General features: G+C 42.2%; 49 protein-coding genes (1 of these 49 running past the window's edge). 40 read left to right on the top strand and 9 right to left on the bottom strand.

The genetic code is table 11. From position 1 onward, the window contains the following. Together gnpA and T541_RS0113930 are read right to left on the bottom strand one after the other, a co-directional pair. Positions 1-265: the 5' end (the start) of a 1,3-beta-galactosyl-N-acetylhexosamine phosphorylase gene (gnpA, locus tag T541_RS0113935; protein ID WP_026653294.1), read on the bottom strand. It extends 1,901 nt beyond the left edge of the window; 265 of the gene's 2,166 nt are visible here — the first part of the coding sequence; its start codon is at positions 263-265; the stop codon falls past the left edge of the window. A 33-nt stretch (positions 266-298) separates the two neighbouring features. Further along, entirely contained in the window at positions 299-1,348 is a 1,050-nt protein-coding gene (locus T541_RS0113930) for a glycoside hydrolase family 88/105 protein (RefSeq protein ID WP_026653293.1), read from the bottom strand. Between the two features lie 167 nt (positions 1,349-1,515). Here T541_RS0113930 and T541_RS0113925 point away from each other — a divergent pair, with 167 nt between their 5' ends. The 12 genes from T541_RS0113925 (at position 1,516) to dnaB (ending at position 12,784) form a co-directional block, all read left to right on the top strand. Then, positions 1,516-2,475: an AraC family transcriptional regulator gene (locus T541_RS0113925; protein WP_026653292.1), complete on the top strand. Its 960-nt coding sequence runs from the start codon at positions 1,516-1,518 to the stop codon at positions 2,473-2,475. Between the two features lie 235 nt (positions 2,476-2,710). Then, positions 2,711-3,664 carry an ABC transporter permease gene (locus T541_RS0113920; RefSeq protein WP_026653291.1) on the top strand — a complete coding sequence of 318 codons (954 nt, stop codon included), beginning with the start codon at positions 2,711-2,713 and terminating at the stop codon, positions 3,662-3,664. Between the two features lie 16 nt (positions 3,665-3,680). Further along, complete coding sequence (locus T541_RS0113915; protein WP_242840791.1) at positions 3,681-4,625, top strand: carbohydrate ABC transporter permease; 945 nt, start codon at positions 3,681-3,683, stop codon at positions 4,623-4,625. 68 nt (positions 4,626-4,693) lie between these two features. Then, complete coding sequence (locus tag T541_RS0113910; protein ID WP_051538264.1) at positions 4,694-6,415, top strand: extracellular solute-binding protein; 1,722 nt, start codon at positions 4,694-4,696, stop codon at positions 6,413-6,415. Between the two features lie 192 nt (positions 6,416-6,607). Further along, positions 6,608-7,366: an NAD-dependent protein deacylase gene (locus tag T541_RS0113905; RefSeq protein ID WP_026653288.1), complete on the top strand. Its 759-nt coding sequence runs from the start codon at positions 6,608-6,610 to the stop codon at positions 7,364-7,366. 1 nt (position 7,367) lies between these two features. Next, positions 7,368-7,556, top strand: a complete 189-nt coding sequence (locus T541_RS0113900; protein ID WP_026653287.1) for a DUF951 domain-containing protein — start codon at positions 7,368-7,370, stop codon at positions 7,554-7,556. A gap of 152 nt (positions 7,557-7,708) precedes the next feature. Next, on the top strand, positions 7,709-7,996 hold the full coding sequence (gene rpsF, locus T541_RS0113890) for a 30S ribosomal protein S6 (protein WP_026653286.1): 288 nt from the start codon (positions 7,709-7,711) through the stop codon (positions 7,994-7,996). 18 nt (positions 7,997-8,014) lie between these two features. After that, on the top strand, positions 8,015-8,473 hold the full coding sequence (locus tag T541_RS0113885; RefSeq protein WP_026653285.1) for a single-stranded DNA-binding protein: 459 nt from the start codon (positions 8,015-8,017) through the stop codon (positions 8,471-8,473). 18 nt (positions 8,474-8,491) lie between these two features. Then, positions 8,492-8,755: a 30S ribosomal protein S18 gene (gene rpsR, locus T541_RS0113880; protein WP_026489979.1), complete on the top strand. Its 264-nt coding sequence runs from the start codon at positions 8,492-8,494 to the stop codon at positions 8,753-8,755. Positions 8,756-8,935: 180 nt separating this feature from the next. Further along, a complete protein-coding gene (locus T541_RS0113875) occupies positions 8,936-10,993 on the top strand; it encodes a DHH family phosphoesterase (RefSeq protein ID WP_026653284.1) in 2,058 nt (685 codons plus the stop codon). Further along, positions 10,993-11,439, top strand: coding sequence for a 50S ribosomal protein L9 (rplI, locus tag T541_RS0113870; protein WP_026653283.1), 447 nt, complete (start codon positions 10,993-10,995; stop codon positions 11,437-11,439). Before T541_RS0113875 ends, rplI begins: the two co-directional genes overlap by 1 nt. Before the next feature lies 1 nt (position 11,440). Then, positions 11,441-12,784, top strand: a complete 1,344-nt coding sequence (dnaB, locus tag T541_RS0113865; RefSeq protein ID WP_026653282.1) for a replicative DNA helicase — start codon at positions 11,441-11,443, stop codon at positions 12,782-12,784. A gap of 138 nt (positions 12,785-12,922) precedes the next feature. On the opposite strand, the gene T541_RS0113860 is transcribed toward dnaB, so the two are convergent. Next, positions 12,923-13,093 (bottom strand): DUF362 domain-containing protein, encoded by a 171-nt coding sequence (locus T541_RS0113860; RefSeq protein WP_026653281.1) that lies wholly within the window; start codon positions 13,091-13,093, stop codon positions 12,923-12,925. 413 nt (positions 13,094-13,506) lie between these two features. Between T541_RS0113860 and nifJ the strand changes: the two genes are divergently transcribed. Then, a complete protein-coding gene (nifJ, locus tag T541_RS0113855; RefSeq protein ID WP_026653280.1) occupies positions 13,507-17,037 on the top strand; it encodes a pyruvate:ferredoxin (flavodoxin) oxidoreductase in 3,531 nt (1,176 codons plus the stop codon). Between the two features lie 129 nt (positions 17,038-17,166). Here the strand turns inward: nifJ and T541_RS0113850 are convergent, their stop codons facing one another. Beyond that, positions 17,167-17,973 (bottom strand): adaptor protein MecA, encoded by an 807-nt coding sequence (locus T541_RS0113850; protein ID WP_026653279.1) that lies wholly within the window; start codon positions 17,971-17,973, stop codon positions 17,167-17,169. A 678-nt stretch (positions 17,974-18,651) separates the two neighbouring features. On the opposite strand from T541_RS0113850, the gene T541_RS0113845 reads away from it, so the two are divergent. The 6 genes from T541_RS0113845 (at position 18,652) to T541_RS0113820 (ending at position 24,342) form a co-directional block, all read left to right on the top strand. Continuing rightward, positions 18,652-20,355, top strand: a complete 1,704-nt coding sequence (locus tag T541_RS0113845; protein ID WP_026653278.1) for a glycosyl hydrolase family 18 protein — start codon at positions 18,652-18,654, stop codon at positions 20,353-20,355. Positions 20,356-20,359: 4 nt separating this feature from the next. After that, positions 20,360-21,418, top strand: coding sequence for an L-threonylcarbamoyladenylate synthase (locus T541_RS0113840; RefSeq protein WP_026653277.1), 1,059 nt, complete (start codon positions 20,360-20,362; stop codon positions 21,416-21,418). Between the two features lie 90 nt (positions 21,419-21,508). Continuing rightward, positions 21,509-21,946 (top strand): ribose 5-phosphate isomerase B, encoded by a 438-nt coding sequence (rpiB, locus tag T541_RS0113835; RefSeq protein ID WP_026653276.1) that lies wholly within the window; start codon positions 21,509-21,511, stop codon positions 21,944-21,946. A gap of 52 nt (positions 21,947-21,998) precedes the next feature. Beyond that, the gene (gene upp, locus T541_RS0113830; protein WP_026653275.1) at positions 21,999-22,628 is read left to right on the top strand and encodes a uracil phosphoribosyltransferase; all 630 of its coding nucleotides are present in this window, start codon (positions 21,999-22,001) and stop codon (positions 22,626-22,628) included. Between the two features lie 14 nt (positions 22,629-22,642). Next, positions 22,643-23,125 carry a deoxycytidylate deaminase gene (locus tag T541_RS0113825; protein ID WP_026653274.1) on the top strand — a complete coding sequence of 161 codons (483 nt, stop codon included), beginning with the start codon at positions 22,643-22,645 and terminating at the stop codon, positions 23,123-23,125. Between the two features lie 71 nt (positions 23,126-23,196). After that, complete coding sequence (locus tag T541_RS0113820; RefSeq protein WP_034467254.1) at positions 23,197-24,342, top strand: cell wall hydrolase; 1,146 nt, start codon at positions 23,197-23,199, stop codon at positions 24,340-24,342. On the opposite strand, the gene T541_RS0113815 is transcribed toward T541_RS0113820, so the two are convergent. Next, entirely contained in the window at positions 24,336-24,833 is a 498-nt protein-coding gene (locus tag T541_RS0113815) for a DUF402 domain-containing protein (protein ID WP_026653272.1), read from the bottom strand. The two genes, T541_RS0113820 and T541_RS0113815, sit on opposite strands and share 7 nt — an antisense overlap. A 76-nt stretch (positions 24,834-24,909) precedes the next feature. Here T541_RS0113815 and T541_RS0113810 point away from each other — a divergent pair, with 76 nt between their 5' ends. From T541_RS0113810 to T541_RS0113750, 12 genes are all read left to right on the top strand, one after another. Further along, the gene (locus tag T541_RS0113810; RefSeq protein ID WP_034467250.1) at positions 24,910-27,468 is read left to right on the top strand and encodes a hypothetical protein; all 2,559 of its coding nucleotides are present in this window, start codon (positions 24,910-24,912) and stop codon (positions 27,466-27,468) included. A gap of 4 nt (positions 27,469-27,472) precedes the next feature. Next, complete coding sequence (locus tag T541_RS0113805) at positions 27,473-30,580, top strand: glycoside hydrolase family 2 TIM barrel-domain containing protein (RefSeq protein ID WP_026653270.1); 3,108 nt, start codon at positions 27,473-27,475, stop codon at positions 30,578-30,580. Between the two features lie 513 nt (positions 30,581-31,093). Further along, positions 31,094-31,597 (top strand): GNAT family N-acetyltransferase, encoded by a 504-nt coding sequence (locus tag T541_RS0113800; protein WP_026653269.1) that lies wholly within the window; start codon positions 31,094-31,096, stop codon positions 31,595-31,597. 94 nt (positions 31,598-31,691) lie between these two features. Next, complete coding sequence (locus T541_RS0113795) at positions 31,692-32,342, top strand: HAD family hydrolase (protein WP_026653268.1); 651 nt, start codon at positions 31,692-31,694, stop codon at positions 32,340-32,342. An 87-nt stretch (positions 32,343-32,429) separates the two neighbouring features. After that, positions 32,430-33,434, top strand: coding sequence for a GNAT family N-acetyltransferase (locus tag T541_RS21180; RefSeq protein ID WP_081779980.1), 1,005 nt, complete (start codon positions 32,430-32,432; stop codon positions 33,432-33,434). 19 nt (positions 33,435-33,453) lie between these two features. Beyond that, entirely contained in the window at positions 33,454-34,323 is an 870-nt protein-coding gene (locus T541_RS0113785; RefSeq protein ID WP_026653267.1) for an NAD-dependent epimerase/dehydratase family protein, read from the top strand. Positions 34,324-34,351: 28 nt separating this feature from the next. Beyond that, positions 34,352-34,792 carry a GNAT family N-acetyltransferase gene (locus T541_RS0113780; protein WP_026653266.1) on the top strand — a complete coding sequence of 147 codons (441 nt, stop codon included), beginning with the start codon at positions 34,352-34,354 and terminating at the stop codon, positions 34,790-34,792. Positions 34,793-34,797: 5 nt separating this feature from the next. Then, positions 34,798-35,550 carry a CPBP family intramembrane glutamic endopeptidase gene (locus T541_RS0113775; protein WP_242840790.1) on the top strand — a complete coding sequence of 251 codons (753 nt, stop codon included), beginning with the start codon at positions 34,798-34,800 and terminating at the stop codon, positions 35,548-35,550. Then, positions 35,537-36,520 (top strand): GNAT family N-acetyltransferase, encoded by a 984-nt coding sequence (locus tag T541_RS21675; protein WP_197025176.1) that lies wholly within the window; start codon positions 35,537-35,539, stop codon positions 36,518-36,520. The genes T541_RS0113775 and T541_RS21675 overlap by 14 nt, the downstream gene beginning before the upstream one ends. Before the next feature lie 15 nt (positions 36,521-36,535). Further along, a complete protein-coding gene (locus T541_RS0113760) occupies positions 36,536-37,075 on the top strand; it encodes a hypothetical protein (protein WP_026653263.1) in 540 nt (179 codons plus the stop codon). Positions 37,076-37,094: 19 nt separating this feature from the next. Beyond that, the gene (locus T541_RS0113755) at positions 37,095-37,754 is read left to right on the top strand and encodes an HAD-IA family hydrolase (protein WP_026653262.1); all 660 of its coding nucleotides are present in this window, start codon (positions 37,095-37,097) and stop codon (positions 37,752-37,754) included. A gap of 9 nt (positions 37,755-37,763) precedes the next feature. Further along, positions 37,764-38,168 carry an acyl-CoA thioesterase gene (locus T541_RS0113750; RefSeq protein WP_026653261.1) on the top strand — a complete coding sequence of 135 codons (405 nt, stop codon included), beginning with the start codon at positions 37,764-37,766 and terminating at the stop codon, positions 38,166-38,168. 195 nt (positions 38,169-38,363) lie between these two features. Here the strand turns inward: T541_RS0113750 and T541_RS0113745 are convergent, their stop codons facing one another. The 4 genes from T541_RS0113745 to T541_RS0113730 form a co-directional block, all read right to left on the bottom strand. Beyond that, positions 38,364-39,578 (bottom strand): ribose-phosphate pyrophosphokinase, encoded by a 1,215-nt coding sequence (locus tag T541_RS0113745; protein ID WP_026653260.1) that lies wholly within the window; start codon positions 39,576-39,578, stop codon positions 38,364-38,366. 20 nt (positions 39,579-39,598) lie between these two features. Beyond that, a complete protein-coding gene (locus T541_RS0113740) occupies positions 39,599-40,561 on the bottom strand; it encodes an ATP-binding protein (protein WP_026653259.1) in 963 nt (320 codons plus the stop codon). Positions 40,562-40,697: 136 nt separating this feature from the next. After that, positions 40,698-41,792 carry a DnaD domain protein gene (locus tag T541_RS0113735; protein ID WP_051538263.1) on the bottom strand — a complete coding sequence of 365 codons (1,095 nt, stop codon included), beginning with the start codon at positions 41,790-41,792 and terminating at the stop codon, positions 40,698-40,700. A 463-nt stretch (positions 41,793-42,255) separates the two neighbouring features. Then, entirely contained in the window at positions 42,256-43,572 is a 1,317-nt protein-coding gene (locus T541_RS0113730) for a Mur ligase domain-containing protein (protein ID WP_026653257.1), read from the bottom strand. 267 nt (positions 43,573-43,839) lie between these two features. Here T541_RS0113730 and T541_RS0113725 point away from each other — a divergent pair, with 267 nt between their 5' ends. The 9 genes from T541_RS0113725 to T541_RS19700 all read left to right on the top strand — a co-directional run. Next, the gene (locus T541_RS0113725) at positions 43,840-45,108 is read left to right on the top strand and encodes a glucose-1-phosphate adenylyltransferase (protein ID WP_026653256.1); all 1,269 of its coding nucleotides are present in this window, start codon (positions 43,840-43,842) and stop codon (positions 45,106-45,108) included. Position 45,109: 1 nt separating this feature from the next. After that, positions 45,110-46,228 (top strand): glucose-1-phosphate adenylyltransferase subunit GlgD, encoded by a 1,119-nt coding sequence (glgD, locus tag T541_RS0113720; RefSeq protein ID WP_026653255.1) that lies wholly within the window; start codon positions 45,110-45,112, stop codon positions 46,226-46,228. Positions 46,229-46,291: 63 nt separating this feature from the next. Next, positions 46,292-46,570: a septation regulator SpoVG gene (gene spoVG / locus T541_RS0113715; protein ID WP_026653254.1), complete on the top strand. Its 279-nt coding sequence runs from the start codon at positions 46,292-46,294 to the stop codon at positions 46,568-46,570. 137 nt (positions 46,571-46,707) lie between these two features. Beyond that, on the top strand, positions 46,708-47,331 hold the full coding sequence (gene pth, locus T541_RS0113710; RefSeq protein ID WP_242840789.1) for an aminoacyl-tRNA hydrolase: 624 nt from the start codon (positions 46,708-46,710) through the stop codon (positions 47,329-47,331). Next, a complete protein-coding gene (mfd, locus tag T541_RS0113705) occupies positions 47,331-50,894 on the top strand; it encodes a transcription-repair coupling factor (RefSeq protein WP_026653252.1) in 3,564 nt (1,187 codons plus the stop codon). Before pth ends, mfd begins: the two co-directional genes overlap by 1 nt. A 76-nt stretch (positions 50,895-50,970) precedes the next feature. Further along, positions 50,971-51,441, top strand: coding sequence for a YwqH-like family protein (locus T541_RS19705; protein ID WP_034467245.1), 471 nt, complete (start codon positions 50,971-50,973; stop codon positions 51,439-51,441). Positions 51,442-51,516: 75 nt separating this feature from the next. Then, the gene (locus T541_RS0113695) at positions 51,517-51,927 is read left to right on the top strand and encodes a hypothetical protein (protein WP_026653251.1); all 411 of its coding nucleotides are present in this window, start codon (positions 51,517-51,519) and stop codon (positions 51,925-51,927) included. Positions 51,928-51,969: 42 nt separating this feature from the next. Beyond that, on the top strand, positions 51,970-57,360 hold the full coding sequence (locus tag T541_RS0113690) for a DUF6531 domain-containing protein (protein ID WP_026653250.1): 5,391 nt from the start codon (positions 51,970-51,972) through the stop codon (positions 57,358-57,360). A gap of 74 nt (positions 57,361-57,434) precedes the next feature. Then, the coding region (locus tag T541_RS19700; protein WP_026653658.1) for a hypothetical protein at positions 57,435-57,671 on the top strand (237 nt) is incomplete at its 3' end.

Here is a 57,671-nt window from a genome sequence, read left to right as displayed (position 1 = left end):
CTGTAGCCACCTTAGGATTGGTCATAAGAAAGGTCTGCTGAAGCTTATCTTGGTTTGATTTGGCCCATTCGTTATGGTCACGAATAATGCAGATTGTAGAATATATACCGTAACCGGCGTTAAGGATCTCGTCGGAAAGAACGGTTCCATCGCTATCGCGGATTACGTCCGCGCCCCACTTCTGAGCAAGGTCCAAAGTCAGCTTCTCGTAGCCAGATTCGCCTGGAAGGGTAAAGCCTCCTTTTAAGAGTTTATCCTCATTCATAAAAAAGTATCCCCCAATAAATTATGCTGAAAATTAAAGTGCGCCGTCGCTTCTTATTTTGTCGTAGTTAAGTAAGCCTGAAAGATAAGCAAGGGCGAGACCCTGTCCCCATCCCTGAATCCATTCTCTTGAAATGTTCCTGTAGCCTTCTCTGTCTTTCATGACAGCGGTTCCGCCAGAAACATTGAGTACACGTCCGTCCTCAGAGATGTTGTTCAGGATTCCTACGGTGGACTTATTGATATATTTGATGTGAAGAGGATTTCCTTTGTTGATCATAGCGGCTGCAATGCCACAGGATGCGGAAATTTCTTCATAAGATTCTTCGTCATCAAGAATTGTTCGATATAGGCCATCCTCGGTCTGGAGAAGCTTGATTGATGCAAGCTGTTCGTTGAGAGAGCCCACAACATCAAGGAACTTAGGATAGAGATAGCATTCAGGAAGAATGCGACCAACCTCAGACATGGTGTATGCAGCCCAGGCGTTGGCACGACCCCAGAAGAAGCCTGACATGTGATCCTTAGTTATGTTGTTGTAACCATGGTAAAAGAGACCACTTGCTGGATCCTGAAGGTATTTAATGTGCCAGTAGTACTGGTTCAAAGCGTCGTCGATGAGCTTTTCATCTTTTAAAAGAACTCCTGCCCTTAACAGGAAGAATGCTGCCATAAAAAGGGTATCAGCCCAGCACTGCTCTGGAAAATCGTTATTAACAGAAACAGTATGCTGAAGAACGTTGTCACCAAATCTAAGGGCTTCATTCTCAAGATAATCGATTTTGCTCTTGGCAATATCCAGATACTTCTCGTCCTTACTGTATTCGTAAAGAGTAAGCATGGCATGACCCATGGCGCAGGTGTTTACCGTCCAGGATGGAAGACCAAGCTCGATGTACTCATCAACGCGGTCCTTGAGCATTTCAATGTACTTGGTATTGCCAGTGGCATTATATGCTTCGCAGACACCGTAGTAAGCTACTCCTCCGGGCCAGTCCCAGGTAAGATCCATGCGCATAGTTCTTTCTACAATGCGATCGATCACTTCTTCTATCTGTTTTCTATCGTATTCAAGGTTTGCCATAATTTGCTCCTGATTATTGGTTTATTTTGAATAAATTGTATTAAGCGATGGTCGAAATGTCTATGCAAGTAGGACTAAAAACTATGCAATTTCAACTATTTGACTTAGTAAAAATGGTTTTGTAAAATAAACGATATTTACCATATTAAATTAAGGATGGAAAAGAAATGTCAAAGCCCAAGAAAACAGTCATAGAATATAGGAACTATGAGCTTCCTATGTATTTTCCAATACTTCTTTTAACTGGAGACAGATGGCATATATCGGATGTTAAGTCTGGTAAGCTTCATTTCCACAATTGCCTTGAGATCGGAATATGTCACTCAGATAGCGGGATGCTGGAGTTTAATGATCAGCCAGTGCCCTTCAAAGAAGGAGATATGACCTTCATTTCAAGAAATGTTCCCCATACAACCTACAGTGACAAGGGCACTTCAAGCCTTTGGACATATATTTTCATTCAGCCAGATGAGTTCCTTAAGACATATTTCGATGATTCCGCGCCCTATGCGGATCTTTTTGCAGATATGCAGCAGAACCTTCAGCTGATAATCAATAGGAAGGATTATCCCGAGATCTACGCAATTCTCTGCTCCATTGTGGATGAGATGCAGGAAAAAGCTATGAATTATCAGCATAGTGTAAGAGGTCTGATGTTATCTCTTTTTATGAAGGTTATGAGAATATATGCCAAGGATGCTGGTAAAAAGAGCGAAAATAAAGAGGTTCACGAGAATGCCATCGTTATATCACCAGCTCTTGACTATATTAAAGAGAATTACATGATGAACTTTCCAATCGAGGAGCTGGCGGACCTTTGCCACTTGAGTCAGACCCACTTTAGAAGGGTGTTCCATGAGATCATGAACACGAGCCCGCTGAACTACCTTAATACCACCAGGATACTTCAGTCCTGTATCCTGCTTAGAACAACGGAGGAATCGATTCTTTCTATATCAGAACAGGTGGGATTCAGGTCGGTATCCAGTTACAACAGGCACTTCTCGGAGATAATGGGAACGCAGCCCAGTGAATGGCGTCATAAGATGGCTAACGTAGACAGGGCGTCGATTCTGGAGTATACGGGATGGATGCAGGCTCAGAATCTATCAGATAAAAAAGAATAAAAATAAGTTGTTTGTTTAGAGGACCAGAAGGTCCTCTTTTTTTACGCAATTACGAAAACGATTAACTAGCAATTTGCACAAAAAACAAACTTTACTTTTGGGGATAAGAGACATATCGCCCTATAATTTTAAAAATAAATGGTTGTTAATGCATAGTTTTTTCTTTTAAGTGAATAGATATGCTTCTGAAATTTTACTAGGATTTTATGTATACAAGGGGAGGGGTTACACAGGTATGAAAAAAGGGAGCATTACAAAAGCTAAGAAGAATGACTGGAAAAGTTCCTGGGAAAAAAGTCTTAAAAGAGATTGGCAATTATATCTATTGCTGATAATCCCAATTGTTTTAGTAGTTCTATTCAACTATGCAGCATATCCGGGCCTTAGAATGGCTTTCATGGATTATAAGCCGGCACTTAAATATGCAGGAAGTAAATGGGTTGGATTTGGAACCTTTGCAAAGATTTTTAAGGATTCAGATTTTAGCAGAGCGTTGAAGAGCTCTTTGGCATTCAATCTTCTGGATCTGGCAGTCGGCTTCCCAATGCCTATCATATTGGCTCTTATGCTCAACGAGCTTAGATTTGCCAAGTTCAAGAAGGTGACACAGACAATTCTTTACCTTCCACATTTCCTTTCCTGGGCGGTAATCGGAAGCGTAGCTTACACAATGTTTAAGCCTTCAACAGGACTTGTGAACGTGTTCCTTATGAACATTGGAGCTATTGATCAGGGTATTCCGTTCCTTACAGAGAAATGGCACTGGGCAGCAACTTATCTGCTTGTAGGTGTCTGGCAGGGAATGGGATGGGGCACAATCCTTTACCTTTCAGCCATCACATCCATCAGCAGCGATCTGTATGAGGCAGCAATGATCGATGGAGCCAACAGATGGCAGAGAATGTGGCACATTACATTACCTGGAATCAGAAGTACCATCGTTACACTTCTTATCATGAACCTTGGAAGAGTAATGGGAAGTAACCTTGAAAGACTTACAGCCTTCGATAACACACAGGTTAGAGATTTCCAGTATCAGCTTGCGGTGTACATTTTTGAAAAGGGTCTACATAGTGGAAAATTCAGTATGGCGACTGCCGTGGGATTATTCCAGTCCTTGGTGGGACTTATGTTAGTTCTTTTATCAGATAGGATCGCCAAGAAGCTTGGAGAAGATGGACTTTTATAAAGGGGAGACTTGAAAGGTGGATACAGCATTGGCATTTAAGAAAAAGGCAGAGGTTGTCCGTGAGGTTGAGACAAGTGCAGACGGCAGCCGCGCAATCAATAAATTCAGAGTAAGCGATGTGATCATGATGACTATCATCGCGATTTTATCGGCAACATGTGTGTTTCCTTTTATCCATGTTCTTGCTAAATCAATTTCAGGAAACAGTGCAGTAATCGCAAAGAAAGTATATTTTTTACCAGTTGATCTTACATTTGACGCTTATAAGTCGATCTTCGAGGATGGAAGTCTGGTAAGGAGCATGGGATACAGTGTTCTGGTGACTGCAGTATTTACACTGCTTGGAATGATCGTTTGTACCTGCGCAGCATATCCGCTTTCTAAAAAGAGATTAAAGGGAAGAGCATTTTTTACATTTATCCTGATGGTGCCTATGTACTTTAGTGCAGGTATTATCCCATCATATTTGCTCATGAAGGATCTGCACCTGTTGGATAATCCGCTGGTTCTTATTCTTCCACTGATTTATTCATCCTATAACATGCTGATCATGAAGAACTTCTTCATGTCAACGATTCCAGACAGTTTGGAAGAGTCAGCGTTTTTGGATGGAGCATCTAACTTCCAGGTTCTGTTCAAGATAGTGCTTCCGCTTTCAAAGCCTATCATTGCAACTTTATCTCTTTTCTACGCAGTTGGAAGATGGAATTCCTACGCAGATAACATGTACTTCATCCAGAAGGATAGCCTTAAGATGGTACAGTACAGGCTCTATCAGATGGTTGCTTCAGCTACAGAGTCACAGACCACAACGCTTTCTGAAGCATCTGCAGTTACAAGTACACCGGAAGTACTTCAGGCTGCGTCAATTATGTTCATTACAATACCTATCATCTGCATTTATCCATTCGTTCAGAAATACTTTGTAAAAGGAACTATGGTTGGAGCAGTAAAGGGTTGAGAATAGTTAATCCTAATATATGGGGGATTTAATTATAACAATGTTGTTTATTTAAGGAGGGTATGATTATGAAGAAGAATGTTCTTCAGAGAGTTCTTGCAACAGCAATGGTTGGAACCATGGCAGCAGGAATGCTCGCAGGATGCTCAAAAGATGGTGGAAATACAGCATCCAACGACGCAAGTAAAGAAACACAGACAGCTGGCGCAGATGCAACAGCTGCAGATAATGGTTCATCTGAGGCTGCACCAGAAGCAGGCGCTATGGAGCCATTTGCAGAGAACGTAACACTTAAGATTCCTGTTTATGACAGAGGTGTTGAGGGAGTTCCTGATGTAACAAATAACTACTGGACACAGTGGATCCAGACAAACTTTGGTGATGCTTACAATATCACAGTTGAGTACGTGCCAATCACACGTAGTGATGTTCTTACATCTTACTCACTTCTTGCAGCAGCTGATGATCTTCCTACAATCTGTATGGAATACGATTATCCAAAGCTTGCACAGTGGGCTAACGATGGATATCTTCAGACCTTTGATGTTGAGCAGTTCAAGACAGTTGCTCCTACATACTGGCAGAACATGGTAAACAACGACCTTGATCAGTTCGTTGCACTTGGAGATGACAACTACTTTGTAATGGGCACACGTCCTTACTCAAACACAACATATTCATTCGTTACTTTCTATCGTCAGGACTGGCTTGAGCAGCTTGGACTTGAGTATCCAAAGACCTTCGAAGAGAGAAAGGCTGTTTACCAGGCAATCGTAGACGCAGGACTTTCAGCACATCCAGCAGGTGGCGCACAGATCGCAGGCGCTGGTGTTGACCAGAACTATGGATACAGATCATATCCTCAGGACGAGGAGCTTTGGGCTACAACTGGTGACTACAACATTCCAGCTCTTTCAACAGAAGCTCAGAAGACACTTCTTAAGAGAGAGAATGAGCTCTTTAACCTTGGCTACAAGGATCCTGAGTACAACATCACAACAGCAGAGGATGCTAAGGCTAAATTCGTAAACGGCGAAGTGTTCGAGTATGGCGGATACATCTCATCTAACATGGATTGGCTCGTATCTTTCTATGATAACAATGCAGGCGCTGACCTTGGCGTAGTTGTATGCGACGGCGTTAACGAGGATAAGGATGCTACAGGCACATCTTCAGCAGCTTATCGTCCAAACAACCTCTTTGGTATGATGGTTGGATTCTCATCATCAGCAACAGAGGACGAAGTTAAGGCTGCTATGATGTACATGGAGTGGCTTGCACAGCCAGAAAACCTCTTCACATTCCAGTGGGGTATCGAAGGCGAGCACTTCAACTATGTAGATGGCGTTCCAGTAGCAGTTGCTGATTACAGCGGCGACAAGACAATGGGCTACAACAATAACGTAGACTACTGGTGTATCGAAGCTGCTACAAAGAGCCTTGGCTCAATCGAGCAGGATATCGCAGCAGTTGCTCCACAGGGACTTCCTGAGGACTTCACACAGGATATCATCGACAATTACTATGGACAGCTCAAGGTTTACGAGGCTGGCTATGCACAGATGGATTGCCTCTTCTCAGTATCTATCGAAGCTGAGGCTGAGTATGCAGCAACTCTTACTTCTAAGTACGCAGAGTACAGAGATCAGCTCACAATGTGCAGCCCAGAAGAGTTTGATGCTCTTTATGACGAGCTTTCACAGAAATATCTTGATGACGGATATCAGGCTGTAATCGATGAGAGAAAAGCAGCTTACGAAGCAGGAAATTGCACAAAGCTTGCGAAGTAATTAATAGTAATTGAGGGAAAATGAGGGAAATTGAGGGGGAATCGAAAGATTTCTAAAATTAACGGGTCGTCAGCTATGGCGGCCCGTTTTGTTTTTGCATATAATATTATGTAGATTCGCGTAATCCGATATTATGCAGTTTGCATTTTATGGTATTTATGGGTAAAAGAACTATCTAAGAAAGGGGGAGACATGGGAGAAGATATTCAGAAACTCAAAGAATTTATAGAAGCTTCTAATAATATAGTCTTTTTTGGCGGAGCTGGTGTTTCTACAGAGAGTGGAATACCGGATTTTAGAAGCAAGGATGGACTTTATAACCAGCATGACGTCAGATTTGATCAGTATCAGCCGGAATATCTTTTAAGTCACAGCTGTCTTGTGTATGAGCCAAAGGTTTACTACGAGTTCCACAGGCAGAAAATGGATACAAGGAATATTGAGCCCAATAATGCTCACAAATTCCTGGCCAAACTTGAAGAGATTGGAAAGCTCAAGGCTGTGGTCACACAGAACATCGATGGACTTCATCAAAAGGCCGGCAGCCAAGTGGTCTATGAGATTCACGGAAGTGCGCTTAGGAACTACTGTATGAGCTGTGGCAAAGAGTATCCTGAGGACTATATCTTTGAGTCAGATGAGCCAATTCCAAGATGTAGCTGTGGCGGAATCATCAGACCAGACATTACATTATATGAAGAAGGACTTCCAGAGGACCAGGTGCAGGGGGCAATTGAAGCACTGGCCAAGGCAGACATGCTTATTATTGGAGGAACTTCGCTGACAGTGTATCCGGCAGCTTCATTTATCAATTACTTTAGAGGTAAGCACCTGGTTATCATCAACGAAAGTGATCTTGCTGTTAAAAGAGCTGAAGACACGCTGGTAGTCAGAGATAAAATCGGAAAGGTATTTAAGGAACTGGCGGACCTTATGGGGATTGCTCTGTAACATGGATATTCAGGTAGGTAATATTATTAAATTAAAGAAACAACATCCTTGCGGTAGCTGTGAATGGGAGGTTCTCAGAATCGGAGCGGATTTCAGACTTAAGTGCATGGGATGTGGGCATCAGATCATGGTTCCAAGGAAGAGTGTAGAGAAGAACATCCGTGGAATTAGGGATAAGGGGATATCATAATTTTGTGTATTTTTTGAGATAAAAATGATACTAATTGATGATAAAAAATGCTTGCATTACTTGACATATTATGATAACATACCATTCTGTGATAAATTCCTTGCTACGCTAATGAAAAGTGTAGCCAGAGACCAAAAGGAGGTAACAATAGCATGAACAAATACGAATTAGCCGTTGTTGTTAGTGCAAAGATCGAAGACGATGCCAGAAACGCAGTCATCGAGAAGGTTAAGAAGACTATCGAGAAGCATGGTGGTCAGATTACTAACGTAGATGATTGGGGTAAGAAGAAGCTCGCTTATGAGATCGAGAAAATGACAGAAGGCTTCTACTACTTCATCCAGTTCGATGCCGAGGGTACAACACCTGCAGAGATCGAGACACGTATGCGTATTATGGATGGCGTCATCAGATATTTATGCGTTAAGAACGAGGCTTAAATAGAAGAGGACGAAAATATGAACAAAGTTATACTTATGGGACGTCTCACAAGAGACCCCGACGTTAGATATTCTCAGGGAGAGACAGCAAACTGCGTAGCAAGATACACTCTTGCAGTTGATAGAAGATTTGCCAGAAGAGACAGCCAGGATGCTCAGACAGCTGATTTCATTCAGATTGTAGCATTTGGCAAGAGTGGCGAATTTGCAGAGAAGTATTTCAGAAAAGGCACCAAGGTTATCGTAACGGGGCGCATCCAGACTGGTAGCTATACCAATAAGGAAGGCGTTAAAGTATACACAACTGATGTAGTTGCTGAGGATCAGGAATTTGCTGAGTCCAAGAATGCTTCCGGTAACGGCGGCAACGGAGGATTCGGAGGAGATATGCCTTCACAAGCACCTGCACCTTCTGCAGCTGGGGATGGCTTCATGAACATTCCTGACGGAATTGACGAGGAGCTTCCTTTTAATTAAAAATGGAGGTAAAATACAATGGCTTTCACAAAGTCTGATAAGTCCGATGCTCCAATGAGGAGAAAAGGCGGAATGCACAGAAGAAAGAAAGTTTGCGTTTTCTGTGGCAAAGATAATGTAATTGATTACAAGGATACAGCAAAGCTTAAGAAGTTCGTTTCTGAGAGCGGCAAGATTCTTCCTAGAAGAATCACAGGTAACTGCGCTAAGCACCAGAGAGAGCTTACATCAGCAATCAAGAGAGCAAGACACCTGGCACTTATGCCTTACGTAGCTGAGTAATCTAAATAGAGATTATTAAACACTTCCTGGAAGTAATTCTGGGAAGTGTTTTTTGTTGTATAGCCATTAATTTGCATCGGTGCATTAGAGATGCCATTGTGGTATTATATAAGGTGATATGAAAAAAAGAAATTGTTCGAATGTGAAGCATTTGATGATTCCGGGGAAGAGGGTTTAACAATGCCTAATAATAGAACCAGAGTAAAGCTTAAGGGGAGATTAAAGACATATCTTCATGTTTTTGAATATCTGGGTGTCCTGTTGATACTTGTTAACATTGGCATCTTTACTGTGGACTTCACAGCAGGTCTTGTGCTTTTGGCGTTCACAGGTCTTTATTTTATAGCTATTCTTTATTTGAATCTCTATAGTAAAAGCATAATAATGAACGAGCTGGTCAGCTTTGCGACCCAATATGGTCAGATTCAGAAAAGGCTCTTAAGAGAGCTGGATCTTGCCCATGCAATTCTTGATGATACCGGAAAGGTGGTGTGGGCTAACCAGGCCTTTGAGAGAATCGTTCATTTGGAGAAGGGCTTTAAGAAGTCTATTTTTGCTCTTTTCCCAACTATTACTCAGGATAAGTTGCCAGAGGAAAATGGCGAAGTGTCCTATGAGCTTGATTACGAGGATAATAACTATACCATCAAGATGAAGAGAATATCTCTTTATGAGATGGCAGTTAATAGCGATATTATCGATGCTAATGGATATGATGGCAGTCTGATCGCAGTATATCTTTATGATGAGACGGCACTTAAGCTGGCCATTCAGGAGGTTGATAACCAGTCATTGGCAGCAGGCCTTATATATCTTGATAACTACGAAGAGGCCCTTGATAGCGTTGAGGAAGTAAGAAGATCTCTTTTAACAGCTCTTATCGATAGAAAGATCAACAAGTATATTGCTTCCTGTAATGGTATTGCCAAGAAAATTGAGAAGGACAAGTATTTCGTTGTAATGCCTAAGAAGTCTTGTGAGATGCTCATTGAGCAGAAGTTTGACATTCTTGAGGATGTTAAGACCGTTAATATCGGTAATGAGATGGCGGTTACTCTTAGTATAGGTATCGGACTTAATGGTCTTTCCTATGCTCAGAACTATGAATTCGCCAGAAATGCTATTGATCTTGCCCTTGGTAGAGGTGGAGATCAGGCGGTTGTTAAGAGTGTTGACAGCATTTCCTACTATGGAGGAAAGAGTCAGCAGATTGAAAAGAGTACACGAGTAAAGGCTAGAGTTAAGGCCCATGCTCTTCGAGAGATCATTTCAGGTAAGGATACCGTTATTGTTATGGGCCACAGACTTGGCGATGTAGACAGTTTTGGCTCATCAGTTGGTATTTACAGGATTGCCAAGACTTTGGATAGAAAGTGTCATATCGTACTTAACGATGTCACCACATCTATGCAACCATTGGTAGATCTTTTTAAGAATAATCCTGATTATGAGAATGATATGATCATCGACAACCAGCAGGCTATAGACATGGCCGGAAGCAATACTGTTCTGGTTGTGGTTGATGTTAATAAGCCAAGTATTACTGAGTGTCCTGAGCTTCTTAAGTTCTGTAAGACTATTGTGGTCCTTGATCACCACAGAGCAGGAACTGAAGTTATCGAGAATGCTACACTGTCCTATGTTGAGCCATATGCTTCATCTGCTTGTGAGATGGTTTCTGAGATCCTGCAGTACATTGGTGAGAACGTCAAGATCCGCAATGAAGAGGCTGACAGTTTGTATTCCGGAATGATAGTGGATACACAGAACTTTATGAATAAGACTGGTGTCCGCACATTTGAAGCAGCAGCATTCCTTAGGAGAAATGGTGCAGATGTTACCAGAGTTCGTAAGCTCTTTAGAGAGGATGCTATTGAGTACAAGGCTAAGGCTGATGCAGTAAGTCAGGCAGAGGTTTATCGTAGCAGATATGCTATTTCAGTACTTATAAATGATGATATACAGAGCCCTACTATTGTTGGAGCCCAGGCTGCCAACGAGCTTCTTAACATCAAGGGAGTTAAGGCCAGCTTTGTATGTACAGAATATCAGGGTCAGGTCTATGTAAGTGCCAGATCCATTGATGAAGTTAATGTGCAGGTAATTATGGAAAAACTTGGCGGAGGCGGACATATGAGTTCAGCCGGATGCCAGATGGAAGGTATCTCTGCGGCGGAGGCAATATCCATCGTAAAAGAGACACTGGATAAAATGATAGAAGAAGGAGAATTAGATTAATGCAGGTTATTTTGTTGGAGGATGTTAAATCACTTGGAAAAAAGGGTGATATTGTAAAGGTTAGTGACGGATATGCCAGAAACTTTGTGCTTCCTAAGAAGCTTGGTGTAGAGGCTACTCAGAAGAATCTTAATGAACTTAAGAACCAGCAGAAGAGAGATTCAATCGTAGCACAGCAGCAGCTTGATGAGGCTAAGGCATATGGTGAGAAGATCAGCAAGGAGACAATCCAGCTTACAATGAAGGCTGGCGAGGGCGGAAGAGTATTTGGTTCAGTTTCTTCCAAGGAAATCGTTACAGCAGCTAAGCAGCAGTTCGGATTTGAGCTTGATAAGAAGAAGCTTCAGATGCCAGAAGCAATCAAGTCATTTGGAACCTATGAGATTCCAGTTAAATTACATCCACAGGTAACATCTACAATCAAAGTTTGTGTAAAGGAACAGTAAAATGGCAGATGAGGCTCTTATAAAAAGAGTTATGCCTAACAGTCTTGAGGCAGAGCAGTCCGTTGTGGGCGCTATGCTCATGGATAAGGATGCTATTGAGATCGCAGCCGAGATTGTGACTGCAGAGGATTTCTATAACAGGCAGCTGGGCACTCTTTTTGAGACAATGGTTGAACTTAATAGAGAAGGCAGTGCGGTGGATGTAGTCACTCTGCAGAATAGGCTCCGTGAGAAGAATGTTCCACCAAATGTCAGCAGTGTTGAATTCATTGGAGATCTGGTAAATGCAGTGCCAACTTCTGCCAATGTTAAATACTATGCCAAGATAGTTGCAGATAAATCAACGCTTAGAAAGCTTATTAAAGCAAGCGAAGAGACAATTAACACCTGCTATAACGGCGGTGAGGATATGGAAGGCATCTTAAATGATGCAGAGAAAAAGGTATTCCAGATTACTCAGAAGCGTAACAGTGGCGATTTTGTGTCAATTGATCAGGTAGTAATGAATGCTCTTAACAGAATTGAGAAGGCCAGCAAGATGAAGGGTAACGTTACCGGTCATTCAACAGGATTCATTGATCTTGACTATGATACAGCTGGATTCCAGCCATCTGACCTTATCCTTATAGCAGCAAGACCTGCTATGGGTAAGACAGCCTTTGTACTTAATATTGCTGAACATATGGCATTTCATGACAATAAGTGTGTTGCGATGTTCTCACTGGAAATGTCTAAGGAGCAGTTTGTTAACCGTCTCCTTTCCATGGAATCCCATGTAGATTCACAGCATATCAGAACAGGTAATATGTCAGATATGGACTGGGAAAAGCTTATTGAAAGTGCCAGCGTAGTTGGAAGTTCAAAGTTGATTATCGATGATACACCTGGTATTTCAATCCAGGAGCTTAGATCAAAGTGCCGTAAGTATAAGATGGAATATGGCCTTGAAGTTGTCATGATCGACTACCTTCAGCTTATGTCCGGAGGCTCAGGAAAAAGTTCTGAGTCAAGACAGCAGGAGATTTCAGAGATTTCCAGATCCCTTAAGGCTCTTGCCAGAGAGTTAAATGTTCCTGTAATAGCTCTTTCTCAGCTGTCACGAGCTGTTGAGCAAAGACCTGATCACAGACCTATGCTTTCAGACCTTCGAGAGTCCGGAGCCATTGAGCAGGATGCGGATATGGTAATGTTCATCTACAGAGATGACTATTACAATAAAGATACAGAGAAGAAGGGAATTGCGGAGATCATTATTGCGAAGCAAAGACACGGTCCTATTGGAACTGTAGAGCTGTTGTGGCTTCCTCAGTATACGAAATTTGCGAACCTGGAGAAGGGACACTAATTACGGACGGGTTGAGTTCCTGTGCACTCGGAAATGTGAACATTTCCTCGTTCATTCGGCTTCGCCAAATGTCAAATAAAAAAGCACGTTATATCAAGCAGGCTTGATAAACGTGCTTTTATTATTTGTCGCTTGGACTCAACCCTGAGAGATAGCTGAAACAGGGCACTGAGCTGCGCATGATCCGCAGTCGATGCATGTAGCTGCGTCGATAACGAACTGAGCGTCTCCCTGAGAGATAGCTGAAACAGGGCACTGAGCTGCGCATGAACCACAGCTGATGCAACCATCACTAATAACGTATGCCATAATTAGTCTCCTTCCATAAATAAAATGCCTTTAGTAGTGTAACAAAAACAGATTGGCCTTGCCAGTACCAATCACATGATAATAATATAACAATAAAAATCTATAATCAATACTATAAACGAAAACTTTTATCAGATGAAAACATTAAATTAGTATAAATTTACAGACAATAGTGATAAAAACGTATAATGTAAGCCCTTTCACAAAAAGCCCCGAAAGCCTTGAAAACATTGACATTTCCCCCAATACAATGTTACTATTGAATACGGCAGAATACGTGCATAATACCGTCACATCCGTATTCCTGGGGGGAAAAGAATGTGAACGGAAATTTTTGCGCGGTTTTGGAGATTGTTTATACTTTTTTGAGTAATAAGCCAAAAAATCCAAAAATAAAGGTAGGAGGAAACAAAATGGCAAGAAACATGAAAACCATGGACGGTAACGAAGCTGCTGCATATGCATCATATGCGTTTACTGAAGTTGCCGCTATGTACCCGATCACACCATCATCTGTTATGCCAGAGCATGTAGATGAATGGGCAACAGCTGGAAAGAAGAATATTTTCGGCCGTACAGTTCAGATTACAGAGATGCAGTCTGAAGCCGGTGCAGCAGGAGCTGTACACGGATCACTTGTAGTAGGTGCTCTTACATCTACATATACAGCATCACAGGGACTTCTTCTTATGATCCCTGACATTTATAAGGTTGCTGGTGAAAGACTTCCTGGAGTATTCAACGTATCAGCTCGTTGTGTAGCTTCACATGCGCTCAATATCTTCGGTGATCACTCAGACGTTTATGCTTGCCGTCAGACAGGTGCTGCAATGCTTTGCGATTCAAGTGTACAGGAGGTTATGGACTTAACACCTGTTGCATATTGTGCAGCAATTGAAGGAAGAATTCCTTTCATTAACTTCTTTGATGGTTTCCGTACATCACATGAAATTCAGAAAATTGAGGTTTGGGATTACAAGGATCTCGATGAGATGGTTAACCATGAAGCAATCGATGCTTTCAAGGCTAACGCACTTAATCCAAATCATCCATGTCAGATGGGCTCAGCTCAGAACCCAGATATCTTCTTCCAGACAAGAGAAGCTTGTAACACAGGTTACAACGAACTTCCTGACATCGTTCAGAAGTATATGGATAAGGTTAACGCTAAGATTGGTACAGACTATAAGCTCTTCAACTACTACGGCGATCCTAACGCAGAGGTAGTTATCGTAGCTATGGGTTCTGTAAACGATACAATCGAAGAGACAATCGATTACCTTGAGAAGCAGGGCAAGAAGGTTGGTGTTGTTAAGGTTCGTCTTTACAGACCATTCTCAGCTAAAGCTCTCGTTGATGCAATCCCTGCATCAGTTAAGAGAATCGAAGTTCTCGACAGAACTAAGGAGCCTGGATCATATCGTGAGCCTCTTGCTCTTGATGTTATCGCAGCTCTTAAGGGAACAAAGTTCGAGTCAGTTCCAGTATTCTGTGGACGTTATGGACTTGGTTCTAAGGATACAACACCTGCACAGATCGTTGCAGTATTTGAGAATGACAAGAAGGAAGAGTTCACAATCGGTATCGAGGATGATGTAACAAATCTTTCACTTGATGCTGGTGCTCCACTTGTTACAACTCCAGAGGGAACAACAAACTGTAAGTTCTGGGGTCTTGGTGCTGACGGTACTGTTGGTGCTAACAAGAACTCTATCAAGATCATTGGTGATAACACAGACATGTATGCTCAGGCATACTTCGACTATGACTCTAAGAAGTCAGGTGGTGTTACAATGTCTCACCTTAGATTTGGTAAGAAGCCTATTAAGTCAACTTACCTCATCAAGAAGGCTGACTTCGTAGCTTGCCACAACCCATCATATATCCGCAAGTTCAACATGGTTCAGGAACTTGTTGATGGTGGTTCATTCCTTCTTAACTGCCCATGGACAGTTGATCAGCTCGAGGCTGAGATTCCTGGTCAGGTTAAGAAATTCATGTATGATCACAAGATCAACTTCTACATCATGAACGGTTCTAAGATCGGTGTTGAAGTTGGTATGGGACCTACAAGAATCAATACAATCCTTCAGTCAGCATTCTTCAACATCACAAAGATCATTCCTGAAGAAGATGCTATCAAGTTCATGAAGGATGCAGCTCAGAAGACATACGGCCGTAAGGGTGAAGATGTCGTTAAGAAGAACTGGGATGCTATTGATGCTGGTGCAGATCCTAAGAACCTTATCAAGGTTGAGATCCCAGAGAGCTGGAAGGATGCTAAGGACGAAGGACTTGACTTCAAGACAGCTACAGGATCAAGAAAAGACGTTGTTGATTTCGTTAACAACATCCAGACAAAGGTTAACGCTCAGGAAGGTAACTCTCTTAAGGTATCTGATTGTCTTCCATACGTTGATGGTGCTACACCTTCAGGATCAGCTGCATTCGAGAAGCGTGGTATCGCAGTAAACGTTCCTAAGTGGGATGCTACTACATGTATCGGCTGTGGATTCTGTTCACTTGTTTGTCCTCATGCAGCAATTCGTACAATCGCTATGACAGATGACGAGATTGCTAAGGCTCCAGAAGGACTTCAGACTAAGCCACTTGCTGGTATGGATGGATATAAGTACTCAGTTGTTATTTCAGCTCTTGACTGTACAGGTTGCGGATCTTGCGCAAATGTATGTCCTGGTAATAACAAGGGCGAGACACTTAAGATGGGTGCTATCGCTGATAATAAGGATGAGCAGAAGTACTTCGACTATGCTGTAACACTTCCTATTAAGGATGATGTTGTTGCTAAGTTTGGTGAAGCTTCAATTAAGGGCTCACAGTTCAAGCAGCCACTCCTTGAGTTCTCAGGCGCTTGCGCAGGTTGTGGTGAGACACCTTATGTTAAGCTTGTTACTCAGCTCTTTGGCGAGAGAATGTACGTTGCAAACGCTACAGGATGTACATCAATCTGGGGTAACTCTTCACCTTCAACACCATACACAGTAAATGCTAAGGGCCAGGGTCCTGCATGGGATAACTCACTGTTCGAGGATAACGCTGAGTTTGGTATGGGTATGGTACTCGCTCAGAACGCTCTCCGTGATGCAATCAAGGAGAAGGTTGAGGAAATCGTAGCTGCTGGCGGATCTGCTAAGGATGCTGCTCAGAAGTGGCTTGATACATTCTCAAATGGTGCTGAGAACTTCGCTGCTACAGATGCTCTCGTTGAGGCTCTTAAGGGCGACAGCTCAGACGCTGCTAAGTATGTTCTTAAGAACAAAGATTTCGCAGCTAAGAAGTCACAGTGGATCTTCGGTGGTGACGGATGGGCATTCGATATCGGATTCGGTGGTCTCGATCACGTACTTGCTTCCGGTAAGGATGTTAACGTTCTTGTTGTAAACACTGAGGTTTACTCAAATACAGGTGGACAGTCATCTAAGGCTACTCCTACAGGTGCTGTTGCACAGTTCGCTGCAGGTGGTAAGGAGATCAAGCAGAAGGATCTTGCTTCTATCGCAATGAGCTATGGTTATGTATATGTTGCACAGATCGCTATGGGTGCAAATATGCAGCAGACAATTAACGCAATTAAAGAGGCTGAGGCTTATCCAGGACCTTCACTTATCATCGCTTATGCTCCATGTATCAACCAGGGACTTAAGGCTGGTATGAACAAGGTTATGGACGAAGAGAAGAAGGCTGTTGCTACAGGATACTGGGATATGTTCAGATTCAATCCTCAGGCAGAGAACAAGTTCACTCTTGATTCTAAGCCTGCAACAGAAGACTTCCAGAGTTTCCTTGATGGTGAGGTTAGATACCTTTCACTTAAGCTCAAGAATCCTGAGAGAGCTGCTAAGCTCAACGCTGCAGCTGCAGAGCATGCTAAGGAGCACAGAGCTTACCTTGAGAAACTTGTTAACCTTTACGGAAACAACTAATCTCGTGGCTTAAATAATAAGAGGGTCGGTTCGTAAGAACCGGCCCTTTTCTTTTTGGCAAAAGAACTATGAATTAAGCATATAAAAAGGCAGTGGACTCATAGGAGCCACTGCCAATTTAAATTTGCCTCAGATCTTAGATAGTGTCTGAACTGCGTTCTCAGAAATAACTACTGTGTAGTGCTCTCTAAGATACTGCTCATCAGCTGTACTACCAATCTCGGTCTTGCCATACTCTGTAAGTAAAGAACAGATATTGGCAAACACATTGTTATCCAGATCACCCTGATGAAGAATGAGATAGAACTTGTTACTTACTTCATTCTTATAAAGAGTATTTATACCATTGAATTTCCTGCTAACAATCGCAGCGAATCTAGTTACTTCATGTAAGGAATCAAATGAAAAGATTCTGGAACCCTTTCTGCTTGGTTGTTCCTTCTTGCGAGTGCTAGAAGTCTTTTCCTTAAGTTTCTTGGCATCCTTGGAAGATGCTGAATCTGACAGAGAATTATCTAAAAAGTCTGACATATTGCTGTGCTGGAGTCTCTTGAAAAGACTCATTACATCCTCTTCCTCGTCTTCCTCATCCAACTCATCGTCATCGTAGTCTTCGTCGTATTCATCCTCTTCATCTTCTTCATGAACAGAAGGAGCAAAATTGGAAAATCTTGTATCCAACTCTTCAGGATCATCGACTTTGGTAATTACCAGAACGATACATTCTGAATTGATGGGGATTGCCTCGATCATAAGAGGAGTATCCTCTGCATCAAAACCATATTCTAAATTAGCCTGTTGCATCATGTCCTGAAAAAGCTCTTTAGCCTTATCAGTGCCATATGCAAGCTCTGAAATCTTAAGGTCGCGTTTCGCAAGGTCATCTTTGGTAAGTGTACATCTAATTTGGTGATCATTGACTTTTTCAATCTTCATGATGCTCACCTCCTGACTTTGGAATACATAGATACTAAGTTAATAGTCAGTCTATGTCAATAGTTGTATCGACATATTTAGACAAAAAGCTTAAAAAATTTTGCGTCTACATAAAATCTTAAGAAATTTCGACGGTAAATCTTAAGAATTTAATGATATTATTGTTTTTGTGAGATGCCTCGAGCCGAGATTACAATCCGGAAAGGAGGCTTTGCCGGGATAATTTAACATTTCTACTATTTCATTTTTCCTGATAAATGATTTTGTCAGGATGTCTTACAGATAGTTTCGAAATTTATTCCCCGATTTTATTTTTATCAAACAACAACATTGCGTAGACAAATATTAGTATCTTTCCTGATACTATTATACCATATTTGGTGCAATTCTTTAGCGCCAAACCATTAGGATTTGGCTATGGCATCTCAAAAATTAAAATACGTCAATACGAGATTTTTTCAGGGAAAAGTCTGTATAGGAATTTATCATTTATATCCTTTTGGTCCCCGAAATGATCCGTTCTTATGAAAGAAAAGATAAGTAAAATAAGTCAACTTTTAATAAGTGTTATTGGACCCCGCCATACGTACACATAAATACTTATTTACTGTCTACTTTCATAATGACGTAACTTAAATAGTTTGTTATAATATAGGGCGATTGTAAAGGAGCTAGAACATGAAGAAAAAGGTGATTCCGGCGATTATTATAATCGCCCTTATTTTTATTATTGGAGGAATTTATGGTTATGACCTTTATAAGCAGCATTTCTCCTACACAAGTGAGAGAGTAGATCTTGATAGCTATTTCGACATTACTTCAGATAGTGATGTGGCTATTATCCTTGGAGATGAAAGGATTGAAGAGAGAGCTCTTTTGCTTGATGGATTTTATTATATGGACTTCGCATCAGTGCAGAAGTACCTGAATGCAAGATTCTATAATGGAGAGAATGACAATACTCTCATCTATACCACAGCCAGCAAGATCATCACAGCTGACGTGGATACAGGCAACTGGTATGACACAGATGGCGGCAGCGGAACAGAACAGTACGTTATCGCCAGAAGAGTAGACGATGTCCTCTATGTTGCCCTTGATTATGTAAAAAAATATACCAACTTTAGTTATGAAGGTTTTACCGATCATAACCATCTTCAACTGACAACATCCTGGGAAGACAGAGATGTTGCCACTGTCAAAAAAGATACCAAGCTTAGAATCAGAGGCGGCGTAAAGAGCGAGATCCTTGTTGACCTTAATAAGGGTGATAAGGTAGTAGTTCTTGAAACAATGGAGAACTGGAGTAAGGTTAAGAGCCCTGATTCATATATCGGATATGTAGAGAATAAGAGACTTTCAGAAGTTAAGTCAGAAAGCCCAATCCCTGTAACAGATTATGTGGAGGAGGAATACACCTCAATTTCAAGAGATCACAAGATTAACCTTGGATTCCACAATGTGGCTTCTGCAGCAGGAAATGATACATTTGCTTCTTATGTAGATGGTGCAAAGAGCCTTAACGTAATTAGCCCAACATGGCTTACAATCGCTTCTAATGAGGGAGATGTAAGAAGCTTTGCGCAGACTTCCTATGTAAATGCTGCTCATGACAGAGGAATTGAGGTTTGGGTCCTTGTGGATAACTTTACAGGTCCTGATGATGTATCTACTTCTGAGGTTATTTCTCATGCAGCCAGCAGAGCTAAGCTTATTGAGGGCATTATTTCTGAGACAACAGGCTGCGGAGCAGATGGCGTTAACCTTGACTTTGAGATGATCGCCACAAGTGATGGTCAGTCTTACATTGAGTTTGTAAGAGAGCTTTCCATTGCCTGCAGGAAGAACGGCCTGGTATTTTCTATTGATAACTACGTCCCTATGAACTTCAACGATCACTATGATCTTAAGGAGCAGGGAATTGTAGCAGACTACGTCATCATCATGGGATATGATGAACATTACGGCGGATCAGACGAAGCAGGATCAGTTGCTTCATTATCATATGTAGAGAACGGAATCATCAATGCTCTTGAGGATGTTGACGCCTCTAAGGTCATCAATGCTGTTCCTTTCTATACAAGAATCTGGCACACATCAAACGGAAGCGTTTCAAGTGAGGCTGTCAGCATGAAGACTCAGCAGGAGTACATTGCTAACCACGGAATTGAGCTTACATGGGACGCTGAGGCTGGTCAGTACTACGGCGAGTTCACTTCTTCAGACGGAACTCTCAATCAGGTCTGGGTAGAGGACGCTGAGTCAATAAGCCAGAAAATAACATCAATGCAGTACCATAATATTGCCGGAATTGCTGCATGGTCCCTTGGAATGGAGACCAGCGATATCTGGGATGTTATAGCCGCTTATGTAGAAGGATAAAAAAGTGGAAACAAAGCTTATAGTTATTGAAGAAAAGAATATAGATGAGGAGGCAAAAAGAGGTCTTAAGGAAGCTGGAGACATCATCAAAAATGGTGGTCTTGTGGCTTTTCCTACAGAGACAGTTTATGGCCTTGGCGGAGATGCTCTTAATCCAGAGTCCTCCAAGAAGATATATGCTGCCAAGGGAAGACCTTCCGATAATCCTCTTATAGTTCATGTGGCCAACATGGATGATCTTAGTAAGATTGTAAAAGAGGTACCAGACAGCGCTCGCAAGCTGGCAGACGCCTTTTGGCCAGGCCCTCTTACCATGATTCTGGAGAAGAACGACAAGGTTCCTTATGAAACCACCGGTGGCCTTGATACAGTGGCCATCAGAATGCCTAATAACCAGATTGCCCTTGGACTTATCAGGGAATCAGGTGGATATATTGCGGCACCTAGTGCCAACACATCAGGAAGACCAAGCCCTACAGTAGCTAAATTCTGTGTGGAAGATCTTTCTGGCAAGATTGAGATGATAATTGATGGAGGACAGGTGGGAATTGGCCTTGAGTCAACCATTGTAGACCTTACATCAGATGTTCCTATGATACTCAGACCAGGATATATTACCCTTGATATGTTAAAAGAAGTCCTGGGAGAAGTTACCATAGATAAGACTATTATTGACAGCTCTTCAACTCAGAAGCCTAAGGCTCCTGGAATGAAGTACAGACACTATGCACCAAAGGGTCAGCTCACCATAGTTCAGGGCTCAGAAAAAGAGGTTGTTGAATACATCAATAAGGAGACAGCCGCAGCCAAGGCTCTTGGTAAAAGAACTGGAGTAATCGGCACAGATGAGTCTAAGGAGCATTACAGAGCTGATATAGTTAAAAGTGTTGGAAACAGGCTTGATGAAAAGACAATTGCCCATGAACTTTTCAAGGTTCTTAGAGAGTTTGACGATGAGAACGTGGATGTTATGTTCTCTGAGTCTTTTGATGACAGTGGTATTGGTCAGGCCATTATGAACAGGCTCCTAAAAGCTGCAGGACACAATGTTAAAATCTTGTAAAATGCGGTATTATATAAGGTGATAGGATTTTTTTCATAGTTCTTTTTACAGATCCTAATACATAAAAAATCAGATCGAGAGGAAATAATAATGATAGCACTTGGATGTGACCATGGCGGATATGATCTTATGCAGGCCATAAAAAGACATCTTGACGAAAGGAAGCTTGAATACAAGGACTTCGGTACATATGACAAGAATTCCTGCGATTATCCGGACTTTGGCAGACAGGCAGCAGAGGCTGTTTCTAAGGGCGAGTGCGAGAAGGGAATTGTAGTTTGTACTACAGGAATCGGTATTTCTATAGTTGCTAACAAGGTAAAGGGCATCAGATGTGCACTTTGCTCAGAGACAACATCAGCTCGTCTTACAAGAGAGCACAACGACGCTAACATGATCGCATTAGGCGGCGGATTTGTTGGAGAGCTTCAGGCCCTTGAGATTGTGGATACATTCCTTGACACAGAGTTTTCTGGACTTGAGAAGCACGCACGCAGAATTTCTAAGATTGCTCAGATAGAAGAGTGATCAGAGCTAGAGCTTAATGATTGAGAAAATCAATAATATATAGGAGGACAATATGGGAAAAGTTGTAATTATGGATCATCCACTGATTCAGCACAAGATTGGTTATATTAGAAGGACAGACACAGGTACAAAGGATTTCAGACAGACTATCAGCGAGATCGCTATGCTTATCTGCTATGAGGCAACAAGAGGTCTTCAACTTCAGGATGTTGAGATCGACACACCTATCTGCAGAACAACAGTTAAGGAGCTTAAGGGTAGAAAGCTTTGCGTTGTTCCTATTCTTAGAGCAGGTCTTGGCATGGTTGATGGTATGCTTGCACTTATTCCAGCTGCTAAGGTTGGTCACATTGGTCTTTACAGAGATCCTGAGACATTAAAGCCAGTAGAGTATTACTGCAAGATGCCAGCAGACGTAGCTGAGAGAGAAATCTTCGTAGTTGATCCTATGCTTGCTACAGGTGGATCATCAGTTGCAGCAATTCAGATGCTTAAGGACAGAGGATGCCGTCATATCCACTTTATGTGCATTATCGCAGCTCCTGAAGGACTTAAGGCTATGCAGGATGCACATCCAGATGTTGATGTATATGTAGGATCACTGGATGAGAAGCTCAACGAGCACGGATACATTGTTCCTGGTCTTGGAGATGCTGGAGACAGAATTTTCGGAACCAAGTAAGATATGGAGGGGGAATGAAAAGAGACGATTATATAACCTGGGATGAATACTTCATGGGCGTAGCCAAGCTGGCTGCCATGAGATCCAAGGATCCTAACACACAGGTCGGAAGTTGTATTGTAAGTGAGGATAATAATATCCTGTCTATGGGTTACAACGGATTTCCTAAGGGTTGTTCTGATGAGGAGTTTCCTTGGGAAAGAGATGGAGAGGATGAACTTTCCACCAAATATCCCTTTGTTACACATAGTGAGCTCAATGCAATACTCAATTACAGAGGTGGAAGCCTTGTTGGTTCCAAGATATATGTATCTCTTTTCCCTTGTAATGAGTGTGCGAAGGCCATCATTCAGGCTGGCATCCGCACAGTAGTATATGATAGTGATAAGTACAGCTCTTCTGCAACAACCAAGGCATCCAAGAAGATGTTTGATGCAGCGGGAGTCAGATACTATCAGTATCAGCCAAGTGGCAGAAGTATAAAAATTACTATATAAGAGTGTCTATGAAAAAAAGCGGGTTTAGGGGTCTATTTTCTTTTATTTCCAAACTAAATAGAAGTTATTTCATGAGGCTTGTGGCTATAATTGTAATTATAGTCATGGGCTTTGTGTCTATTCCTACGGTTTCTAAGGCAACAGAGTCAACTAAGCAGCAGCTCGAAGAGGCTAAAGAGGCTAAACAGCAGTCAGAGCAAGAGCTTGATGATACCAAGGATGATATTGCTGAGATGAACGAAGAGAAGGATTCTCTTCAGGGACAGCTCAACAACCTGAATACTCAGCTCACTGAAGTTAGTGACAACATTGCAGACCTTGAGGAACAGATAGACAATAAGCAGGTTGAGATTGAGAATACAACAGCTGAGCTTGAGGCTGCCAGGGAAAAAGAGGCAACTCAGTACGAATCCATGAAGAAGAGAGTTCAGTTTATCTATGAGAAACAGAACTTTATGATCCTGGAGATGCTTCTTGGAGCCACAAGCTTTGCGGATTTCCTTAATCACAATGACTATGTGGAGCAGCTTAGCGCCTACGATAAGAAGAAGTTCCAGGAGTATATGGATACCCGTAAGGCTGTTGAAGAGAAGGAAGCTCTTTTAGAGGAAGAGCTGGCGCAGCTTGATGAGTACAAGGTTAAGGCTCAGGCAGAACAGAGTAGGGTTTCAGGACTGGTAAGCCAGACAACAGGCTCTATTAACCAGTATGCCAATGATATTTCTGATGCGGAGGCCAAGGCAGAGGCTTTGGAGGCTCAGATCAAAGCTCAGGAAGAAGACATCAAGGTTTTGGAGGCTAAGCTTGCAGAAGAGATGAGACTGTCTAAGCTTGCAGCCCAGTCCACCTGGAGAGATATTTCTGAAGTAACCTTCGCGGATGGAGATAGATATCTTTTAGCTAATCTGATCTATTGTGAAGCCGGTGGTGAGCCTTATGAAGGTAAGGTGGCAGTTGGCGCAGTAGTTATCAACAGAGTGCTTAGCTCTGTTTATCCAGATACAGTTGTTGGTGTAATCTATCAGAATAAGCAGTTTTCACCAGTTGCCAGCGGAAGACTTGCCCTTGCTCTTGCAGACAGCAAAGCAACAGCCGCCTGTTACCAAGCGGCTGATGAAGCAATGAGCGGTTATTCAAATGTTGGAAACTGTGTATATTTCAGAACTCCGGTGCCTGGATTATCCGGAATTAACATCGGAGGACATGTATTCTACTGATTGTCAGGGTGATTTTTAATATAATCCTCAATCGGTGCCACAAGTGGCTCGTAGCCATCAGCATAAATTGAAGTAAGGAGCTTGTTCAGTGAGAGCAGGCTCTTTTTAAGAAGAGCTTCGTCAATGAGCCTTGTTTCAAAGGCTTCAGAGAGCTCATCAAGATCAACGACTCTAAGGGAGCCGTCTGGCATAATGACAACATCGGCCAGCAGGTCGATTATATAGAGAGAATTATTCTCATTATCGAATTCGTGGGTGATAATATCGAAGTACCAGTACACGAGATTGCCGTTATCATCCAGGAATTTGCTTACACGGTAGCCGCGATCCAAGTAATAGTAGGTATATCCGTTGGTAAAAAGAGATTTAGTCCTGATAGTGTTCCATCTTGTCATGAACCTTGAAGACGAATACTCAAGAAAGATATCGTCCTTTAATGCGATGCATTCATTTGGGATAAAGCGTTTGCGATACAAAGTTGGATGTTCCATATTGACCGCCTTTCAGGATAAAAACGCCAGAATTGTATTAACAAAATATTACTATTATACATATTGAAAGTCAATTATGAGTGATAAGTCAGTTAAACTTACAATTTTAAAAACTGTATATGCTATTCTCGTGTTTGCACTGTCTGTTCTGATTATCAGCAAGCTCTCCAATGGGGACAACGCCGATATGACAGCAAGGATGGGGCAGGCAAACCTTCCACTAGTTACTCTTGTCAGCAACGGTGTTGAGCTTAACCCTCTTCACGGCTATCTTACAGAGATGGACGTAAGCCATATGAGGGGAACCATATACCCTGTAGGCACCACAAGAGAAATTGAGTACAAGATTGCTACCTACGGCGAGAAGGTCTATGACATCAAGTTTGAGGTCCGTAATATTGAGGGAACATCCCTTGTTGAGAGCACACCTTTAACGGATTACAAGGAAGATTCCACCTCGATTTCAGGTAAGTTTCAGTTAAAAGATCTTATTACTTCCAACAAAGAATACATGCTGGTAATGGTCATGAACACAGACGTGGGAGAGGCCAGATACTACTCAAGAATTGTATGGACCGGAGATGAAGAGAAGTACAATCTGGACAAAGAGGTTGAGTTTGTACTTGGCTTTAGTGAGGCCACATTTAGTAAGACAGCTGCCTCTGAATACTCTAAGTACCTGGAGTCCAATTCTGAGGGAGATAACACTACCTTTAGCAAGGTTAATATCCACAGCAGTTTTAATCAAGTAACCTGGGGCAATCTTAATATAACTAAGCACACTTCCCCAGAAGTGTATATTACAGATCTGCATAGCCAGACCGGATGTTACAAATTGCAGTACAGAGTAACACTTAAGGACGGCTCCGCCAGCAGAACCTACAATGTTGTTGAGGCCTATAGAGTCAGATATACATCAGACAGAATATATCTTCTTAACTACGAAAGAACTATGAATTATATCTTTGACTCCTCCTCTTATTCCATTAGTAGCAATACTATCGGACTAAGCATTTCTGATCCTGATATTCAGCTGATGGAAAGTAGTGGCGGAAGCTGCTTTGCATTTGTAAGTGAGAACAGACTTTACATGTTCAATAACTCAGAGAGCAAGCTGGCATTTCTTTTTGGATTCTATGATTCAAGTAATAACGATGTAAGAACCAGATGGGATAACAATACCATCAAGATCCTCAGAGTAGATGAGGCGGGAAATGTTAAGTTCGTGGTTGCAGGCTATATGAACAGAGGTGTCCACGAGGGACATGTGGGAATTGCAGTATATGACTACAATGCTTCCATCAATGCGGTTGAGGAGCAGATATTTATTGAGTCCAAGCAGTCCGCAGAGATACTGACCAATTATGTGGATACTCTTTCTCATGCCAGCTCCAATGACGTGTTCTACACAATGCTTGAGGGCAATGTGTATGCCATTGATCTTATTGGAAGAACAGCTTCTCCTGTGGCCTATGACATTGGATCAGGAGAATACAAGATTTCAGAGTCAGAGAGTATTCTGGCATGGCAGAGTAGCGACCTTAAGTCTCTTAACATAATGAACCTTAACAATAAGAATACATCGGAGATAAAGGCTGACGACGGAGAATACATAATCCTTTTAGGATTCATGGGTGAGGACCTGGTATATGGTGTGTCCAGAAGTGAGGATTTGCAGAATGACCAGATGGGTAATCCAATTTATGCCATGTATTCTCTTAAAATCGTGGACGGAGATGGTAACGTCCTGGAGAACTACAATCCGGATGGAATCTACGTAACATCGGTTGAAATCGTCAACAACCAGATAAAGCTTTCACGAGTGGTTAAGGATGATAGCGGAGCTTATGTTGCTACCTATGATGACCAGATCATGAGCACGCTTAAGGCAGAGACTGGAAGCAATGTTGTAAGTCAGGTTTCTGTTGATACCTTTGAAAAGATTGTGCAGATAACTGCCAAGAGTGAGATCAAGGTTAAGCAGTTAAGGGTGCTTACTCCGGATCAGACACTGTTTGAAGGCGATAGAAATGTAAATATCGATTACGAGAGAGACGAAAAGGAAGCACCATTTTACTATGTATATGGACTTATGGGCATTGAGGGAATCTTCCTTGATCCTGCAGATGCTGTGAGCCTTGCTTATGATGCTCCCGGAGTAGTAATTAACGATAGCAATAAATACGTCTGGCTAAAGGGTAATCTTCTTACCTCCAACCAGATCATGTCTATTACCAGAAATGCTGAGAGCTATGAAGGTATGACCAGTAAGAATTCTACAGCGGTGTGCCTGGACCTTATGCTGCAGTTTGAAGGAGTGAACAGAAATGTGGAAGCTCTTTTGGACCAGGGACAGGGCGTGGTGCAGATATTGGAAGATCTTTTCCCAGATGCTGATGTGCTGGATCTTGATGGCTGCTCAATGCAGGCAATGCTTTACTATGTGAATCAGGATATTCCTGTTATGGCGATGCTCAATGACGGAACTTCAGTCCTGATAATTGGATTTAACAGTCAGAATACCGTTCTTATGAATCCTACCACAGGCCAGGTTTACAAGTACGGAATGAACGACTCAGAAAAACTGTTTTCTGAAAATGGAAATCATTTTATAACATACATCATGGAGGAATGATAGGATGAAAAGCTTTACTTACGATATGGTAAAAAATCCTGAAATCTTTAAGGATGGCGTGCTTCCTGCTCATTCAGACCACAGAGTCTTTGCAACTGTGGAGGAGCTTGAGGATGGCGCATCATCTTTGGAATTATCACTTAATGGACTTTGGAAGTTTCATTATGCAAAGACTTATAGAGCCGTAGTTCCTGGTTTTGAGAAGGAAGACTATGACTGCAATTTCTGGGATGACATTCATGTGCCTGCTCACATGCAGATGGAAGGCTATGACATTCCAGCATACATCAATGTTCAGTATCCTTGGGATGGACATGAGGACATCGATCTTGGCCAGATCCCAGAGGAGTTTAACCCTGTTGGAAGCTATGTTAGATACTTTACTCTTCCTGCTGACTGGAATGGCAAAGAGGTTCATGTAGTATTTGACGGAGTTGAAAGTGGCTATGCACTTTGGCTTAATGGCCAGTATGTAGGATACAGCGAGGATACCTTTACTCCTTCTGAGTTTGATCTTACTAAGTTCCTCAAAGAGGGAACCAATAAGCTGGCTGTTCAGGTGTTTAAGTGGACAGCAAGTAGCTGGCTTGAGGACCAGGATTTCTTTAGATTTTCTGGTATTTATAGAAACGTATTTCTTAGACTTGTTCCAGAGGCTCACCTTGAGGACCTTAAGGTAAGAACTGTTCTTAATGACGACTTTACAGAGGCGCAGCTCCTTGTGGATCTTAAGATGAATACTGACAAGGGAGAGAGCACAGCAGTTCTTTACAGGAACAACCATCCTGTATTTAAGAGCTCTTTTAACAATGCAAAGGAGTGCTCAATCAGCGAGAAAGTAGTTAATCCTCTTCTCTGGAGCGCCGAGGATCCACAGCTCTATCAGCTTGTGATCACTGTTAAGGGTGAAGATGGTGAGGAAAAAGAGATTGTAAGACAGAATGTTGGCTTCAGGCGCTTTGAAATGAAGGATGGTCTCATGCTCATCAACGGCAAGAGAATCGTATTCAAGGGCGTTAACAGACACGAATTCTCCTGCAACACAGGTAGAGCAGTGTCAGATGAGGATACTCTTACTGACATCATTACCATGAAGCAGAACAATATCAACGCCATCAGAACCAGCCACTATCAGAACTCTGCTAAGCTTTACGAGCTCTGCGACATCTATGGACTTTACATGATCGCTGAGAACAACATGGAGACTCACGGAAGCTGGGCTGGCTTTAGACGTGACGAAGAGGCCCTTCCATATGCGATGCCTGGTGACAGAGACAATTGCATGGACATGATGCTGGATAGGATCAACACCACATACCAGCTTGATAAGAACCACCCTGCCATCGTCATCTGGTCAATCGGCAACGAGTCCTTTGGCGGTAAGGTTTGCTTTGAGATGAGCAATCTCTTTAGAAAGCTGGATCCAGACAGACTTGTTCACTACGAGGGAATCTGCCACGACAGAAGATATAACGATACATCAGATATGGAAAGCCAGATGTATCCACCAGTTGAGGCTATCGAGAAGTTCCTTGCAGAGCACCCTGAGAAGCCATTTATCTGCTGCGAATACACACATGCCATGGCTAATTCCTGTGGCGGAATGTTCAAATACACAGACCTGACAGAAAGAGAGCCAAGATATCAGGGTGGCTTTATCTGGGATTTCATTGATCAGTCCATCAGGAAAAAGAACTGCTTCGGTGAGGATTACCAGGCTTATGGCGGAGATCACGGTGAGAGACCTTGCGACTACAACTTTAGCGGAAATGGTATCTGTGATGCAGAGAGAAAGCCATACGCCAAGATGCAGGACGTTAAGTTCAACTACCAGAACATCAAGGTCATTGTTTCTACAGATAAGGTTAAGGTTATCAACAACAGCCTCTTTACCAATACTAGCCTGTATGTGACAGAGGTCACCCTTGCAAGAGATGGAAAAGAGCTACTTAAGAGATACCTCCAGACTGATGTTGAGCCAATGTCAGAAAAGGAATATGATCTTCCAGAAGCTATCAAGGATAAGATGGCAGTCATGGATATGAGTGGATTTGATGAGAATGGACCATTCCCACTTGATGAGTACGTAGTAACTGTTTCCTTTAAGCTTAGAGAGGATACACTTTGGGCTAAGGCAGGCCACGAGGTTGCCTTTGGACAGGGCATATTTAAGAAGGCTGTATCTACATTTGTTTCCTGCGGTGGAATCAAGGTAGTAAAGGGAAGATTCAATATTGGAGTAAAGGGTAATAACTTCTCAGTTCTTTTCTCAAAGGGAGCACATATTGTTTCCTATAACTATGCTGGCAAAGAGTATCTGGAGGATGCGCCAAGACCTAATTTCTGGAGAGCACCTACAGATAATGACATGGGTAACAGAATGCCTTCAAGATATGCTCAGTGGAAGGCAGCTAGTCTCTATCAGCAGAGAGGACCTATTGTTGAGGACAGCATTGGATATGTAAATGGTGATTTTGAGGATGCTGTTCAGTATCCTATTATCGAGGAGGATGAGAACAGTGTAAGCCTTAAGTTCAAGCTGTTCCTTCCTACAACTCCAGCTTCCAGCGTATACGTTACTTACAATGTAACTGGCGATGGAAGAGTTTGGGTAAAGGAAGAGTTCGAGCCTGTTAAGGGTCTGACACCAATGCCTGAGTTTGGTATGCTCTTTAGACTTCCTGTGGAGCTTCAGAATGTGGAGTACTACGGAAATGGTCCTAAGGAGAATTATATAGACAGAAACAGAGGAGCTAAGCTTGGTATCTACAAGGATAAGACTACGGAGATGATGGAGAATTACCTTGTGCCTCAGGAAACTGGCAACAGAACTGGAGTTAGATGGGCTAAGGTTACAGATTACAAGGGAAGGGGACTTCTCTTCGAGGCACCTGAAACCATGAACTTTAGTGCTCTTCCATACACTCCTGAGGAGCTTGAGAGTGCTAAGCATCCTTACGAGCTTCCTCGTGTGTTCAAGACAATTGTACGCTGCAGCCTTGTTCAGATGGGTATTGCAGGTGACGACACCTGGGGTGCCAAGACACATCCTGAGTTCCTGCTTCCTAACGACAAGCCTTTGACGTTTGTATTTAGCTTCAAAGGGGTTTAATGGCTACGCGGAAGGTTATGGTACCGGAAGTTTACGTGGCTATCCGGAAGGTTATGGTACCGGACGATTAAATAAGGGGCGCTGGCCCCGAGGCTTCCAAAAGCTCACGTTTCCTCGTCGTGACTTGGATCAATTCAAAAACAGATAACGGTCTCATCTCGTTGTACTCGGGACAATCGACCGTTATCTGTTTTTTTCATTGTCCAACTCATCGGCTCGTGCAAATGCTCGCTTTTGGAAGCCTCGGGCCAGCGCCTCTTGTTTAATCTGTATGGTAATAAATCTCACTGGCACCACATTGAACTTGGTTGGAGAGATACAAACAACAGTGATCGACCTTTTGACAAACATATGAAGATTACAGACAGAAATAAGATATATCATTTATTTTTTTACTGAAAACATATATGATAGGAGGTAAGTTGTCAGAATAGGCCATGGGGATGATGGCTTGTTCCAGGGAGTTTCATATATTATCCAGTTTATAGATTTCATGATTGGAGGAGTGGTGGTATGGAAGTATCTATTCGCAGGGTTAAAAGAGGGGATGAGCATACACTGGCTTATATCCAGACTGAGAGTTGGAAGGCGGCGTTTAAGGATATAGTAGATCCAGATACGCTTAGCAGATGCACAGAGGCTGAGAAGGCTACGGATATGTACAGGAATCTTCTGAATGAAGATAAGGGAAATGGATATATTCTGTACCTGGATAATCAGCCACATTGCATAGCCTACTGGGATGCGGCAAGAGATGAGGAGTTCAGCGGAAAGGCAGAGCTTATCTGTATTCACAGTCTTCCTGATAACTGGCATAAGGGATACGGAGAAGTGATGATGCAAAAAGTCCTTGGAGATATGGAGATTGCAGGATTCAAAGAGGCAGTTCTCTGGGTGTTTACTGACAATAAAAGGGCTAGATCTTTTTACGAAGTGAACGGATTTAAAGCCACAGAGTATACTAAGCCTTGTCTGGGAACTGAAGAGATATGCTATCAGAAGACATTGTGCAGTTGATTGAGATTGAACAGAGAAATCTAGATTGATATATCTGTGGATATTAGATAAAAGAATTCGAATTCAGTAATGGATAAACATCAAGAGGAGCAATATGAAAGATTTTGATGCTGTAGTTTTTGATATGGACGGGGTGATCTTCGATTCGGAAAAGGCCGTGATGGACTGCTGGAGCGAGCTGGCGGACAAGTACGGGATCACAGGCATGGATGAGGTTTTCTATAAATGCATTGGTGTAAATGAAGCCAAGACAAAAGAGATTGTTTTGGAAGCCTATGGACAGGATTTTCCCTACGACGAATATGCTAGAGAGGCTTCAAAGCTGTTTCATGCAAAGTATGATGGCGGACGCCTTCCAATGAAGAGCGGTGTGGTGGAGATTCTGGAGTTCTTTAAGAAGAACAACAAGAAGATTGCCCTGGCTTCATCAACAAAGAAGGAAAGCGTTGTGGCTGAGCTTACTGATGCAAAGATAATCCACTATTTTGACGAGATCGTTACTGGCGACATGGTTTCAAAGAGTAAGCCTGAGCCGGATATTTTTTTGCTGGCCTGCGAGAAGATTGGTGTGGCGCCAGAAAGAGCCTACGCTATCGAGGATTCCTTTAACGGCATCAGGGCAGCAGCTGCTGGAAACCTGCGGCCAATCATGGTTCCAGATATTTTGCCAGCTGATGATGAAATGCGAGAGCGCGCCGAGGTGGTTCTGGACAGCCTTGAGGACGTGATTAAGTATCTGAAATGATTTGGTGATTATGCGAGAGATATCATTAACGCATGAGCACTGAATGATGAGACATAGACTTTGAGACTAGACTACGGGGAACATGACATGAATGAAAAAGAGCTATGGAAAAAGTTTTGTGAAAAGAAAAATGTAGATATTGATACTCCTTACGAGGCCTGGGCTTTTGGGGGAGTGGATGATAAGGAGACAGATGATCTGGCAGAGCTGGTTGTGACCGGGAAGAAGTTTGGAACTGCAAGTGCTTTGGATGTCTATGAGCTTGAGGGAGCGCTGGATGAGATTCCTAAGGTGGGAGATTACAGCGTGATCTTGAATAGCAGTGATGAAGCGGTTTGCGTTATCAGGGATACAGACGTTTATGTAAGAGACTTTGCAGAGGTGCCACCATTTCACGCCTATTCTGAGGGTGAGGGAGATAGGTCCCTTGAGTATTGGAGGCAGGCTCACAGGAAATTCTTTGAGGAAGAGTTTGAGGGCACTGACCTTAAGGTTACTGATAAGACCAGGGTTATCTGCGAGAAGTTTACTGTGGAGTACATTCCGGGACAGGAAGCCGATGCGGATGAACTTATATTTGTAGAGCCAACAATGAATTATGCAAAAGAGATTGATGCCTACAGGCAGGAAATGATAGATGCGGACTCAAGTTTTGACGGATGCTTTTCCATGAAGAGAATGCCGGATATTCAGGAGTTTGTGGACTACTGTGTTGGCTGGGCTAATCCAAGCAGGCCTGCAGATAAGCATGGTGCTTGGGGGACAGTTCTTTTAACTATTAGGAAGTCTGACGGCAGGATGGTGGGCTGCATGCAGGTTCACAATGTGCTGTCGGAGCGCATGAAGAAATACACTGGGCATGTGGGCTATTCCGTAAGACCTTCAGAGCGCAGAAAGGGCTATGCCAAGAGGATGCTGGAGAAGGCCTGCGACTATCTTAGGAGCTTTGGCTTTGAGGAGGCGGCTGTGAGCTGTCTGCCTGACAACGTGGCAAGTAAAAAGACAATTCTTGCCAACGGCGGAGAGTTCGTAGATACAGTTTTCCTGGAAGAAGACCAGGTTAATCTTGAGAGATACAGAATCGCGCTGTGATTAATCGGAGGAGATAATTATGAAAATTCTTGTTGTTGGTGGGACAAGATTCTTTGGAATTCCCATGGTTAACGCGCTGATCAGAAATGGTCATGAGGTCACAATCGCCACAAGGGGCAATGCGAAGCCTGCATTCGAGAGCTCTGTGGAATACGTAGTTATGGACAGAACGGATGAATCAAGTGTAAAAAGAGCTTTAGCTGATCGACATTTTGACATTGTGATTGATAAGATCGCCTACAGCTCCAATGACGTCAAGGCACTTCTTCCAAATGTGTCCTTCGACAGGTATATTCAGATGTCTACTTGCTCAGTTTATGAGGACGAGCATGCGGATATCACAGAGGATGAGTTCAAGGGCTGGGAGTACGAGCTAAACTGGACAGACAGAACCCCTGATTATCAGGAAATCAAGAGGCAGGCAGAGAGGGCGGTTTACGAATACCTTGATCCTTCAAAGTTCGCCCTTGTCAGATACCCTATTGTAATGGGCGAGAATGATTACACTGGGCGACTGGATTTTTACATTGAACATATTTTGAATGAAAAGCCCATGAACATTGATGATTACGAGCACAGCATGGCCTTCATTTATGAGAAGGATGCCGGGGAATTCATAGCTTTTTTAGCAGACCATTTCGTTCCGGGGCCAGTTAATGGGTGCTCTAAGGATGCGGTTAAGATCGGGGACATGGTGGAATACATAGAAGAGAAATCTGGTAAAAGAGCTATCATCAGTCCTGACGGTGATGCTGCGCCTTATAACGGCGCCAGAGACGTCTACAGTTTTAACACGGATAAAGCTGAGGCTACAGGCTATAAGTTCCGTGAGCTTAAGGACTGGCTGTATCCGCTTCTTGAGGTTCGGATCAAGGCCCTGAAGGGATGATAACAAAAACTAGTAAAGGAAAAGATAGATGATCAGAAAAGCAACAAAAGAAGATCTATCCAGGATTGCCGAAATTCTGGTGTTTGTAAAAAGAGTTAAGTACCGTCCAATCTTTCATAATGATGATTATTCATTTGGAGAGTTACAGGTAATCAAGGTGGCGGAAAAGTATAGCAATCCTGCAATCCTGGATAATATCTGGGTTTACGAGGATGGCACTGTAAAGGGCATGATTCATATTGAGGGAAAAGAGATTGCTGAACTCTATGTGGATTACTTCTTCTGGGGAGAGGGAGTAGGCTCAGCCCTTGTGGAATTTGCCAAAGAGAAATTTGACGTGAACTTCCTGTGGGCTCTTGAGAAGAATCCAGATGCAATCAGATTCTATGAAAGACATGGTTTTGCGCTTAACGGAAAGAAGCAGCTGGAAGAAGGAACACCAGAGTACCTGGTGATGATGGAGAGATAATACGTTTGAAAAAGACACTTACAGCATATTTGATGCCAACAATAATACAAATAGTTGTTATTGCAATCATAGTCTTTGTATTGAGAGGCATCGGATTTGAATTGGGCTATGGAACTGCATTAGGAATTATACTAATTGTGGCAGGTGGCATTTCTTCTGCACTTTGGGGAGCTGTTTATCAATGCAAGTTCAAAGGAAATTCTCCAAGACGCATATTAACTGATTTCTTTTGCCTCCGACAGTCAGCAAAAGCGTATTCTCTTGTTGTTATCTTTTTGTTGATAGATTTTGCCAGCGTTATTGTAAGTGGTGGATTTCATATAGAAAGCCTGTGGACCCCAATAGTTCTTTTTCTGAAAGCTATCTTGGTTGGAGGAGTAGAGGAGATTGGTTGGAGATATACATTTCAGCCTGAGCTTGAAAAGAAGATTTCTTATGTGGCAGCTGCATTATGCACATTCATAACGTGGGGAATATGGCACGTGCTCTTTTTCTATATTGATGGGACGTTGCTGGGGTTAAATGCGACACAGCTTTTATTTTTTATGATGGGACTACTAACTAACAGCTTCATATTGTCGTGCATGTACAGAATATCAGGCAGCTTATGGATATGTGTAATGACCCATGCACTTATCAATGCGGGGTCGCAGATGACAAATACTGATAATGTAGCTATCAGCGTGGCTGCGAAGTTAGTATGCATCATGATTTCAATTATTTTAGTTTATAGAGGAGTTAGAAGTGAGAATAGATAAGTTAATATCAGACAGAGTAGCAATTAGAAGTTATGAGGTGGAGGACAAAGAGTTTTGTACCGACATGTGGTTCGATGAGGAAAACGGCAAGTATTTAAGTGATCCTACCAAGGAATATTTAGATGATGTGTATCAGGAAGCGGTAGATACTTTACAGGATGTAGACTATGGATATTACTTCGTAATCGAGGATGCCAAGGATGGTAAGAGGCTTGGTACCTGCTGTGCATTTCCAGATGATAATGGAACCAATATAGATATCGGATACTGCATTAACAAGAAGTACTGGCGAAATGGATTGGCCACAGATGCCGTAAGTATGCTTATTGACTGGGCAAGGCAGCAGTCTATGAAGACCATAACAGCTGAGGTGGCAAAAGAAAATGCGGCTTCCTGTGGACTTCTTAAAAAGCTTGGCTTTAATGTAAAGAAAGAGACTACTTTCAAGAAATATAACATGGGTATTGAATATGACAGCTATATTTTTGAATATAATCTCGAAGAACCTGCTATAGAGGAGATTCCTGTTGAGAACATTGGTGAGTTCTGGGATGCGCATATAAAGTACCTTGTGGAAGACGAGATCATCACTGACGAAGAGGATATAGAGTACTTTAAGGGTTTAGAGTACCGTGGAACCATAGAAATTCATATGAAAAGAGGAATAGACAGACATCATCTGATCTACTTTAAGGAAGCCGGAAAGCGCATTGGAGCAGCATCTTATACTACATACAAAAGCGAAGATGGTAAGTGCTACATTCTGGATTTTTGGGTGTTCCCGGAGTACCGTGGAAATGGTACAGGACACAGATGCTTTGAAGCCCTTAAGAAATATACAAAGGCAAATGGCGCCAAGTACTATGAGATCAATAGTGAAAAAGAGGATTCAGTCCGCTTCTGGAAATCATTTGGATTTGTGGAAAACGGCAAGGATGAGTGGGATATGCCGTTGTTTATATTAAATTGAATAGGAGAATAAGAAATGAAAAAATCTATTGTAGCAGCCTTGATAATGGCGCTTGCCTTAAGTGCAGTAGCTTGTGGTAAGAAGGAAGACAATGCAGATATAATTGGCGGCGCAGATGAGCCTACATCCATCTACCTTCCAGCAACTGGCAGTGAAGATGGAGAAGATGCTAGCGAGTCTGCAGAATCTTATGATGAGAATTCTGCTTCTGAAGAGGCCAATACCTCCGCTAGTACTGATACTTCAGAAAACACAGCTGAGGACAAACTTATAACTGACGATGAAGCTCTTTTAGCAATCCAGAAATATTGCTATGAGAATAATTCTGAACTTGAGAACATAGTAAATTCTGGTGAATACACAGTTTATTGGGAGATTGAATCTAGCGATGCATCACAGATCGTAGTAATGTACAGATCTTATACTGCAGCAATTATTCGCTACTACATAGATCCAGTTTCAGGAGAAACCTATGTTACTGAGTTTGTGCCAGGTATTACTGAAGAGGAAGAGCGTACAGACGAAAGCCTTAACGTAAGAGATTATATGGACTGATGGATGCTAAGGAGAATTTATGAAAAAGAACTATGAAGTAATCCTGTTTGACCTGGATGGAACCCTTACAGATTCAGGTCCGGGAATCGTTAACGGATTTGAATATGCCATAACCAAGATGGGCGGCACTGTGGAGGATAGAAGTTCACTTCGCAGATTTGTTGGACCTCCTCTTGAGGAATCCTTTGGTAAGATATTGGGATATTCTAAAGAGGATACCCAAAAAGCTATCACTATTTACAGAGAGTACTACTTCGGTAAAGGCGGCGTCTTTGAAAATGAAGTATACCCGGGTGTTGAGGATATGTTAAAAGAGCTTAAGCAGACCGGGAAGAAACTTGCGGTAGCCACATCCAAAGTCTTAAAAGGTACCATATTAGTTCTGGAGCACTTTGGATTGAATCAATATTTTAACTTCATATCTGCCACAAATGATGTGACTGTTGTAACCAAAGAAGACGTAATACGCCAGGTTTTGGAACACTATGGGATTGAAGATACCAACAAAGTTCTTATGGTGGGCGACAGAAAATATGATATCGAAGCAGCCAACGAAATTGGCATCGATTCAGTAGGAGTTCTTTGGGGCTATGGCGGAAGAGAAGAGCTTGAAACATCAGGAGCAACATACATTGTAGAGTCCCCAGAAGAAGTGTTATCACTGGTGAAAGAAAACTAGGGGGAAGAAATGGAATACTTACACACCGTTCAATACTATGAAACCGACAAAATGGGCATAACTCATCACTCCAACTACATCAGATGGATGGAAGAAGCAAGAGTGGATTTTCTTTCTCAGATTGGATGGGATTATGCAAGACTTGAAGACATGGGCATTATTTCACCGGTCCTTAACGTGACCTGTGACTACAAGAAAACCACAACCTTCTCTGACAAGATCTCAATCGCCGTTTCAATAAAAGAATTCAAAGGAGTTAAGCTCTTTTTATCCTATGAAATGAAAAATGAAGCTGGAGACATAGTCTGCCTGGGATCATCATCCCACGCCTTCCTAAACACAGAAGGTAAGCCGATTAGAATGAAGCAAGAGTTCCCTGAACTGTTCGAAACCCTTAGCAAACTGGCTGAATAATAAAAAGTCCAGATTCCAATCATGTTGGAACCTGGACTTATTTTTTATGATATAGGAAATTTCTCCGAAATTCCTATATCATAAAAAACGCTCCGCTATGGATGCGCACTCGCGCGATAGGTAAATGTTGCATAAATGCAACCGCGCTCGGCGCGAGCATGTTGCAAGCAACATGCTTTCTTGCTGAAGTTTCCCTCAGATCTTCTTCTCAGCTTCAAGTGAGGCACGAAGCTCACCTGAGTTGTAACGCTCGATGATATTTCCGATACGCTCTACAGGATTGAGAAGATCGCTGATAGATGCATCGTGGTTAAGTGTATCGATAAGGTATGCGATGTACTTACTCATATCGCAGCTGATGTACCACTCTCTTGAGAGAAGCTCAGGAGTCTGGTAAACCAGGTTAGTTGTAAGTACTCTGTCGATGATACCTTCTTCATAAGCTTTATCAAATTCCTCAAGACCATTAGTGAAAAGACCAAAGGTTGAGAAAGCATAGATTCTTGAAGCCTTGCGCTCCTTAAGAGCTCTGGCAACATCAAGAAGGCTTTCGCCTGAGGAAATCATATCGTCAACGATGATAACTGACTTGCCCTCAACACTTGTTCCAAGGAACTCATGAGAGATAATAGGGTTACGTCCGTTAACAACCTGTGTATAATCACGGCGCTTGTAGAACATACCTACATCAAGACCAAGCACGCTGGCAAGGTAGATAGCTCTGCTCATACCACCTTCATCTGGAGAGATTACCATCATGTGATCGGAATCAATCTTAAGGTCCCAAACATTTCTAAGGAGAGCCTTGATGAACTGATATGTTGTACGAACGGTTTCAAAACCGTTAAGAGGAATAGCATTCTGAACTCTAGGGTCGTGTGCATCGAAAGTGATGATATTATCTACGCCCATGTGTACAAGTTCCTGAAGTGCGATAGCACAGTCAAGGGACTCTCTAGAGCTTCTCTTGTGCTGTCTAGACTCATAAAGGAAAGGCATGATAACTGTGATACGTCTAGCCTTACCACCAACAGCTGCAATGATACGCTTAAGATCCTGATAGTGATCATCAGGAGACATGTGATTTTCCTGACCAAACAGAGAATAGGTCTGTGAATAGTTACATACATCAACTAAAAGATAAAGGTCATCTCCACGAACAGAAGTCTTGATAACACCCTTTGCTTCACCAGTTCCGAATCTTGGAACCTCAGCATCGAGAATGTATGAAGGACGCTCATAACCAGTAAATGCAAGGCTGCCCTTGTGCTCATTTTCTCTTTCTGCTCTCCATTTAACGAGATAGTAGTCGACCTTTTCAGCCAGAGGTTTAACACCCTTTAAAGGGATGATACCCAGAGAACCTACAGGAATTGTTTCCAGATTACGTTTCTCTTCTCTTTTTGGCATTACTAAATTTCCTCACTTTCTTACTTCGCAATGCGCTTTAAATTGCGAATATCCTGACCTGACAATTTTAAAAATCTGTAATTACTTGTTATTCTTGAAAAGATACGGTCTGAATAGAAGTTCTGTATTTCTTCAAGAGTAAGGTTAGTGGTAATAATTGTAGATTTTTTCCGAATGTCTCTTTCGTTGACAAGGGAAAAGAGCTCAGTAGTAACAAAGTTATTAGTGCGCTCTGTTCCGAGATCGTCGATGATCAGAAGTTCGCAGCCATAAATGTCGTCATAGATGTTGCGAAGTTCCTGTTTATTACGATAGTCAAAAGAGTTTTCGGCAAGCAGCTCAAACAGTCCTGAAGAGCTGAAATATATTACCGAGTTGCCTTTTTTAAGTAATTCGTTTGCAACACAAATCGAAAGGAACGATTTGCCAGTACCCACTGTACCATAAATGAATAGATTTTGGTAGTCTGAGTTAAAATTCTTTATAAAATCTTCAGCACTGGAAACTGCGTGATGAAATCTGTCTAAATCTTCCCCAGAGTAATATTTATCAGTTAATAATTTGAAGTTAGCACTCTTTGTAAGTGTCCTTAAATTGGATTTGTCATAGAGAGTATCGATGATCTTCTGCTTGAAACAGTGACATTTCTCATTGCCAATGTATCCTGTATCCTTGCAGGCCTGACAGGTGTAACCCATGTCCAGATAATCAGAAGAAAATCCCGCTTCTGTAAGAAGTAGGAGCTTTTGTTTGGCAAGTTCTGCCAACTCCTTTTTGAGAACAGTGCGGTCAAGACGTTCACCGCTTAATAGTCTTTTTGCGAAACGGACGCTGGCACTGGCTGCCTCGTCCTCAAGGTCCTTGTAACCTGGTATGTTATCGTATACATAGCGCTGCCTTTCTTCCAGTTCCTGTCTGTGAAGAGAGCGACGCTCCTCGTATTCATGCATTATTGCATCATACTGAGTATTGGAAAGTGCCATGGTAGTCTCCTTTTTGATAACGCATAAGTATAGCCCTGTACGTGTTTCGGGGAAGGCAAATGCCGCCGCCAAACCAAAAGCACAGGGCTGAGCTTATGAACCTTTCACATATGATTCCCCAATCGAAATGTGAAATTCAGTTGTCCAGAAGCTGTTTTTCCAGTTCAGCGAAGTTGTAAGTGTTCTGCGGGAACTGGTTAAAACGGTTCTGGTTGCCGCTGGGGCGAATATATGATTCGTCGGAGCGGATCTTACTATTGATGGATGATACGGAAGCTTTGGATCTCTTTTTGTTGAGGTCCGCCTTGTACGAAGCATCTAGTCTGGCAATATCCTCCCTTGTTTTGACATTTTCACCATGCCAGCTTCGAAGAATACTGTCGCAATATTTCAGACGATTCTTCTGTGTCGCCATAACAGTGCGGTCGCAGGCTTCCATAATAATATCCATCGAAAATCCCAACTCCCCACGCCACATACTGATAAAGGAACCTTCCTTCTCAGTGGGGTTATTTTCCATACCGAGTGCCTTCATGATAGTCATGATATCCCCATCATGTCTGTACTTTTCTGCGGTAGCCTGTTTTGGCGTTTTGATGCCTTGCTGATTCCAGTTAATGGCAACTTTTTCCATGTACCTGAAATCAGTTTTATGATTATCGACACAATACTGCATCAGATAGTCCAAAAGATCATCGGAAAACTGTAGCTCATCATGAATATAATAAATTGTTGTTATCTCGGAAGGACTAAGAGTTCTTCCAAAGTATTGTTCTGCTATGTATAACAGTCCTTGTCCCTCTGACTGTTTAAAGCTTCTAAGCTGAGAAGCAGAGTAGTTAGGCTTGGCTGGAACATCCACAATCACTGGCTGTGGTGTTGGCATAGCCTTAATTACTGAGCTTTCCTTTTTGCTGTTTTTATCTTTAGGGGAAACAATGTCCTCCATGTGGATACCTGTAAGGTGGCCGGCTCCGTCGTACTCAAGACCGATCAGCTCCCTTTTCTCCCAATACTTAAGAGAACGGATTACGTCCTTCTCAGTGTGGTTGAATTTATCTGCTAAAGCTGACACGCTGGTTGGAAGATTAGCGCTCATCATGCGAAGCAGATACAGGTAAATCTTTATCTGCGCATCATTTGCATCCTGCATATATTCGTCGATAAAAACATTGGAAACATTCGTAGAATCCTCCCCAAAACTATTACTTATAGTAACTCGCCCCATCATAAACTTTTTCACCTCATGTATATTACGAAGTCCCAGATCGGATTTCCCCTCCCTCGAACAATTCAGATTATAGCATGTGAATTTTAAAAAAAATATGGGAAAAATGACGAAGAAATCCAGCACCAGTGCGAAGTTCCCTCGTTTTCAGAAAATTGTGGACAATGTGGATAACGTGGATTATTTAATTGGGCTGAAATAAAAAACAGCCATCTGCTCTAGCCTTAGGACATTAATTTCAAGGTTTAAAACAGATGGCGGTTATCCACCGAAAATGATTTACATAAATTGCTTTTAAAAAGTGGAAATGTGGAAAAGTATTTTTTCCTGATTGCTCATCCCCAATTTTAGACACATCACAAGGTCACATGGTTATCAACAAATCTCCTTTAGTGCAATATGGCAAAAGAAATTTTTCCACTTCAAAAAAGTTTTCAAATTATTCTACAATACAATCTTCAAAGTATTATTTCATGGAATCTCTGAACCACGCATCAGCTGGGCCTGCAGTGAGAATGATCACAAGATAGCCTTCGCTGTGGTGTTCTTTGAGCTTCTGTGCAAGCTCATCATTAAGCTCTGCCACGGATGCTCTGTCTTTTGCATTAATATCCTCAATAAATTCCTGAGGTGTAATTATAGGAAGAGATTCATCCTCTCTTGTAAGGAAGGTAGGAAGCCAGTAGATTTTGTCCGCGGAGTCAAAAGCATCCTTATAAAGATCTCTTACTTCGTGCTGACGAGTATTCTGGTGTGGCTGGTAAACTACCACTACTCCTTTTTTACCGATCTTAGCAGATTCCTCTTTAGCAATCTCCAGAGTTACCTTAACCTCTTCAGGATGATGTGCATAGTCTGAATAGAAGCCTTCATAGACTTTCTCAAATCTTCTTCTTGCTCCAGGGAAAGCATTTAAAACCTCAATGATCCTCTCATCCGGAATCTCTTTTCCCACAGAAATAAGCATATTCTTTAATGCATAAAATGCAGTAGTAGCATCTTCCCTTCTGGCGCCGCCGGAAAGGTTTATTCGCTCATCAATCTTCTCAATGGTATGTGGCTCTTTTCCTGTAGAAGAAGTAACTGAAAGGCCATGAGCAGCAGCTTCCTTAGTAGCAAATACCACGTTGTCTGACTGACCTTCAAACTGTCTGAAAGCCTCCTCGTAATCCTCTCTGGATTTGTAAATGTCAGGATGATCAAAGGAAACGTATGTTATTAGGGATACCCATGGATGGAACTGCAGGAAATTCCTGTCATATTCATCTGCTTCATATATGAAGAATCTGTCGCCCTCTTTGTAAGAGCCTGAAGGAGCAAAAGGAAGGATGGTTCCAACAAGATAAGCTGAAGGTAAAAACATCTCTCCATTTTCATCCTTTAAATTTCTGATGGCCCAGACAAGCATGGATGTGGTGGTGGTCTTACCGTGAGTTCCGGCTACAGCCACCATTTTAAGATCAAGGTCCTTAACAAGCTTAGCAATAAGCTCATCACGCTTGGAAACTCTAAGGCCTCTTTTCCTGGCCATTACAAGCTCGGGATGATCCTGAGTAAGAGCTGAAGTGTAGATGAACCAGTCGATACCTACGCTGTCAATCTTCTCAGCTAAGTAAACTCCGTCCTGTGGTCCAACGTGGTACTCGATGCCAGCCTTCTCCAGCTCTGGAGCGATGGCGCCGTAGTTTCTGTCAGAACCGTATACATTTATTCCTGCTTTCCTTGCCATTAATGCAAGAGGACCCATACCGGTTCCTGAAATTCCTGAAATATATATGTTCAAAATCGTTGCCTTCTTTCATTAATACTGTATTTTGTAAGATTAACGAATATATTCTAGCACCTATTTTATTAAAGTCAAAAAATCAATTCACAATTCCTTCACAATTAACTCATTAAATGTTTTTTTAATAACTTCTTTATGATATACTTTTATATAGAAAAAATCGGTTTTCTGTTATGTGCATTCTGCATAATTGGTGCATCAGAAAATAGTTGCTGTAGGGGAGTTTACACAAGTGCAGCAGCAATACTAGCAACGAGGTGGAACATGATAAAGAAGGAAATGATCGCCATGCTCTTGGCAGGGGGCCAGGGCAGCAGATTGGGCGTGCTGACATCTAAGATGGCTAAGCCCGCCGTGTCTTTTGGGGGTAAGTATCGTATCATCGACTTTCCTCTAAGTAATTGTATCAATTCTGGAGTGGACACTGTTGGAGTTCTAACTCAGTATCGTCCTCTTCGACTTAATTCTCATATCGGCATTGGTATTCCGTGGGATCTTGACCGTAACTTTGGTGGCGTAACTGTACTTCCACCATACGAGAAGAGTTCTAATAGTGAATGGTATACTGGTACAGCTAATGCTATCTATCAGAACCTTGAATACATGGAGAACTATAATCCTGATTATGTGCTTATCCTTTCTGGAGACCACATTTACAAGATGGATTATGAGACAATGCTTGATTTTCACAAAGCAAGTAACGCAGATGCTACTATCGCTGTTATGCCTGTTCCAATGGAGGAGGCCAGCAGATTTGGTATCATGATCACAGACGATGACAAGAAGATCATCGACTTTGAAGAAAAGCCAGAGCATCCACGTAGCAATCTTGCTTCTATGGGTATCTATATCTTTTCCTGGAAAGCGCTTAAGGACGCACTTATTAAGAATAAGGATCAGGCAGGACTTGATTTTGGTAAGCATATTATTCCTTATTGTAAGGAACAGGGACAATCTCTTTATGCTTATGAATTCGATGGATACTGGAAGGATGTAGGAACACTTACTTCATATTGGGAAGCAAACATGGAGCTTATCGATATTGTTCCAGAGTTTAACCTCTATGAAGAGTACTGGAAGATCTACACATCAAGCGATGTTCAGCCACCTCAGTACCTTGGTTCAGACAGTGCTATCGAGCGCAGTATCGTAGGTGAGGGCTGTGAGATCTACGGAAAGGTATACAATTCCGTAATTGGTCCAGGCGTTAAGATCGGTAAAGACACAGTAGTTAGCCACTCCATCATCATGAATCAGACGGAGATCGGCGAAGGCTGTAATATAGAAAAAGCTATCATTGCTGAGAAAGTTAAGATAGGTAGTAATGTCAAACTCGGCGCCTTCGAAGAGAAGGAAAACGAGACTAAGCCAAATATTTATTGTGAAGGTCTCTGCACTATCGGTGAGAAATCAGTTATTCCAGACAACGTAACAGTTGGTAAGAACACAATGATTTCCGGCAACACCACTTCTGAGGATTATCCTGACGGAGTTCTCGACAGTGGAAGAACATTAGATAAGGCAGGTGATTGACATGAGGGCGATTGGCATTATTTTAGCAGGCGGTAGCAGTAGCAGAATGCAGGAGCTCTCCAAGAAAAGAGCGGTTTGTGCTATGCCGGTGGCAGGTTTTTACAGAAGTATCGACTTTGCCCTTAGTAATATGACAAACTCACACATTCAGACAGTTGCCGTGTTCACACAGTATAACGCAGGAAGTCTTAATACACACCTTAGCTCCTCCAAGTGGTGGGACTTTGGACGTAAGCAGGGTGGTTTGTATGTATTTACTCCAGCAGTTAAGGCATCAGGTAATCTCTGGTACAGAGGAACAGCGGATGCCATTGCACAGAATCTTGATTTCTTAAGAAGCTGTCACGAACCATACGTAATCATCACATCTGGTGACTGTGTTTACAAGATGGATTACGCTAAGCTTCTTGAGTACCATATCCAGAAACAGTCTGATATCACAGTTGTTTGTAAGGATATGCCGGCAGATATCGATACTGAGAGATTTGGAACTATCCGCATGAATGAGGAGAGCCGAATCGAAGAGTTCGAAGAAAAGCCAGTTGTATCAAGATCTAATACCATTTCCTGTGGTATATATGTAATAAGAAGAAGACAGCTCATTGAGCTCATTGAAAGAGCTGAAGCTGAAGAGAGATACGATTTCGTTAGAGACATCCTTGTAAGATATAAGGACATGAAGCGTATCTACGGATATAAGATCAAAGAGTACTGGAACAACATTGCTTCTGTTGAAGACTATTACAGAACCAACATGGACTTCCTTAAACCAGAGGTAAGACAGTATTTCTTTAGAGAGTATCCTGGAATCTACACCAAGGTTGTAGATCTTCCGCCGGCTAAGTATAACGTAGGGGTGAGCGTTAAGAACAGCCTTATATCAAGCGGATGTATCATAAATGGCGCAATCGAGGATTCCATCATATTTAAGGGGGCCTTTGTAGGCAATAACTGTTATATCAAGAATTCAATTATTTTAAATGACGTATACATTGGTGATAATTCACACATTGAGAATTGTATTGTAGAGAGCCATGGTACGATCCAGGCCAACTCCTATTACAAGGAAGACAATGGAGTTAAGATCGTCGTTGAAAATAATGAAAGATATGTAATTTAACAACTTAATAACGAACGTAGGTAACATTGACAACTTCAGTTTAACCAAAGAGGGGGTTACATAATGAAGATTACAGATGTTAGAATCAGAAAAGTTACAAAACAGGGCAAGATGCGCGCAGTAGTTTCAATTACTTTTGACAATGAATTCGTAATTCACGATATCAAAGTAATAGAAGGTGAGAGGGGGCTCTTTATCGCCATGCCTAGTAAGAAGGCTACTGATGGAGAGTATAGAGATATAGCTCATCCAATTAACTCTGACACACGTAAGATGCTCCAGGACGTTATCCTTGAAGCCTATGATAAGGCAGCAGTTGAGGAATTTCCTGAGAAAGAGTAACCAGTTATTGTTGTATGATGAATTTGTAGGGGGCTTAGTTTACTAAGCTCCCTTATTTTCGATGTTTATTATTTGTTGCATAAGTGGCTGGAATATAATATCTTAGTTTTAGTTTTTTTGTTGGGGATACGGGGAATATGTTTGATTTTATTAAAAAGATATTTGCAAAAGAAATAGAGGATACAAGCAATATGTACGTAATAGCAGGTCTGGGTAATCCGGAAAAGAAATACTTTGGAACAAGACATAACGTGGGCTTTGCAACAATTGATGCCCTTTCAGATAAATACAATATTGACCTTACAGAGACCAAGTTCAAGGCAGCCTATGGCAAGGGAAGAATAGGCGACCACAAGGTTATCCTTGTTAAGCCTCTTACCTACATGAACCTTAGTGGCGATGCACTTAGACCAATCTGCGATTATTTCAAGATCGACAGCAAGGAGAACCTTATCGTTATTTCAGATGATGTAGATCTTGATGTGGGACTTATAAGAGTAAGACCTAAGGGAAGTGCCGGCGGACACAACGGGTTAAAAGATATCATAGCTAAGCTTGGACACATGGAATTTAACAGAGTAAGAGTCGGCGTTGGCAAGAAGCCTAAGGAATACGACATGGTGGACTGGGTTCTTGGCCACTTCCAGGGAGAGGATAAGACCGGTATTGAGGAAGCCATCGATAAGGCCTCCAAGGCAGTAGTAGAAATAATGGACAACGGCGTTGAAAGCGCCATGAATTTATATAACGGTAAAAAATAATGAGAGCAATCAGCTTACCTTTAACTGAATTACCTCAATATGAGGAAATAAATAAATACCTGGACAAGCCCTTTGCCTGTGCAGAGGTGACTGGCTGCGTAGACTCCCAAAAGCTTCATTTCATTGATGGCCTTGGGAGTGAATTTAAGTACAGAATTATTGTTACCTACAGTGATCTCAGGGCAAAAGAGATCTATGAGGATTACAAGTTTTACGACAAGAATGTCACTGTATATCCTGCAAAGGACTTTATCTTTTACCAGGCAGATGTGCACAGTAACGAGATCGTAAGGCAGAGGATCCGCACCATGAGAAGGCTCCTGGAGGGAAGACCTGTCACAGTTGTGACCACCTTCTCAGCTCTTATGGCGCCACAGATCAGTGCAGATGTTATCAAGGACCATATCCTTTCTATTGATAAGCACAGACCTATCGATGAGATTGAGATCAGTAAGCGCCTTGTGACCATGGGCTACACCAAGAACTATCAGGTTGAGGGTCCTGGCGAATTCTCAGTAAGGGGAGACATTGTGGACGTCTTTGATCTGACTGAGGATAACCCATATCGAATTGAGCTTTGGGGCGACGAGGTTCAGTCCATCCGAAGCTTTGACATTATGTCTCAGCGATCAATTGATAAGCTGGAGTCTGTGGATATCTATCCTGCAACAGAGATTATCCTGGAAAAGAGCCGTCTAGAAGAGGGCATGGAAAAGATCCAGAAGGAATGCGATGAGACTGTAAAGACTCTGAGAGCCCAGTTTAAGACCAAGGAGGCTCACCAGCTTAAGACTCAGATAGAGGAGCTAAGGGAACAGCTCTTTGAGCTGGGTGCCTACGTGAATCTTGAAAGTTATATCAGATATTTTTACGACGATACAGTTACTCTGCAGGAGATATTCCCCAAGGGAAAGAGCTGTATCTTTATTGACGAGCCCCAGAGAGTAATAGAACATGCGGTGGCAGTGGAGACTGAGTTTAGAGAGAGCATGACCCACAGAGCCGAGAAGGGATATGTTCTTCCAACTCAGATGGATCTTCTTTATTCTACAGAGAACTGTATTGCAAGAATGGGAAACGGAAGAAGAGTTCTGATCGCAGCTCTGCCTATGCCTGCGTCACAGAATCTCTTTTCACCGGAAAAGAGCTGGGATATTAAGGCAAGAAGTATCGCGCCTTACAACAACAGCTTTGAATCTCTGGTAAAAGATCTTAAGGTCTATGCCAGAAACGGATATAGAGTACTGATTCTGTCTGGTTCCAGAACAAGAGCTAAGAGAATAGTTGAGGATCTTAGGGACAATCTTGTTACTGCGTTCTACAGTGAGGACCCGGGAAGAGTTCTTAAGCCTGGGGAGATAATGACCTACTACGGCAGAATCTTAAAGGGCTTTGAGTATCCTGATATTAAGTTTGCAGTTATTGCAGAGAGTGATATCTTTACCGAGCACAAAAAGAAGCGCAAGAAGAAAAAGGATAGCTTTACCGGTGAGAAGATATCAAGCTTTTCAGATCTTAAGATTGGAGACTACGTGGTTCATGAGGATCACGGTCTTGGAATTTACAGAGGAATTGAGAAGATTGAAACCGACCATGTGGTAAGGGATTATATCAAGATTGAGTACGGAGATGGCGGTAATCTCTACGTTCTTGCCACAGGTCTTCATGTTATTCAGAAGTACGCATCTGGCGGAGATGAGGAAACCACACATAAGCCTAAGCTTAATAAGCTGGGAAGTCTTGAGTGGAGCCACACTAAGAACAAGGTTAAGGCCGCGGTTGAAGAAGTGGCACAGGACCTTGTGGAACTCTATGCCAAGAGGCAGCAGGCAGCAGGCTATCAGTTCTCTAAGGATAATGTATGGCAGCAGGAGTTTGAGGATGCCTTCCCTTATCAGGAGACAGAGGATCAGCTCACAGCCATTGAGGATACCAAGAGAGATATGGAATCCTCCATTATCATGGACAGACTTGTCTGCGGAGACGTTGGATTTGGTAAAACAGAGATCGCTATCAGGGCGGCCTTTAAGGCAATTCAGGATGGTAAGCAGGTGGCAGTGCTTGTGCCTACTACTATCTTGGCTCAGCAGCATTACAATACCTTCTCAGAAAGAATGAGAGATTTCCCTGTAAGGGTAGACCTTATGTCCAGATTCAGAACTGCAGCAGAACAGAAGCGCACTGTTCAGGATCTTAAGAAGGGGCTTGTGGATATTGTTATCGGAACCCACAGATTATTGTCTAAGGATGTACAGTATAAGGACCTTGGACTTCTTATTGTGGATGAGGAACAGCGTTTTGGAGTAACTCACAAGGAAAAGCTTAAGACCCTTAAGGAGAACATCGACGTATTGACCCTTTCTGCAACACCTATTCCAAGAACTCTTCACATGTCACTGGTGGGCATAAGGGAGATGAGCGTTCTTGAAGAAGCACCTAACGACAGAATGCCGATCCAGACCTACGTTATGGAGTACAACGACGAGCTGGTCCGCGAGGCTATCGTCCGTGAGCTTTCGAGAAATGGTCAGGTTTACTACGTTTATAACAGAGTTAATACCATTGCTGATGTGGCGGCTCAGATACAGAAGCTGGTGCCAGAAGCTAACGTGGCCTTTGCCCATGGACAGATGAAGGAGTCAGAGCTTGAGAGGATCATGTATGACTTCATCGATGGAACAATTGATGTTCTGGTATCCACCACTATCATTGAAACTGGTCTGGATATTCCTAACGTTAACACCATGATCATCCACGACTCAGATAAGATGGGGCTTTCTCAGCTCTATCAGTTAAGGGGACGAGTTGGACGATCCAACAGGACAGCCTACGCCTTCCTTATGTACAAGAAGGATAAGCTGTTAAAAGAGGTAGCGGAGAAGCGCCTTTCGGCAATTAGAGAATTTACTGATCTTGGATCTGGCTTTAAGATCGCCATGCGAGATCTGGAGATCAGAGGAGCAGGAAGTCTTCTTGGAAGAAAGCAGTCAGGACACATGCAGGCTGTTGGTTACGACCTGTACTGTAAGATGCTTGGAGAAGCAGTCAGACACAAGAAGGGCGAAGAGACTGATGAAGATTACACACTTGAAGATATCAACACAAGTATTGATCTTGATGTCAGCGCCTTTATTCCTAACGAGTACATTCTTAACGAAGAGCAGAAGCTTGAGATATATAAGAGAATTGCCAGCATAGAAAGCCAGAGCGAAAGCGATGATATGAGGGATGAGCTTATCGACAGATTTGGCGAGGTGCCAGAAACTGCCGCTAACCTCCTTCGCATTTCAGTGCTTAGATCAAGGGCTCATTCTCTTTATATCCATGAAATCAAAGGCGGAGATGGGGAGCTGGAGATCAAGATCAATCCTAATGCCAAGATTGATTCCGGCAAGATACCGGGATTTATCGCATCCTACAAGGGCAACATGGCCTTCCACCCGGCGGGAGTTCCTTGTTTTGTCTACAAATATGAAAAGGACAAGAATCCAGAAAAAGCGGAGCGAAAACTCCTTGAGGATGCTGAGAGAATTATAGAAGAATTTGCAAAATTGAGGCAGTAATTTTCTTTAAAAAGGTTGTGGCATATGCTACAATCTTTTTAATTTCATTAAATAAATCTTACTAGAAGGTGAAGACATGACTAAAAAACAGATTCAGGCAAAAATTGCTGCAGTGAAGGCAGAGATTGAAAAGTACGAGGGTATTAAGGAACAGCTTGAGACTCAGAAGACAAATCTCTCCACTCAGAAAACTTCCCTTCATGATAACGTCTATGATCCAATTTCGGAGCCATATCCACTTTCAGGAGAATCAGGAGAAGACTGGGCAGGTCTTAATTATAATACTGCAGAAGACAAAAGGGGCGTATTATCAACCGGTCTTGGCACTTATGATGGGGAAATAGATACACTGTCTTCAGAAATTGATGAAGCCATCCAAGATGTTCAGGACAAAATTGACGAGCTTAATGAAGAACTTGAGCAGCTCACCAAAGACCTCGAGACTGCTCCGGATGAGGAGGAAACATCTGACTCTTCATCATCAGGAGGTGGATCTTCAGGTGCTACTGCGGGGAATAACACAACAAATTCCATGTCAGGAGCCTGATATATCTATATTTATGGCTTAGCCTGGTAAGGGCTATATCTACGTACTAGTTATCCATGCAGGGGAGGAAACATCGTGGTTTTTTACAGTAAAAAATATACATATGAAAATGTTGCAGAAGCAGATGGCGGAGGGGGAATCCCAAATGCAGAATCCAGGAGAGAGAAAGCAGCTTCGAATTCATCGTCTTCAACAGCCAGTGGCGACATCAAGATGGATGTTGATTACTACAACCAGGTAGTAGACAACATAGAGACCTGTAAGGCAGATATCATATCCACAAGCTCAGGTTATGTAGAGGCCGATGCGCTTTGCTTAAAGAATGATGTAATACCTGATTATCAGCAAGCTGATCACGATGTGGAAGATATGCTAAGGCTCTTTCAGGAGGAGACAGATGCAGTCATCAAGACCATGAGAAAAGTAAGAGATGATTACATTGCGGTAGATGACGCTAAGACCGAGGATGGAGCTGATATTTACTAATATTTACACCATAACTTAGACTAGAAAAAGGAAGCTTTAATAATGGGGAATACACACGAAGGGGCTGAGTGGCATCAGCCCAAGACTAGAGAATATTTCAATGACTGCTTTGATAATATCTACAATCCGTTTCAGGAATCTTCACAGAGTTTAATTGATGCACTCCTTGCCTTTGTTAATGATGATAATCATACAGGAACTGAGGCAGAGAGTTCCAAGACTTTCGTAGACGAAAGACAGATACAGCTGGTGTACGATACCATCAGCTGCATTTCGCTGCTCCAAAGTATGATGCAGGGTGGCGGATGTGACAATGTTGTGAGTCTTCTTGATGATTTCACTGAGTCACTTTCAGAGGATGATACAGCCATCTTAAAGACAGACCATCTTGATAAGATTATTGGAGACTTTGCTCAGTACAATACTGACTTTAGATCAGTTGCTACAGAGGTAAAGACTATTCATGATGAAGTTGAGAGCATCGCTTCTTCCTGTGATGTTATCAAGAAAAAGGTATATACAGACCCTGACCCTGAGACTTTAAAGACAAACTTCGACGACTTTACTAACGAAGATAAGACTGCGGGCTTTGTACCTGAGTTTCAGGATAAATTCAACACTTTCCTTGATGATCACGATGAAGATATAACAGGAAGTGACTTTGAGAATATTCTTGAAACAATTGTTTCTAACCTTACAGAGATTAAGAATGGCATTGGAAATGGTGACTTTGATATCACAAGATATGATGAGACCAAGGACAATATCAAGTGGACCAATGTAAAAGATGTCCTTTCTGAAGCAGGACTTACATGGTATGAGGACCTTTTGGCATCAGCTGCCATCTTTTTCCTGGGATTTCTCCCTACATGTCTTAGGGCAATCGCAGACCCTGTTATTGCTAATAACGGTAACTATATCAATGAGAGGGAGGATATCACTCTTTCAGGAAAGAGTAAGCTTTCATTTAAACGTTATTATAATGCGCTCTCAGAAAGAAAGGGCAGTCTTGGAACAGGCTGGACCTCTACTTTTGATGAGCGTCTTTTTATATTTGAAGACAGGATCAAAGCTCTTTACCCAGATGGAAGAGAAGGAATCTATGTTAAGTGCCCTAATCAGAAATCAAAGGACAATGTTCTTAAGAGAGAGGATGACCTAAACCATTCACTTTCCTATGACGGAATGGATGAATCTGAAAAGAGCGAAGATCCTTATTATGAAGAAGTCTTTATAGAGATTCACGGGGAGTCTGGAGTTCTTAAAAAGAGTAAGAAGGGCTACGACATTGTAACAGATGATGGTGTATTCAGGCATTTTGATGAGAATGGCTTTTTATCTTCTGTTGGAGATAATAACGGTGTCAGGTACGAAGTTGTAAATGACGTTATTTCTGTGGATGAAAAAGAACTTCTTGTTCCAAGGTATGCCATCGCAAAGAATGGAGAGAAGTTAAATTTTTACTACAACAAAGAAGGTCTGCTTCATAAGGTATCTGATCATACTGGAAGAACGGTTACATATGAGTATGAAGATGGTCACCTGACAGAGGTAACTTATCCTGATGGCACGTCACGGGGTTATAACTACACAGATGATGGAGTTATTGGAAGTGTGATCACTCCTAATGGCGCACAGGCTCTTATCAATGAATACGATGAAAAGAAAAGAGTTACCCGCCAGCAGTTCCAGGATGGCGGAGAGATCCTTTATTCATACAATGAAGAAGAGCACTATACAGAAGTAGTAGAGCAGAATGGCTGCAAAGTCCGTTACTACATAGATGAACTGGGAAGACATATCCGCACTTACTATGTAGATGAAGGTATTGAGGAAAAGTACACCTACAACGAAAGAAATTTAAAGACCTCTGTAACCGACAAAAATGGTGTAACAACAAAGTTTACTTATGATAATGCCGGCCGTATTACTGGTATCATCTGCGCTGGCGGAGTAAGAGAAAGTTTCACCTATGACAGTGAGGGAAGGCTCACATCAAGGAAAGACGCTGAGGGAAATAAGTATAAGTATGCCTACGGACTTGATGGGAACCTGTACTGCGTAACAGATCCGCTTGGAAACAGAACAAGATTCGACTATGACGATGGAAAGCTTATTGCTATCAGAAATGCTGATAATAAGAAGACCATCCTTACGCATGATGCCCAGGGAAATGTTAAGACCGTTACTGATATTTCCGGTGTTACAACAGAGTATGAGTACGACGACCTTGGAAGGTGCATCGCTACTATTGATGCCTTTGGAAACAGGACGGAGTATGCCTATAGTGCCAGCGATAACATCGAAAGCGTAATTGATCCATTAGGAAATCTTACCAGGTACATCTATGACAAGGCAGGAAACCTTACAGACCTGGTAAACCCTGATGGAAGTATCAGGAGCTGGAAGTATAACGAAATAGGTAAGCCTTCAGAGTTTGTGGATGAGGAGGGCAGGAAGACTAAGGTCTTTTATAACACTTCATGGGATGAGGAAAAGATAATCCTTCCTAACAGCGGTGTTATCTCTTACACCTACGATAAGCTTGGAAGAAAGACAAGCTTTACAGATCCTGTCGGAAGAAAGACAAGCTATACCTATGATAACAACGGAAATATCCTAAAGACAGATATATCTGATGGCGAAAAGGATTCTGAAAGCGGCAGCCATGTAACAAGGCATTACACCTATGATGCTCATGGACAGGTCCTTTCTGAGACAGACGGAAATGGCAATATCACACGTTTCGAATATGATAGAAATGGAAATCTTGTAAAGAGAATAGCTCCAAATGGTGGAGAACTCATTCAGGAGTTTGATGCTCTGTCACGTATAAGCAGGACTGTTGATGAGGCAGGAAATGTAACAACTTATGAGTATGACAATAATGGAAACCTGGTAGCTGTTACTGATCCAGCCGGTGCTATCACAAGGAATAATTATAAAGATGGACACTTAAAGAGTGTTACTAAAGAATCCAGCGATGGCCAGATCATAACCATCAGAGCATACCAGCATGACAGCCTTGGAAGAGTATGCAAAGAGAAAAGAGATAGCGGCGAAGTCTACACCTACGAAAGAGATGCCAAGGGCCAGATCATAAAGGCTACTTCTGAGACTGGAAGAGTTATCGAGTATGTCTTTGATTCTTGTGGACGAATAAAATCTGAATCTGACTGCGGTGATGAGACTTACTATGAGTATACCAAGACTGGAAAGCTAAAGGCTGTTATTACCCCTGATGGTGGCAGGACAGAGTATGCCTATAATGAACTTGATCTTCTTGAATCCGTAAGACGCCTTGGAACAGAGAGTGATGATAGTGAGAGGCTTACCCTCTATAAGTATGACCTTTCAGGCCAGCTTATAAATGTAGTTGATGCTCTGGGTAACAGCGACGAATATAGCTATGATCTTCTTGGAAATATAAGTTCTCGCATTGACAGGGATGGAAATAAAACTGTTTATACAAGAGACGGAAATGGCAATATAACAGGTATCGATTATGCCAACGGCGAAACTGTCCGCATGAAATATGATGCCCTGAATGTCCTTAAGGAGGTTCAGGATAGTCTTGGTCTTACTAAGATAAACAGTGATATTCTTGGTAGGATCATAGGGGTTACTACTCCAAATGGTGACACCGTAGGATATGAGTATGATGCAATGTCACAAAGAGCTACCGTCATCTACCCTGATGGAGCAAAGGCTTTTTATCATAGGGACGAGCTTGGCAATTTAAGGAGTCTTTCAAATATCTCTGCTGATGGTAAGGAAGAAACCACCAGTTACGAGTTTGATGGAGACAGCCGTCTTATTAAAAAGAGCTTTCCTAATGGAACAAGCACTTCCTATGACTACTATGAAAATGGTCTCTTAAGGAGCCTTGTCAGCACTGACGTTGAAGGCATCCTTGACAGATATGATTATGGCTACAACGAAAAAGGGTACAGGACTCGCATAGACAGGGCAAGGCGCGGTCTTGAGAATGTCAGTGGAACATATGATTATAGCTATGACGTACTTGGAAGGCTTAAGAGCGTTGCGAGAAATGGTCAAAAGATAAATGAGTATGAGTATGACAGCTTTGGTAACAGAGTAAGTGAAGAAAGCTTTGTTCCTGGAAGTAGCACATCTGACAGGATCAGCTACAGCTATGACGTTCTGGACAGACTTGTATCCAGAAAGGATAAGAATTCTACTACATCGTATGATTACGACAACAGGGGAAATCTTGTTCTTGAAAAAGAGCTGCATAACGATTTTGATAATCATGGCTCTGGATACAGAAGAGAATATCAGTATGATGCCAGAAACTATTTAAAGAGCATTACTGATATATCTGATGGAAGCCCAGTTACAACAACTTACAGCTATAACTTTGCAGGCCAGAGAGTTTCAAAGAATTTGGCTCTTGAGAAGATAGAGTATCTTACTGATATAACAAGAGATCACTACAACATCTTAAGACAGACAATAAATGGAAGCACAAGCTCTTTTGTCTATGATGGAAATTTAGTATCCATGAATAATGGATCTGATAATTACTACTATCAGCTGGATGAGCTTGGTAGCACCGTTGCCATGACTGGTACAGATGGAGCTGCGTTTAATAAAGCTGCCTTTGATCCATTTGGTAAGAGGCTTGAATACACCAAGAATGGAAATGTCATATCTCCATTTGCATTCACTGGCTATGTAGATGATGGTAATGGCCTATACTATGCTCAGGCAAGGCAGTACAACCCAGGCGTAGGAAGGTTTACATCTGAGGACAGAGTGAAGGGAATAATTGAGTTCCCAGGTTCTCTAAATAGCTACCAGTACTGTTTTAACGACCCTGTAAGATATGTGGACCTTAACGGTGCATGGCCTAGTCTAAGCGATATCGGTAAAGCTGTATCAGGAGCTGTTTCTAGTGTCAAGGAAGCAGCAACAAATGCTGTAAATACAGTAAGTGATGCTGCCCTTAAGTTTGGTGAGGAACATCCTGTATTAACTAAGATAGCTATAGGTGTTGCTGCAACAGCTGCAACTGTAGCAGTATCAGCAGCAGTAGTTGCTGCTGCACCGGTAGTTCTAGGAGCTATGGGAGTAGGAGCTGTTGGCGGTGCTATCATTACAGCAACAGCAGCAGGAGCAGTATCCGCTGCCGCTGGAAATGTAGTGACCCAGGGGCTTACCATGCTCACAGATAAGAATAAGCGAGAGGCGGGCTTTGACTGGAAGTCACTTGCTGTTGATACAGCTATAGGTGGTGTTACAGGATTTATCTCAAGTGGAGCTGGAGCACTTAAAGCAGGTGCTAATATTGCTAAGAATGCAACCGGGACCACAGCAATAAGGGATACTCTAAAAACAATTACTAAGGCTAGTGCAACAAAAGCAGTAGCAATGACTACAAGTAGAGTAAATAAAGATTCGGAAAAATAAGAAAAGGGAAAGCATCATCTTCATGATAAGATTAGATTTGCGAGAAAATAATCTAAGAGAAGGTGGTGCTTTCCATGTACAACAGTATACTACAGTTTATTCAGAAAGATATTAGAGAGATTGAATTAATTGTAAAAGAGCTCCTTGATGGGGAAAGAGATACAGCAGATCTGTCACAGGAGGTGCACAAACGGGTACTGAACCTTGGATGTAGTCTCGTAAGTGAGATATATGAACAGATAGATGAGGAGATATTTGGGAGCCTTGTAAGAAAAAACAGGTACTACGTTGAACATAAGGATATGCCCCGC

This window comes from Butyrivibrio proteoclasticus P6B7, assembly GCF_000622085.1.
GTDB lineage: Bacteria > Bacillota > Clostridia > Lachnospirales > Lachnospiraceae > Butyrivibrio > Butyrivibrio proteoclasticus_A.
This window is presented reverse-complemented; position numbering and strand designations above follow the sequence as displayed.

Bases quoted from the DNA above. Each gene is read 5' to 3' on its own strand.
- T541_RS0113930 (WP_026653293.1), bottom strand. From the start codon at position 1,348: ATGGCAAACCTTGAATACGATAGAAAACAGATAGAAGAAGTGATCGAT.
- T541_RS0113925 (WP_026653292.1), top strand. From the start codon at position 1,516: ATGTCAAAGCCCAAGAAAACAGTCATAGAATATAGGAACTATGAGCTT.
- T541_RS0113920 (WP_026653291.1), top strand. From the start codon at position 2,711: ATGAAAAAAGGGAGCATTACAAAAGCTAAGAAGAATGACTGGAAAAGT.
- T541_RS0113910 (WP_051538264.1), top strand. From the start codon at position 4,694: ATGAAGAAGAATGTTCTTCAGAGAGTTCTTGCAACAGCAATGGTTGGA.
- T541_RS0113905 (WP_026653288.1), top strand. From the start codon at position 6,608: ATGGGAGAAGATATTCAGAAACTCAAAGAATTTATAGAAGCTTCTAAT.
- T541_RS0113900 (WP_026653287.1), top strand. From the start codon at position 7,368: ATGGATATTCAGGTAGGTAATATTATTAAATTAAAGAAACAACATCCT.
- rpsF (WP_026653286.1), top strand. From the start codon at position 7,709: ATGAACAAATACGAATTAGCCGTTGTTGTTAGTGCAAAGATCGAAGAC.
- T541_RS0113885 (WP_026653285.1), top strand. From the start codon at position 8,015: ATGAACAAAGTTATACTTATGGGACGTCTCACAAGAGACCCCGACGTT.
- rpsR (WP_026489979.1), top strand. From the start codon at position 8,492: ATGGCTTTCACAAAGTCTGATAAGTCCGATGCTCCAATGAGGAGAAAA.
- T541_RS0113875 (WP_026653284.1), top strand. From the start codon at position 8,936: ATGCCTAATAATAGAACCAGAGTAAAGCTTAAGGGGAGATTAAAGACA.
- rplI (WP_026653283.1), top strand. From the start codon at position 10,993: ATGCAGGTTATTTTGTTGGAGGATGTTAAATCACTTGGAAAAAAGGGT.
- dnaB (WP_026653282.1), top strand. From the start codon at position 11,441: ATGGCAGATGAGGCTCTTATAAAAAGAGTTATGCCTAACAGTCTTGAG.
- T541_RS0113860 (WP_026653281.1), bottom strand. From the start codon at position 13,093: ATGGCATACGTTATTAGTGATGGTTGCATCAGCTGTGGTTCATGCGCA.
- nifJ (WP_026653280.1), top strand. From the start codon at position 13,507: ATGGCAAGAAACATGAAAACCATGGACGGTAACGAAGCTGCTGCATAT.
- T541_RS0113850 (WP_026653279.1), bottom strand. From the start codon at position 17,973: ATGAAGATTGAAAAAGTCAATGATCACCAAATTAGATGTACACTTACC.
- T541_RS0113845 (WP_026653278.1), top strand. From the start codon at position 18,652: ATGAAGAAAAAGGTGATTCCGGCGATTATTATAATCGCCCTTATTTTT.
- rpiB (WP_026653276.1), top strand. From the start codon at position 21,509: ATGATAGCACTTGGATGTGACCATGGCGGATATGATCTTATGCAGGCC.
- upp (WP_026653275.1), top strand. From the start codon at position 21,999: ATGGGAAAAGTTGTAATTATGGATCATCCACTGATTCAGCACAAGATT.
- T541_RS0113825 (WP_026653274.1), top strand. From the start codon at position 22,643: ATGAAAAGAGACGATTATATAACCTGGGATGAATACTTCATGGGCGTA.
- T541_RS0113820 (WP_034467254.1), top strand. From the start codon at position 23,197: ATGAGGCTTGTGGCTATAATTGTAATTATAGTCATGGGCTTTGTGTCT.
- T541_RS0113815 (WP_026653272.1), bottom strand. From the start codon at position 24,833: ATGGAACATCCAACTTTGTATCGCAAACGCTTTATCCCAAATGAATGC.
- T541_RS0113810 (WP_034467250.1), top strand. From the start codon at position 24,910: ATGAGTGATAAGTCAGTTAAACTTACAATTTTAAAAACTGTATATGCT.
- T541_RS0113805 (WP_026653270.1), top strand. From the start codon at position 27,473: ATGAAAAGCTTTACTTACGATATGGTAAAAAATCCTGAAATCTTTAAG.
- T541_RS0113800 (WP_026653269.1), top strand. From the start codon at position 31,094: ATGGAAGTATCTATTCGCAGGGTTAAAAGAGGGGATGAGCATACACTG.
- T541_RS0113795 (WP_026653268.1), top strand. From the start codon at position 31,692: ATGAAAGATTTTGATGCTGTAGTTTTTGATATGGACGGGGTGATCTTC.
- T541_RS21180 (WP_081779980.1), top strand. From the start codon at position 32,430: ATGAATGAAAAAGAGCTATGGAAAAAGTTTTGTGAAAAGAAAAATGTA.
- T541_RS0113785 (WP_026653267.1), top strand. From the start codon at position 33,454: ATGAAAATTCTTGTTGTTGGTGGGACAAGATTCTTTGGAATTCCCATG.
- T541_RS0113780 (WP_026653266.1), top strand. From the start codon at position 34,352: ATGATCAGAAAAGCAACAAAAGAAGATCTATCCAGGATTGCCGAAATT.
- T541_RS0113760 (WP_026653263.1), top strand. From the start codon at position 36,536: ATGAAAAAATCTATTGTAGCAGCCTTGATAATGGCGCTTGCCTTAAGT.
- T541_RS0113755 (WP_026653262.1), top strand. From the start codon at position 37,095: ATGAAAAAGAACTATGAAGTAATCCTGTTTGACCTGGATGGAACCCTT.
- T541_RS0113750 (WP_026653261.1), top strand. From the start codon at position 37,764: ATGGAATACTTACACACCGTTCAATACTATGAAACCGACAAAATGGGC.
- T541_RS0113745 (WP_026653260.1), bottom strand. From the start codon at position 39,578: ATGCCAAAAAGAGAAGAGAAACGTAATCTGGAAACAATTCCTGTAGGT.
- T541_RS0113740 (WP_026653259.1), bottom strand. From the start codon at position 40,561: ATGGCACTTTCCAATACTCAGTATGATGCAATAATGCATGAATACGAG.
- T541_RS0113735 (WP_051538263.1), bottom strand. From the start codon at position 41,792: ATGATGGGGCGAGTTACTATAAGTAATAGTTTTGGGGAGGATTCTACG.
- T541_RS0113725 (WP_026653256.1), top strand. From the start codon at position 43,840: ATGATAAAGAAGGAAATGATCGCCATGCTCTTGGCAGGGGGCCAGGGC.
- glgD (WP_026653255.1), top strand. From the start codon at position 45,110: ATGAGGGCGATTGGCATTATTTTAGCAGGCGGTAGCAGTAGCAGAATG.
- spoVG (WP_026653254.1), top strand. From the start codon at position 46,292: ATGAAGATTACAGATGTTAGAATCAGAAAAGTTACAAAACAGGGCAAG.
- pth (WP_242840789.1), top strand. From the start codon at position 46,708: ATGTTTGATTTTATTAAAAAGATATTTGCAAAAGAAATAGAGGATACA.
- mfd (WP_026653252.1), top strand. From the start codon at position 47,331: ATGAGAGCAATCAGCTTACCTTTAACTGAATTACCTCAATATGAGGAA.
- T541_RS19705 (WP_034467245.1), top strand. From the start codon at position 50,971: ATGACTAAAAAACAGATTCAGGCAAAAATTGCTGCAGTGAAGGCAGAG.
- T541_RS0113690 (WP_026653250.1), top strand. From the start codon at position 51,970: ATGGGGAATACACACGAAGGGGCTGAGTGGCATCAGCCCAAGACTAGA.